The organism is Mesorhizobium sp. M0051, assembly GCF_040323235.1.
Classification (GTDB): domain Bacteria; phylum Pseudomonadota; class Alphaproteobacteria; order Rhizobiales; family Rhizobiaceae; genus Mesorhizobium.
The window spans coordinates 1-56,170 of the sequence record NZ_JAMYUT010000022.1; the positions used below are offsets into that span (position 1 = coordinate 1).

The 56,170-nt window shown below is 63.0% G+C and carries 52 protein-coding genes, 2 tRNA genes and 1 other RNA gene (1 of these 55 cut by a window edge); 32 read left to right on the forward strand and 23 right to left on the reverse strand.

Going from position 1 to position 56,170, the window contains the following annotated elements; genetic code table 11:
• Window positions 1–200: 200 nt before the first annotated feature.
• From NKJ90_RS21590 to ffs, 5 genes are all read right to left on the reverse strand, one after another.
• Window positions 201–1,130: a cell wall hydrolase gene (locus NKJ90_RS21590; protein WP_023758152.1), complete on the reverse strand. Its 930-nt coding sequence runs from the start codon at window positions 1,128–1,130 to the stop codon at window positions 201–203.
• Between the two features lie 134 nt (window positions 1,131–1,264).
• On the reverse strand, window positions 1,265–1,672 hold the full coding sequence (locus tag NKJ90_RS21595; protein ID WP_023758153.1) for a hypothetical protein: 408 nt from the start codon (window positions 1,670–1,672) through the stop codon (window positions 1,265–1,267).
• Between the two features lie 24 nt (window positions 1,673–1,696).
• Window positions 1,697–2,020 carry a YbaB/EbfC family nucleoid-associated protein gene (locus NKJ90_RS21600; RefSeq protein WP_352486753.1) on the reverse strand — a complete coding sequence of 108 codons (324 nt, stop codon included), beginning with the start codon at window positions 2,018–2,020 and terminating at the stop codon, window positions 1,697–1,699.
• A gap of 30 nt (window positions 2,021–2,050) precedes the next feature.
• The gene (locus tag NKJ90_RS21605) at window positions 2,051–3,868 is read right to left on the reverse strand and encodes a DNA polymerase III subunit gamma/tau (protein WP_023758155.1); all 1,818 of its coding nucleotides are present in this window, start codon (window positions 3,866–3,868) and stop codon (window positions 2,051–2,053) included.
• A gap of 104 nt (window positions 3,869–3,972) precedes the next feature.
• Window positions 3,973–4,069, reverse strand: an RNA gene (gene ffs, locus NKJ90_RS21610) — signal recognition particle sRNA small type.
• Window positions 4,070–4,375: 306 nt separating this feature from the next.
• On the opposite strand from ffs, the gene NKJ90_RS21615 reads away from it, so the two are divergent.
• The 3 genes from NKJ90_RS21615 to NKJ90_RS21625 are packed head-to-tail and all read left to right on the forward strand — an operon-like array spanning window position 4,376 to window position 6,119.
• Window positions 4,376–4,795: an HIT family protein gene (locus tag NKJ90_RS21615; RefSeq protein ID WP_023758156.1), complete on the forward strand. Its 420-nt coding sequence runs from the start codon at window positions 4,376–4,378 to the stop codon at window positions 4,793–4,795.
• A gap of 36 nt (window positions 4,796–4,831) precedes the next feature.
• Complete coding sequence (nudC, locus tag NKJ90_RS21620; protein WP_023758157.1) at window positions 4,832–5,776, forward strand: NAD(+) diphosphatase; 945 nt, start codon at window positions 4,832–4,834, stop codon at window positions 5,774–5,776.
• A 37-nt stretch (window positions 5,777–5,813) separates the two neighbouring features.
• The gene (locus NKJ90_RS21625) at window positions 5,814–6,119 is read left to right on the forward strand and encodes a Dabb family protein (RefSeq protein WP_023758158.1); all 306 of its coding nucleotides are present in this window, start codon (window positions 5,814–5,816) and stop codon (window positions 6,117–6,119) included.
• Here the strand turns inward: NKJ90_RS21625 and NKJ90_RS21630 are convergent.
• On the reverse strand, window positions 6,116–6,979 hold the full coding sequence (locus NKJ90_RS21630; RefSeq protein ID WP_023758159.1) for a prephenate dehydratase: 864 nt from the start codon (window positions 6,977–6,979) through the stop codon (window positions 6,116–6,118). The two genes, NKJ90_RS21625 and NKJ90_RS21630, sit on opposite strands and share 4 nt — an antisense overlap.
• A gap of 44 nt (window positions 6,980–7,023) precedes the next feature.
• The gene (locus tag NKJ90_RS21635; protein WP_023758160.1) at window positions 7,024–7,770 is read right to left on the reverse strand and encodes a 3-deoxy-manno-octulosonate cytidylyltransferase; all 747 of its coding nucleotides are present in this window, start codon (window positions 7,768–7,770) and stop codon (window positions 7,024–7,026) included.
• 191 nt (window positions 7,771–7,961) lie between these two features.
• On the opposite strand from NKJ90_RS21635, the gene NKJ90_RS21640 reads away from it, so the two are divergent.
• From NKJ90_RS21640 to NKJ90_RS21680, 9 genes are all read left to right on the forward strand, one after another.
• The gene (locus tag NKJ90_RS21640; RefSeq protein ID WP_352486755.1) at window positions 7,962–8,645 is read left to right on the forward strand and encodes a c-type cytochrome; all 684 of its coding nucleotides are present in this window, start codon (window positions 7,962–7,964) and stop codon (window positions 8,643–8,645) included.
• Window positions 8,646–8,802: 157 nt separating this feature from the next.
• Window positions 8,803–10,680, forward strand: a complete 1,878-nt coding sequence (locus tag NKJ90_RS21645) for an extracellular solute-binding protein (protein ID WP_352486756.1) — start codon at window positions 8,803–8,805, stop codon at window positions 10,678–10,680.
• Window positions 10,680–12,548 (forward strand): extracellular solute-binding protein, encoded by a 1,869-nt coding sequence (locus NKJ90_RS21650; protein ID WP_023758163.1) that lies wholly within the window; start codon window positions 10,680–10,682, stop codon window positions 12,546–12,548. Before NKJ90_RS21645 ends, NKJ90_RS21650 begins: the two co-directional genes overlap by 1 nt.
• A gap of 30 nt (window positions 12,549–12,578) precedes the next feature.
• The gene (locus NKJ90_RS21655; RefSeq protein ID WP_352486758.1) at window positions 12,579–13,679 is read left to right on the forward strand and encodes a microcin C ABC transporter permease YejB; all 1,101 of its coding nucleotides are present in this window, start codon (window positions 12,579–12,581) and stop codon (window positions 13,677–13,679) included.
• The gene (locus NKJ90_RS21660; RefSeq protein WP_023758164.1) at window positions 13,679–14,824 is read left to right on the forward strand and encodes an ABC transporter permease; all 1,146 of its coding nucleotides are present in this window, start codon (window positions 13,679–13,681) and stop codon (window positions 14,822–14,824) included. The genes NKJ90_RS21655 and NKJ90_RS21660 overlap by 1 nt, the downstream gene beginning before the upstream one ends.
• Window positions 14,825–14,983: 159 nt before the next feature.
• A complete protein-coding gene (locus NKJ90_RS21665; protein WP_023758166.1) occupies window positions 14,984–15,217 on the forward strand; it encodes a hypothetical protein in 234 nt (77 codons plus the stop codon).
• The gene (locus NKJ90_RS21670; protein ID WP_023758167.1) at window positions 15,217–15,717 is read left to right on the forward strand and encodes a type II toxin-antitoxin system VapC family toxin; all 501 of its coding nucleotides are present in this window, start codon (window positions 15,217–15,219) and stop codon (window positions 15,715–15,717) included. The genes NKJ90_RS21665 and NKJ90_RS21670 overlap by 1 nt, the downstream gene beginning before the upstream one ends.
• Window positions 15,714–17,342 (forward strand): ABC transporter ATP-binding protein, encoded by a 1,629-nt coding sequence (locus tag NKJ90_RS21675; protein WP_023758168.1) that lies wholly within the window; start codon window positions 15,714–15,716, stop codon window positions 17,340–17,342. Before NKJ90_RS21670 ends, NKJ90_RS21675 begins: the two co-directional genes overlap by 4 nt.
• Window positions 17,343–17,371: 29 nt before the next feature.
• Window positions 17,372–18,313, forward strand: coding sequence for a 2-hydroxyacid dehydrogenase (locus NKJ90_RS21680; protein ID WP_023758169.1), 942 nt, complete (start codon window positions 17,372–17,374; stop codon window positions 18,311–18,313).
• On the opposite strand, the gene NKJ90_RS21685 is transcribed toward NKJ90_RS21680, so the two are convergent.
• Complete coding sequence (locus NKJ90_RS21685; protein ID WP_245266478.1) at window positions 18,310–18,699, reverse strand: hypothetical protein; 390 nt, start codon at window positions 18,697–18,699, stop codon at window positions 18,310–18,312. The two genes, NKJ90_RS21680 and NKJ90_RS21685, sit on opposite strands and share 4 nt — an antisense overlap.
• Window positions 18,700–18,788: 89 nt before the next feature.
• Window positions 18,789–19,706 carry a class I SAM-dependent DNA methyltransferase gene (locus NKJ90_RS21690; protein ID WP_023758171.1) on the reverse strand — a complete coding sequence of 306 codons (918 nt, stop codon included), beginning with the start codon at window positions 19,704–19,706 and terminating at the stop codon, window positions 18,789–18,791.
• Window positions 19,707–19,811: 105 nt separating this feature from the next.
• Here NKJ90_RS21690 and NKJ90_RS21695 point away from each other — a divergent pair, with 105 nt between their 5' ends.
• The gene (locus NKJ90_RS21695) at window positions 19,812–20,822 is read left to right on the forward strand and encodes a ligase-associated DNA damage response exonuclease (RefSeq protein ID WP_023758172.1); all 1,011 of its coding nucleotides are present in this window, start codon (window positions 19,812–19,814) and stop codon (window positions 20,820–20,822) included.
• A 4-nt stretch (window positions 20,823–20,826) separates the two neighbouring features.
• The gene (locus NKJ90_RS21700) at window positions 20,827–22,428 is read left to right on the forward strand and encodes a cisplatin damage response ATP-dependent DNA ligase (protein WP_023758173.1); all 1,602 of its coding nucleotides are present in this window, start codon (window positions 20,827–20,829) and stop codon (window positions 22,426–22,428) included.
• Between the two features lie 24 nt (window positions 22,429–22,452).
• Here NKJ90_RS21700 and NKJ90_RS21705 read toward each other — a convergent pair whose 3' ends face one another.
• Window positions 22,453–23,607: a hypothetical protein gene (locus NKJ90_RS21705; RefSeq protein WP_023758174.1), complete on the reverse strand. Its 1,155-nt coding sequence runs from the start codon at window positions 23,605–23,607 to the stop codon at window positions 22,453–22,455.
• Window positions 23,608–23,919: 312 nt separating this feature from the next.
• Here NKJ90_RS21705 and NKJ90_RS21710 point away from each other — a divergent pair.
• Window positions 23,920–23,995 (forward strand) — tRNA-Thr (locus NKJ90_RS21710).
• Window positions 23,996–24,136: 141 nt separating this feature from the next.
• Here the strand turns inward: NKJ90_RS21710 and NKJ90_RS21715 are convergent.
• Window positions 24,137–24,212, reverse strand: a tRNA-Cys gene (locus tag NKJ90_RS21715).
• A gap of 277 nt (window positions 24,213–24,489) precedes the next feature.
• Here NKJ90_RS21715 and NKJ90_RS21720 point away from each other — a divergent pair.
• Window positions 24,490–24,678 (forward strand): YodC family protein, encoded by a 189-nt coding sequence (locus NKJ90_RS21720; RefSeq protein ID WP_023758175.1) that lies wholly within the window; start codon window positions 24,490–24,492, stop codon window positions 24,676–24,678.
• A gap of 122 nt (window positions 24,679–24,800) precedes the next feature.
• On the opposite strand, the gene NKJ90_RS21725 is transcribed toward NKJ90_RS21720, so the two are convergent.
• The 5 genes from NKJ90_RS21725 to NKJ90_RS21745 all read right to left on the reverse strand — a co-directional run bounded on the left by NKJ90_RS21725 (window position 24,801) and on the right by NKJ90_RS21745 (window position 31,721).
• Entirely contained in the window at window positions 24,801–26,381 is a 1,581-nt protein-coding gene (locus tag NKJ90_RS21725) for an indolepyruvate oxidoreductase subunit beta family protein (protein WP_023758176.1), read from the reverse strand.
• On the reverse strand, window positions 26,374–28,527 hold the full coding sequence (locus NKJ90_RS21730; protein WP_352486761.1) for a thiamine pyrophosphate-dependent enzyme: 2,154 nt from the start codon (window positions 28,525–28,527) through the stop codon (window positions 26,374–26,376). The genes NKJ90_RS21725 and NKJ90_RS21730 overlap by 8 nt, the downstream gene beginning before the upstream one ends.
• A gap of 43 nt (window positions 28,528–28,570) precedes the next feature.
• Window positions 28,571–29,053: a MarR family winged helix-turn-helix transcriptional regulator gene (locus NKJ90_RS21735; RefSeq protein ID WP_023758178.1), complete on the reverse strand. Its 483-nt coding sequence runs from the start codon at window positions 29,051–29,053 to the stop codon at window positions 28,571–28,573.
• Window positions 29,053–30,624: a phytoene desaturase family protein gene (locus tag NKJ90_RS21740; RefSeq protein WP_023758179.1), complete on the reverse strand. Its 1,572-nt coding sequence runs from the start codon at window positions 30,622–30,624 to the stop codon at window positions 29,053–29,055. The genes NKJ90_RS21735 and NKJ90_RS21740 overlap by 1 nt, the downstream gene beginning before the upstream one ends.
• Window positions 30,625–30,929: 305 nt before the next feature.
• Window positions 30,930–31,721, reverse strand: a complete 792-nt coding sequence (locus NKJ90_RS21745) for a cyclase family protein (protein WP_023758180.1) — start codon at window positions 31,719–31,721, stop codon at window positions 30,930–30,932.
• A gap of 118 nt (window positions 31,722–31,839) precedes the next feature.
• Between NKJ90_RS21745 and NKJ90_RS21750 the strand changes: the two genes are divergently transcribed.
• From NKJ90_RS21750 to NKJ90_RS21805, 12 genes are all read left to right on the forward strand, one after another.
• Window positions 31,840–33,414, forward strand: a complete 1,575-nt coding sequence (locus tag NKJ90_RS21750) for a phytoene desaturase family protein (RefSeq protein ID WP_023758181.1) — start codon at window positions 31,840–31,842, stop codon at window positions 33,412–33,414.
• Between the two features lie 113 nt (window positions 33,415–33,527).
• Window positions 33,528–35,054, forward strand: coding sequence for an ABC transporter substrate-binding protein (locus tag NKJ90_RS21755; protein ID WP_023758182.1), 1,527 nt, complete (start codon window positions 33,528–33,530; stop codon window positions 35,052–35,054).
• Window positions 35,055–35,271: 217 nt separating this feature from the next.
• A complete protein-coding gene (locus tag NKJ90_RS21760; RefSeq protein WP_023758183.1) occupies window positions 35,272–36,279 on the forward strand; it encodes an ABC transporter permease in 1,008 nt (335 codons plus the stop codon).
• On the forward strand, window positions 36,272–37,120 hold the full coding sequence (locus NKJ90_RS21765) for an ABC transporter permease (RefSeq protein WP_023758184.1): 849 nt from the start codon (window positions 36,272–36,274) through the stop codon (window positions 37,118–37,120). Before NKJ90_RS21760 ends, NKJ90_RS21765 begins: the two co-directional genes overlap by 8 nt.
• Entirely contained in the window at window positions 37,117–37,995 is an 879-nt protein-coding gene (locus NKJ90_RS21770) for an ABC transporter ATP-binding protein (RefSeq protein WP_023758185.1), read from the forward strand. Before NKJ90_RS21765 ends, NKJ90_RS21770 begins: the two co-directional genes overlap by 4 nt.
• The gene (locus tag NKJ90_RS21775) at window positions 37,988–38,824 is read left to right on the forward strand and encodes an ATP-binding cassette domain-containing protein (protein WP_023758186.1); all 837 of its coding nucleotides are present in this window, start codon (window positions 37,988–37,990) and stop codon (window positions 38,822–38,824) included. The genes NKJ90_RS21770 and NKJ90_RS21775 overlap by 8 nt, the downstream gene beginning before the upstream one ends.
• A 162-nt stretch (window positions 38,825–38,986) precedes the next feature.
• Window positions 38,987–41,275, forward strand: a complete 2,289-nt coding sequence (locus tag NKJ90_RS21780) for a bifunctional salicylyl-CoA 5-hydroxylase/oxidoreductase (RefSeq protein ID WP_023758187.1) — start codon at window positions 38,987–38,989, stop codon at window positions 41,273–41,275.
• Window positions 41,276–41,474: 199 nt separating this feature from the next.
• On the forward strand, window positions 41,475–42,233 hold the full coding sequence (locus tag NKJ90_RS21785) for an SDR family NAD(P)-dependent oxidoreductase (protein ID WP_352486763.1): 759 nt from the start codon (window positions 41,475–41,477) through the stop codon (window positions 42,231–42,233).
• Window positions 42,227–42,697 carry a MarR family winged helix-turn-helix transcriptional regulator gene (locus tag NKJ90_RS21790; protein WP_023758189.1) on the forward strand — a complete coding sequence of 157 codons (471 nt, stop codon included), beginning with the start codon at window positions 42,227–42,229 and terminating at the stop codon, window positions 42,695–42,697. Before NKJ90_RS21785 ends, NKJ90_RS21790 begins: the two co-directional genes overlap by 7 nt.
• A complete protein-coding gene (locus tag NKJ90_RS21795) occupies window positions 42,694–43,506 on the forward strand; it encodes an enoyl-CoA hydratase family protein (RefSeq protein WP_023758190.1) in 813 nt (270 codons plus the stop codon). The genes NKJ90_RS21790 and NKJ90_RS21795 overlap by 4 nt, the downstream gene beginning before the upstream one ends.
• 231 nt (window positions 43,507–43,737) lie before the next feature.
• Window positions 43,738–44,886 (forward strand): acyl-CoA dehydrogenase family protein, encoded by a 1,149-nt coding sequence (locus NKJ90_RS21800; RefSeq protein ID WP_023758191.1) that lies wholly within the window; start codon window positions 43,738–43,740, stop codon window positions 44,884–44,886.
• Between the two features lie 63 nt (window positions 44,887–44,949).
• A complete protein-coding gene (locus NKJ90_RS21805) occupies window positions 44,950–45,345 on the forward strand; it encodes a RidA family protein (RefSeq protein WP_023758192.1) in 396 nt (131 codons plus the stop codon).
• A gap of 235 nt (window positions 45,346–45,580) precedes the next feature.
• Here NKJ90_RS21805 and NKJ90_RS21810 read toward each other — a convergent pair whose 3' ends face one another.
• Window positions 45,581–46,060, reverse strand: coding sequence for a hypothetical protein (locus tag NKJ90_RS21810; protein ID WP_023758193.1), 480 nt, complete (start codon window positions 46,058–46,060; stop codon window positions 45,581–45,583).
• Window positions 46,061–46,237: 177 nt separating this feature from the next.
• The gene (locus NKJ90_RS21815; protein ID WP_023758194.1) at window positions 46,238–47,329 is read right to left on the reverse strand and encodes an LLM class flavin-dependent oxidoreductase; all 1,092 of its coding nucleotides are present in this window, start codon (window positions 47,327–47,329) and stop codon (window positions 46,238–46,240) included.
• Between the two features lie 307 nt (window positions 47,330–47,636).
• On the opposite strand from NKJ90_RS21815, the gene NKJ90_RS21820 reads away from it, so the two are divergent.
• The 4 genes from NKJ90_RS21820 to NKJ90_RS21835 all read left to right on the forward strand — a co-directional run bounded on the left by NKJ90_RS21820 (window position 47,637) and on the right by NKJ90_RS21835 (window position 50,837).
• A complete protein-coding gene (locus NKJ90_RS21820; RefSeq protein WP_023758195.1) occupies window positions 47,637–47,816 on the forward strand; it encodes a hypothetical protein in 180 nt (59 codons plus the stop codon).
• Window positions 47,817–47,889: 73 nt separating this feature from the next.
• On the forward strand, window positions 47,890–48,687 hold the full coding sequence (locus NKJ90_RS21825) for an ABC transporter substrate-binding protein (protein ID WP_023758196.1): 798 nt from the start codon (window positions 47,890–47,892) through the stop codon (window positions 48,685–48,687).
• Between the two features lie 152 nt (window positions 48,688–48,839).
• Window positions 48,840–49,514 (forward strand): amino acid ABC transporter permease, encoded by a 675-nt coding sequence (locus tag NKJ90_RS21830; protein WP_023758197.1) that lies wholly within the window; start codon window positions 48,840–48,842, stop codon window positions 49,512–49,514.
• A 48-nt stretch (window positions 49,515–49,562) separates the two neighbouring features.
• The gene (locus tag NKJ90_RS21835; RefSeq protein WP_023758198.1) at window positions 49,563–50,837 is read left to right on the forward strand and encodes a cysteine desulfurase-like protein; all 1,275 of its coding nucleotides are present in this window, start codon (window positions 49,563–49,565) and stop codon (window positions 50,835–50,837) included.
• Between the two features lie 82 nt (window positions 50,838–50,919).
• On the opposite strand, the gene NKJ90_RS21840 is transcribed toward NKJ90_RS21835, so the two are convergent.
• The 5 genes from NKJ90_RS21840 to NKJ90_RS21860 all read right to left on the reverse strand — a co-directional run.
• A complete protein-coding gene (locus NKJ90_RS21840) occupies window positions 50,920–51,750 on the reverse strand; it encodes a dipeptide ABC transporter ATP-binding protein (RefSeq protein WP_023758199.1) in 831 nt (276 codons plus the stop codon).
• On the reverse strand, window positions 51,747–52,604 hold the full coding sequence (locus tag NKJ90_RS21845) for an ABC transporter ATP-binding protein (protein WP_023758200.1): 858 nt from the start codon (window positions 52,602–52,604) through the stop codon (window positions 51,747–51,749). The genes NKJ90_RS21840 and NKJ90_RS21845 overlap by 4 nt, the downstream gene beginning before the upstream one ends.
• 2 nt (window positions 52,605–52,606) lie before the next feature.
• On the reverse strand, window positions 52,607–53,461 hold the full coding sequence (locus NKJ90_RS21850) for an ABC transporter permease subunit (protein WP_198032195.1): 855 nt from the start codon (window positions 53,459–53,461) through the stop codon (window positions 52,607–52,609).
• Between the two features lie 70 nt (window positions 53,462–53,531).
• Window positions 53,532–54,539, reverse strand: coding sequence for an ABC transporter permease subunit (locus NKJ90_RS21855; protein WP_023758202.1), 1,008 nt, complete (start codon window positions 54,537–54,539; stop codon window positions 53,532–53,534).
• Window positions 54,540–54,590: 51 nt separating this feature from the next.
• Window positions 54,591–56,170, reverse strand: partial view of an ABC transporter substrate-binding protein gene (locus tag NKJ90_RS21860; protein ID WP_023758203.1) — the 3' portion only. The gene runs 13 nt beyond the window's last position; 1,580 of the gene's 1,593 nt are visible here — the last part of the coding sequence; the start codon falls outside the window, past its right edge; it ends in the stop codon at window positions 54,591–54,593.

Here is a 56,170-nt window from a genome sequence, read left to right on the forward strand (position 1 = left end):
TTAAAAAACACAAAAATCACCACAAAACACCACCCCGCGCGCCGTGGGCGTCCCCGGCCGCGTCCCACAAAAACCCCCTCCCGGCCCCCCCCCCCCCCCCCCCCCCCCCCCCCCCCCCGCTCCAGGATTTTTCAGAGCGCTTTGGAACATCCCACGTCCGCATCAACCGCCATATTGGCTAGGTGGATCATGGAGCCGGATCAATTGGTCTCGAGTGGCCGGTCCTGGCTGGCAATCATCGCGCCGATGGCGTCGGTGTTCTCAGGCGTGGACTGGAACCCCACCATCGTCGCCTCCTGTGGCGCGTTTTGAACCGAGGAGATGACCCTTGTGTTCAGGGTTCCGCCAAAACGGGCGGCATCCGGCTCTTCCATGGGTTCCTGCATCGCCACCACCGTCGGCTGAACCGAGACACGCGCGGATTTCGCGGACGGCGCAGCCGCCGCCGTCACATAGGTCTGTTGGGCAGGGGCGGATCGAATGGTTGCCGTCCTGGCCGGAGGTGCGGGCTCGGTGGAAGCGACCATTATCGCTGCTGCGGCCGGCTTCTCGGGCGCCGCCGAAGCAATTGCGACCTGCGGCTCATCCGGCAACGGCTGCCAATTGCGGCCGCGCTTCTCATAGAAGGCATTGCCGCCGGCAACCATCGTGTAGTGCATGTTCTTGTAAGGGAAGCGCAGCCCAGCGGTGTGGAAATACATCGTGTTCTTCAGCTTGGCCTTGCGCTCGCCCTTGAGCACGGCATCGGCGGCTTCCTCGACTTCGGGCATCGCTCGCGAATTCATCGGTCTCGTCATGACGCCAGGCGCGAACTGCCCACCCTCGCCCACCACCTCGCAGATGGTGCTTCCGTGGTTGCCGGAGCGGAGCCGGTTCATCACCACCGTGCCGACGGCGATCATGCCGTCGCGGCTTGAGCGATTGGATTCAAAGAACATCGCCCGTTCCAGGCATTCCTTGTCCTTGGGCGTATGGCTGTAGGCCCGGGAGCTCAGGAAACTCGGCGTGATGGCGTCGGTGAGGCTGGCCACGGACATACCGTGCGAAGTGGTTTGGCTGCATGCAGCCAAAAACAGGGGTGAAATGACGGCGCCGAGCAACAGCGGCGCCTTCCATCGCGTGGCAATCAACAGGTAACCCTCTCACGTCCATGCCCGCCCCCAGGCTGCGGCAAGAATGAGACACTTTCAGGCAAAAAGATGGCCAAAACGTTATTACTGGGGCACTGTTGCCAAATTGGCACGGTTGCATGGCTTTATGCGGGCTACCTCCCGGCTGCAATCGCCACCGGCTGGCCAGGTTCAGCCTCTTCGATCTTCTCCGAGAACAGGCCGCGCCGGAGGAACAGCGCTCGCGCGTCCCTGGCCGTCGGCGCGATCCTTGCCGGCCAGCCGCTTTCAACGAACTCGGCCTTGGTGAAGTCCGGATTTGTCTCGCTGGCCGCCTCCAGGAACTCGGCGATCTCCAGCACGATCGCGCGCTCGTCTTTCGAAAGCGCAGATGTGCCGGCCTCGATCGACGGGCGATGGACAAAGTCCTCGAACAAATTGAAGTAGCCCTTGATACCGACGAGATCGACGCCGTCGTCGCAGTCGGCCAGAATTTCCAGGATCTCGTAGATCCTGTTGCGGATACGTTGCTCGATCAATCTTTCGGTGGGCTCTTCGGTCATGTCGACCATGGGGCGCGCCGAACGCTAGAAGGGCAGTTTCATTCCCGGCGGGATCGGCAGACCGGCGGTCAGCGCCTTGGTCTTTTCCTGCATGATCTGCTCGACCTTGGTCTTGGCGTCATTGTGGGCGGCGAGCACCAGGTCTTCCAGGATCTCGACATCGTCCTCCTTGGACAAGGATGGATCGATCTTCAGCGACTTCATTTCGAATTTTCCGGTCAGCGTCACGCTGACCAGGCCGCCGCCGGCCTGGCCCGACGCTTCCAGAATGGCGATCTCGTCCTGCATGGCCTGGAACTTGGCCTGCATTTCCTTCGCCTTGCCCATCAGGCCGAGAAGATCTTTCATGGTCTGGTCCTTTGCGGATTCGTTCTGTGGTCAGGTTTCGTCGTCGTCAGCCGGCGGCTCGACCGGCACTTCGGCCTCGGCCGTTTCGGCTTCCGGCGCGTCTGGAATGCGCACGTCGATGATCTTGGCCCCGGGAAAGCGCGCCAGGATAGCGGCCACCGTCGGATCGCTCTTGGCATCGAGGAAGGCGTTCTCGCGCTTGGCCGATTCCATCTCGGAGAGCGTCTGGCCACCCTCTTCCTTCGACAGCGAAACCAGCCAGCTGCGGCCGGTCCAGGCGCGCAACTTCGTCGTCAGGTCGTTGAGCAGCATCTTGGGCGCGTCGCTGATCAGGCCGACGTCGATACGGCCGGGCTCGATACGAACCAGGCGGATATAGCTCTTGACCTGCACCTTGAAGGCGATGTCACGCTGCGCGTCAGCCAGGGCAATGATGTCGGCGAGCGATTTCAGCGGCACCGATTGCGTCTCGACGACCGGCTCCGGCGGAGCGACGAAAGCAACAGGGGCAGGCGTGCTCTCCACAAGCCGCATGGTCTGTGCACCGCCCGGCCCGGCCGGCATGCGCGTCTGCGCCACAGCACTGGCGCCGCCACCATTGCCCGACCCCGCGGGTGTACCATTCGGGCGTGGGGTGCCATTTTGTACCGGCGTTGCGCCCTCAAGCGATCTCAACGCCTCGTCCAGCGTCGGCAGGTCGGCGGCATGCGCTAGCCGGATCAGCACCATTTCGGCGGCACTCACCGGCCGGTTGGAGGACTGGACCTCGGGAATGCCCTTGAGCAGCATCTGCCATGTCCTCGACAACACTCTGACCGACAGCGTCCTGGCGAAATCCGCGCCGCGCTGCCGCTCGTCCTCGGATAGCGAGGCATCCTCGATGGCCGTCGGCACGAAACGCAGCCGCGTGACGAGATGGTTGAACTCGGCAAGATCGGTCAGTACGGCGGCCGGATCAGCACCAGTGTCGTACTGCGCGCGGAATTCGGCAAGAGCGGCCGCTACATCACCCTTCATTACATGTTCGAACAGGTCGACGATGCGGGCGCGGTCGGCGAGCCCCAGCATCGCCCGAACCGCAGCGGCGCTGACCGAGCCGGCGCCATGGGCAATCGCCTGATCGAGGATGGAGAGCGAATCGCGGGCCGAGCCTTCGGCGGCGCGCGCGATCATCGCCAGCGCGTCGTCGTCGACCGAAATGCCCTCCTTGGCCGATATCGACGCGAGATGCGCAACCAGCGCACCGGCGTCGATGCGCCTCAAGTCAAAGCGCTGGCAGCGCGACAGGACGGTGATCGGAACCTTGCGGATCTCGGTGGTGGCAAAGATGAATTTGACGTGCGGCGGCGGCTCTTCCAGCGTCTTCAACAGGCCGTTGAAGGCCTGCGTCGACAGCATGTGCACTTCGTCGATGATGTAGACCTTGTAGCGCGCCGAGACCGGCGCATAGCGCACGCGCTCGATGATGTCCCTGATGTCGTCGATGCCGGTGTGCGAGGCGGCGTCCATCTCGATGACGTCGACATGGCGGCCTTCCATGATCGCCTGGCAATGTTCTCCGAGCTCGGCAAGGTCGACCGACGGCTGGTCGATATCAGCGGTTTTGTAGTTCAGGGCACGAGCGAGTATGCGTGCCGTCGTGGTCTTGCCGACGCCACGCACGCCGGTCAGCATCCAGGCCTGGGCGATACGGCCGGTGGCAAAGGCATTGGTGAGGGTGCGCACCGTCGGTTCCTGGCCGACCAGTTCCGAGAAGTTCGAGGGACGGTACTTGCGCGCCAGCACGCGATAGGCGGCCGCCTTGCCATTCTCCAGGCTTTTTGGTCCCGAATTTCCGGCTTCGCTCATTCGCCCATAAGCTCCAAATGGCCGCGCCCGAAAGCGGCCGATTCCTGCGCATAGTCTCGCCCGCGCTGCAATGCGTCGTCAATGTCGCGAGAAGGGCCGGTGAGGTGGGAGGCTGGAACAATGACCCGTTCCGGGCTCGTTAGGGCTGCTTCCTTCCGGACCTGACCCGGTTGGCGAGTGGATCGTCCACCACCAACCTCCCGTCGTCCATATCGGCAATTGTTCGATGAAATGCAAGTGCGCAGAAGAAATCCCGGATTCCTTTGCAGCCTTCGCCGGCGCGTCGGCTGACGGAGCATCAAACGAAAACCCGCCTGCGCGGCGGGTCACTGGCGCAAATCAGCACCATGAACAAATATGTACCATAGCTGAGGTCACGAATCAAGAAAAAATTCCTATCGTGAAGAGCTGCCGATCGCGAGGGCGCAATGATTCGCTTGCAGCCCCCTTGCCGCCGCTCTAGCGTTCATGCCCTTGAGGAAACCAAGAAAAGCAAGGGAAACGCCGATGATGACGGGCCTGAAGGCCGGATTCACGCTGGACTCCCGGCTGGAGGCGGATAGCGAGCAGTTGATGTGGCTGGGGCTGTGCGAGTTGCGGGTGATGAACGACCGCCGCTGGCCATGGCTGCTCCTGGTGCCGCAGCGGCCAGGCGCGGAGGAGATCCACGAGATGACGCCGCTCGACCAGGCAATGCTGACCTTCGAGACCAATATGGTGGCGCAGGCGCTGAAGAAAGCGACAGGCTGCACCAAGATCAACACCGGCGCGCTCGGCAACATCGTGCGCCAGCTGCACATCCATATCATTGCGCGTTCGGAAGGCGATCCCGGCTGGCCGGGCCCGGTGTGGGGATACGGCCTGCGCGAGCCCTATAAAGGCTCCGACCTGCGGCGGTTTGCCGAAACGATCAAGGCGGCGCTATAAGCGTTCCCCGTGTCCATCCCGCAACGCAGAGTTTCCATGAGCTTCCGCCTGTTTGACGCGCCCTTGCGCGAGCCGAGTCAGTTCGTCGGCTTTGCCGGCAACATCATCGACCGGCAGTCCGAAAACCGCGCCGACGATTCGGTCGACAAGGCGCTCGCCGACCCGGCGACACGGCTGCTGTTGATGCATGGGGGGCGGCTCTATCTGAAGCTCGGGGATGGCAGTGGTCTCGACCCCTGGTTTGGCGCCTCCGAGAGCGAGCCTTTCGAACCATTTCTCGAACAGGGTGTCCTGCTCGGTTTTTCCGAACAGGGACCCGTGCTGGCCGTGCCCGGCGGCGTCGATCCGGAACGGCTTCCGGAAACCATCAAGGCCATCGACTACCGCTCCGTCTACATGCAGGGGCTGATCGATGAGGCGGCTGCCGGCGCGATGGCGCAAGGTGCGGCCCTGCTGGCCTGGCATGCAAGCCATCGTTTCTGCAGCAAATGCGGCACGCAATCGCAGATGCGGGCCGGCGGCTACAAGCGCCACTGCCCGAATTGCGGCACCGAGCATTTTCCGCGTACCGACCCGGTGGCTATCATGCTGACGGCGACGCGGGAGAAGTGCCTGCTCGGGCGCGGCCGGCATTTCGCGCCGGGCATGTACTCCGCCCTTGCCGGCTTCATCGAGCCGGGAGAGACGATCGAAGCGGCGGTGCGCCGCGAGACGCTGGAGGAGGCTGGCATCCGGCTTGGCCGCGTCGTCTATCACGCCAGCCAGCCCTGGCCGTTTCCTTATTCGCTGATGATCGGCTGCTTCGGCGAGCCGCTCAACGACGATATCCAGGCCGATTTGAACGAGCTGGAGGACTGCCGTTGGTTTGCCCGCGACGAGGTGCGTTCGATGCTGACCAGGGAGCATCCCGGCAATTTGGTCACGCCACCGAAAGGCGCCATTGCTCACCACCTCATCCGCGCCTGGGTCGACTCGGAGTGATGGCAGCGACTATCGAAAGACCATTCAGGAGCAGCAAATGATCCGTCACACCGTCGTCTTCACGCTGAAGCATCCGCCACATTCGCTGGAGGAACGGAGGTTCCTGGTCGACGCCAAGAAAATCCTCACCGCGATCAGGGGCGTCACGCATTTCGAGCAATTGCGGCAGATCAGCCCCAAGAACGACTATCGTTTCGGCTTCTCGATGGAGTTCGCCGATCAGGCTGCCTATACCAGGTACAACGATCATCCCGACCACGTCGCTTTCGTACGCGACCGCTGGGTGCCGGAGGTCGAGACGTTCATGGAAATCGACTACGTGCCGCTGGGCGCGGTGATCTAGTCAGCGACCTTCCACTGCTCACGCGACGCGCTGGCCGGATATACGCCCAGAATTCGCACTTCGCGTGAGAAGAAGCGAAGCTCGTCCAGCGCCAGCTTGACCAGCGGATCTTCGGGATGACCCTCTATGTCGGCGTAAAACAGCGTCGCGGTGAAAGCCCCCAGCTGGTAGCTCTCCAGCTTGGTCATGTTGATGCCGTTGGTGGCGAAACCGCCCATCGCCTTGTAGAGCGCGGCCGGCACATTGCGGACTCGGAAGATGAAGGTCGTCATCATCTTGACGTCCGGTGACGGGCGGTCAGCCCATTGCTTGTTCTTGGTGAGGACGACAAAGCGGGTGACGTTGCTATCGGTGTCCTCGACATTTCGCTCGAGGATGTCGAGCCCATAGAGCGTCGCGGCCAGCGTCGGCGACAGCGCCGCCATGGTGCGGTCCTTGCCCTCGGAGACCATCTTGGCGGCGCCAGCCGTGTCACCGGCGACGATCGCCTTCCAGCCGTTCTTGCGGATGTATTTGCGGCACTGGCCAAGCGCGTGGATGTGGCTGTGCACGGTCTTGATCTCGTCGCGTTTGACTCCGGGCAGCACCATCAGCTGGAAATGGATGGGCAGGAAGTATTCGCCGATGATGTGGAGCTTCGATTCCGGCAACAGATGGTGGATATCGGCGACCCGCCCGGCAATTGTGTTCTCGATCGGAATCATGGCGAGATCGGCCTTCCCGGTCTCGACCGCGTTGAACGCGTCCTCGAAGGTCGGGCACGGCAACGGCTCCATCGATGGATAGACGTTGCGGGAAGCGGTGTCGGAATTGGCACCCGGCTCGCCCTGGAAGGATATTCTGTTGGTCTTTTCAGGCATGGCCAATTCTCGATTCAAGGGGGTCTCAGCTTCGAAGGGATTTCTCAGTTTGCAAGGATGGCTCTGGTTGCAAGAATGGTTCTGGCGCGTTCGAGATCTTCCGGCGTGTCGACGCCAAGCGGCAGCGACTGGACGATCTCGGCATCGATGCGCATGCCGGCTTCGAGCGCCCGTAGCTGTTCCAGCCGTTCTCGCCGCTCCAGAGGCGACGGCTTCAACGCGACGAAACGCTCTAGCGCGGCGCGACGATAGGCATAGAGGCCGACATGATGATAGAGCGGCCCCTCGCCCCAAGGTGCCGTGGCGCGCGTGAAATAGAGCGCCCTCAGCCTGGTGCCGGAGAGCGGCGACCCGACGATCTTGACGACGTTGGGATTGGTCTTTTCCTCATCGCGGACGATCTCGACGCCGAGGGTGGCGATGTCCACCGCGCCGTCATCGAACGGCCTGAGCGAGGCGACGATGATGCCGGGATCGATGGTCGGCAGGTCGCCCTGCACATTGACGATCGTTTCGACCTTGCGCTCGGGATCGAGCGCGACCAGAGCCTCGTGAATGCGGTCGGAGCCGGATTGGTGGTCCATGCGCGTCATCACGGCCTCGAAACCATGCGCACGCACCGCTTCGGCCACGCTTTGCGTGTCGGTCGCCACCACGACCCGGCCGAGGCCGGACTCCGTGGCGCGGCGGGCGACATGGACGATCATCGGCGCGCCGGCGATGTCGGCCAGCGGCTTGCCTGGCAGGCGTGTCGAGGCCATGCGGGCCGGGATCAGAATCAGTGTGGACATGCGCGGTGCAAGGCGTCTCGAAGAGGACAGGGAAAGTGGCAAAAGGTCTCACTGGAAGCGCCCTTATAGGTGTTGCAACGCCGCAGCAAAAGACCTAGTTTCCGCCCGATTTGACCGCCCTGGCAGGGTGATCACGATACCGACGGACGGAGTGGACGGTTCGGTCCGCCGGAAAAGGGAGCAAGGGGCGTATGGATTCCAACGAAGTCAACAAACTGCTCGCCGGATTGCTCGGAACCGTTTTCGTCGTCTTCTCGGTCGGCATTGTGTCGGACGCGCTGTTTGCCTCGCCGGCGCCGGAAAAGCCCGGTTTCGCCATCGAGGCCGCTGAGCCTGCCGAAGGCGGTCCGGCCGCGCCTGCCGCCGAAGCCAAGCCAATCGCCGAGCTGCTGGCCACCGCCAATGTCGAGCAAGGCGCTGCCGTCTTCAAGAAATGCCAAGCCTGCCATTCCGGCGAAAAGGGCGGCCCCAACAAGGTCGGCCCCGATCTGTGGGATCTCGTCGACCGCCCTGTGGCCGAGCATGAAGGCTTTGCCTATTCGGCCGGCATGAAGGAATTTTCCAAGGGCGGCACCGAGAAGTGGACCTACGACAACATCAACCACTTCATCACCTCGCCGAAGAAATTCGTTAAGGGCACCGCCATGGGCTTCGCCGGCCTGCCGAAGGACGAGGATCGCGCCAACGTCATCGCCTATCTACGCACGCTGTCCGACAATCCGAAGCCGCTGCCGGCGCCAGGCGCTGCCGCCGACGCAACCGCGCCCGCCAAGCCGGCTGAAGGTGCTGCCCCGGCGAAGCCGGCTGAAGGTGCCGCGCCGGCCAAGCCGGCCGCTCCGGCTCCGGCCGTACCCGCACCGGCGCCCGCTCAATAACCGGATATCCATCTCGACGACCTTGAAAAAGCCGGGTTCAGCCCGGCTTTTTCGTTAGGAAAACCGCATATGCGGCGACAAAGCCGCGCATGGCGGTTTTCACGAGCGCCAAATCGTCTAGATTGTCCATGAACGGGCATTGCGAAGAGGATAGTGCATGACGGTTGGCCGAACGCTTCTCAAGTCGATGCTGGCGGCAGCCCTTCTGGCGGCCGGATTGCAGACGAGCCGAGCGGACGAATGGCGCACCGCCTCATCGCTGATCGGCGAGTCCAAATACGGCGACAACTTCCAGCACTACGACTACGTCAACCCAAACGCGCCCAAGGGCGGCACGTTGAATTCGGTGGTGCTCGGCACCTTCGACAGTTTCAATCCCTACATCGTACAGGGATCACCGGCCGCCGGCCTGGTCGGGTTCGGCGGTGGCCTGCTCTACGATACGCTGATGGAACAGGCGACCGACGAAGGCAGCACCAGCCACCCGCTGATCGCCGACGCGTACAAATATCCCCCCGACTATTCCTCGGCGACCTACCGGCTGGACCCGCGTGCCAAATGGCATGACGGCCAGCCGATCACCGTCGACGACGTGATCTGGTCGTTCCAGGTGCTCAAGGCGAACAGTGCGCAATACAGCCGCTACTTCGAAAATGTCACCGATGCGGTGGCGATTTCGGACCACGAGGTCGAGTTCCATTTCAACCAGAAGGGCAACCGCGAACTGCCCAAGATCATCGGCGATCTTGCAGTGCTGCCGAAACATTGGTGGGAAGGCACCGATGCCAATGGCAAGAAGCGTGACATCACCAAGCCGACGCTGGAGATTCCGCTCGGCTCGGCCGCCTACAAGATCGCCAGCTTCAAACCGGGCTCGGAAGTCATCTGGCAGCGCGTGCCGGACTATTGGGCGGCGAAGCTGCCGGTGAAGATCGGCCGCGAGAATTTCGATACGCGGCGTTTCACCTATATACTCGATGACAATGCGGCCTGGTTGGCCTTCACCAAGGGCGGGCTGGAAGACCTCAACCGCGAATTCAGCTCGCGCAAATGGGCGACAGCTTATGATTTCCCGGCGATCAAGGCCGGCGACGTCATCAAGAAGGTCTTCGAGAGCCACTCGCCGCAGCCGATGCAGGCATTCGTGCTCAATCAACGGCGGCCGCTGTTCCAGGATCGCCTGGTGCGCGAGGCGCTGACCTATCCGTTCGATTTCGAGTCGATGAACCGAACGCTGTTCTTCGGTTCCAACACCCGTACTTCAAGCTATTTCCAGGGCACCGACCTGGCGTCGAGCGGTTTGCCGCAAGGCAAGGAACTGGAAATCCTGGAAAAGTACCGCGACAAGCTGCCGCCTGAACTCTTCACCCAGCAGTTCAAGCTGCCAGTCTACGATTCACCGCAAGCGGAACGAAAGTACCTCAAACAGGCCGTCGACCTCTTCGCCAAGGCCGGCTGGGTGATCAAGGGCGGCAAGATGGTCAATGCCAAGACCGGCGCTCCGTTCAAATTCGAGATCCTGGGCTGGAACGACACCGACCAGGTGATCGCCAGCCCCTATATCGCCAATCTGCGCAAGATCGGCGTTGATGCCACGTTGCGCATCATCGACCAGACGCAATACATCAACCGCGTCAACCACTTCGAATTCGATGTCGTCACCGGCCTGTTCGGCCAGTCGGATTCGGCCGGCAATGAGCAGCGCGATTTCTGGAGCTCGAAGGCCGCCGACACACCCGGTTCGCGAAATCTGATGGGCATCAAGGATCCGACCGTCGACGCATTGGTCGACCGCGTCATCTTCGCCACCGACCGCGAGGATCTCGTCGCCGCCACTCATGCGCTCGACCGCGTGCTGCTGTGGAATTTCTATGTCGTGCCGCAATATCATCGCTCGGCAATATGGGTGGCCTACTGGAACAAATTCGGCATCCCCGACAAGCAGCCTGCCTATTCCGGCTATGATCCCGACTCCTGGTGGATCGACCTCGACAAGGAAAAGGCGCTGGCCGCCAAATACAGGGGCAGCAATTGATGGCGGTCCTGCCCCGCCGTGATTTTCTCGTCCTGGGCACTGCCGCCGCTGCCGCCGCCATGCTGCCGGGCAAGGCCTTCGCCACCATTGCGACCGGCGTGAAGCTGCACGGCTTGTCCGCCTTCGGTGATCTCAAATACAGCCCGGATTTCACCCATTTCGACTATGTGAATGTCGATGCGCCGAAGGGCGGCACCTTCAACTTCTCGCCGCCGAACTGGGGCTACAACCAGAACACGCTGACCTTCAACACGCTGAACTCCTTCACCCAGAAGGGCGATGCGCCGCCGCGCATGGAGATGTGTTTCGACGCGCTGATGGTCAGGGCCCTGGACGAGCCGGACGCCCTCTATGGGCAGCTCGCCGACGGCGTGACGGTTTCCGACGACCGCAACAGCTTCGAGTTCTCGCTGAGGCCGCAGGCGCGCTTCCACGACGGCACGCCGCTGACGGCAGAGGACGCCGCCTTCACCTTCAAGCTGTTCAAGGAAAAGGGCCATCCCGACTTTTCGCTGTCCTTGATCCACCTCGACGAGGCGGTCGCCGTCGATCAGCACACGCTCAAGCTCAATTTTTCCGGCAAGCAGTCCGCCCGCACGGTGCTCAATGTCGTGGAGTTCCCTATCCTGTCGAAGGCCTTCTACACGGCCAACCCGTTCGATTCCTCGCAACTGAATCCGCCGCTCGGCTCCGGCGCCTACAAGGTTGGTCGCTTCTCGGCCGGCGCGTGGATCGAATACGACCGGGTGGCCGATTATTGGGGCCGCGACCTTCCGGTCAATCGCGGCATGAACAATTTCGACACTATCCGCATCGAGTTCTACCAGAACCGCATGGCCGGCTTCGAAGCGTTCAAAAAAGGCGAAATCACCTATCGCGAGGAATTCACGTCGCGCGTTTGGGCGACCGCCTACGACTTTCCGGCCCTGACCGCTGGCAAGGTGGTCAAGCACGAATTTCCCGCCGAGAAACGGCCGACGATGCAGGGAACCGCCGTCAACCAGCGACGCGAGCAATTTCGCGACGCGCGCGTGCGCCAGGCGATCGCTCTCTGCTTCGATTTTGAATGGACGCGGCGCAACTTCTTCTACGGCTCCTATGAGCGCTCGCAGTCCTGTTTCGAGAAGTCGGACTTTCGCTCAGAAGGACCGCCGTCGACACAGGAACTGGCTCTGCTTGAGCCGTTGCGCGCACAGCTCCCAGCGGAGGTCTTTGGCGAGGCGGTAAGCCAACCCCCGTCCGACGGCTCCGGCCGTGACCGCAAGCTGCTTGGCCAGGCAGCGAAGCTTCTGGCCGCGGCCGGCTGGAAAAGGTCGGGCGATTTCGTTGTCAACGACAAGGGCGGCCGGCTTTCGGCCGAGTTTATGGTCGACGACGATACCTTCGTCCAGGTCTATTCGCCCTGGGTCGCCAATATGAAGGCGATCGGCATCGACGCCACGATCCGGCTGGTCGATTCGGCGCAATACCAAGCCAGACAGGCGACGTTCGATTTCGATCTGCTGTCGGCCGCTTTCTCGTTCAACGCTACGCCGACTCGCGACGACCTCGAAACCTTCTTTCATTCAAGCACGGCAAAAGTGTCCGGCTCGCGCAATCTGCCAGGCATCGCAGATCCTGCGATCGACAAACTGATCGACGCCGTCGGCGCGGCCAAGGATCGGGAGAGCCTGACCGTTGCGATGCGGGCGCTCGATCGGGCCTTGCGCGCACGGCGCGATTGGATTCCAAGTTGGTTCCTGGCGAATCACCGAAGCGCCTTTTGGGACATGTTCGGCTTTCCCGAGCAGAAGCCCGATTTCGGCTTTCCGGTCGAGGCGCTGTGGTGGTTCGACAAGGGCAAGGCGGCAAAAATTGGCAAAGCCTGAGATATCAGTCCAACGAGGACAGAAAGCCTGATGGGCGCCTATATCCTGCGCCGCATCCTGTTGATGATCCCGACGCTGTTCGGCATCATGGCGATATCCTTCGCCGTCATCCAGTTCGCGCCCGGCGGGCCGGTCGAGCAGGTCATCGCCAGGTTGACCAACCAGGGCGGCAGCGACCGCCTCGGCGGTGGTGGCGGTGGCGACGCAGGCGGCAGCGCCAATTTCGACGTTGCCGGCGACGTCAGCTCGAAATATCGCGGCGCGCAGGGCCTCGATCCGGAATTCATCAAGAAGCTGGAAAAGCAGTTCGGCTTCGACAAGCCGCCGCTCGAGCGCTTCGGCATAATGTTGTGGAACTATATCAGGTTCGATTTCGGGGACAGCTATTTCCGCGACATTTCGGTGCTCGACCTGATCCTCGAAAAAATGCCGGTGTCGATTTCGATCGGCCTGTGGATCACGCTTCTATCCTACCTGATCTCTATCCCGCTCGGCATCCGCAAGGCGGTCAAGGACGGCTCTCCGTTCGACGTCTGGACCAGCGGCGTCGTCATCGTCGGCTATGCCATCCCAGGGTTCCTGTTCGGCATCATGCTGATGGTGCTGTTTGCCGGCGGGTCGTTCTGGGACTGGTTTCCGCTGCGCGGCCTCACTTCGGACAATTGGGATCAGCTGTCCTGGTGGGGCAAGATCGTCGATTATTTCTGGCACATGACCTTGCCGCTGACGGCGCTGGTGCTGTCGGCCTTCGCCACCACGACGCTGTTGACCAAGAACTCGTTCCTGGAGGAAATCCGCAAGCAGTATGTGGTGACGGCGCGGGCCAAGGGCCTGTCGGAGCGGCAGGTGCTCTATGGCCACGTTTTCCGCAACGCCATGCTGATCGTCATCGCCGGTTTTCCCGGCGCCTTCATCTCGGCCTTTTTCACCGGCTCGCTGCTGATCGAGAACATCTTTTCCCTCGACGGCCTTGGCCTGCTCGGCTTCAGGTCGGTGGTCGAGCGCGACTATCCGGTGGTGTTCGCCAATCTCTACATCTTCTCGCTGCTCGGGCTGTTCGTTGGGCTGCTGTCCGACCTGATCTACACCTGGGTCGATCCGCGCATCGATTTCGAGCGGAGAGACGTCTGATGTCGGATGCTACTGCCCCCGCGGGAGCGACGCCGGAGCGGATCGCGCGGCCCTGGCTGTCGCCGCTCAACAAGCGCCGCCTGCAGAATTTCAAAGCCAACCGGCGCGGCTACTGGTCGCTATGGATATTCCTCGTCCTGTTCGTGCTGTCGCTATTTGCCGAGTTCATCGCCAACGACAAGCCGATCATCGCTTCCTACAAGGGCGAAATCCTGTTTCCGGTGCTGGTCGCCTACCCCGAGGAAAAGTTCGGCGGCTTCTATGCCGTCACCGACTATCGCGACCCTGTCATACAGGACGAGATCAACGCCAATGGCTGGATGATCTGGCCGCCGGTGCGGTACTCCTACCAGACCGTCAACAACGCCATTCCTGAAGCGGCCCCTGCCAAGCCGTCCTGGGAGTACGACGCCAAGATGCGATGCAACCAGTATCCGCAAGGTCCGGCCGATCCGGCCTGCATCGTCGGCAACTGGAACTGGCTCGGCACCGACGATCAGGCGCGCGACGTGCTGGCGCGTGTCATCTACGGCTTTCGCATTTCGGTGCTGTTCGGCCTGATCCTGACTGCCGGCTCGGCACTGATCGGCGTCGCGGCCGGCGCCGTGCAAGGCTATTTCGGCGGCTGGACGGATCTGCTGTTCCAGCGTTTCATCGAAATCTGGTCGGCGATCCCGGTGCTCTATCTCCTGCTCATCATAGCCGCCATCCTGCCGCCGGGCTTCTTCATCCTGCTCGGCCTGATGCTCCTGTTCTCCTGGGTAGCGCTGGTCGGCGTGGTGCGGGCCGAGTTCCTGCGCGCCCGCAACTTCGAATATGTCAACGCGGCGCGAGCGCTCGGCGTGCCCAACCGCACCATCATGTTCCGGCACCTGTTGCCCAACGCAATGGTGGCGACATTGACCTTCATGCCCTTCCTGCTCTCAGGTTCGATCTCAACGCTGACTTCGCTCGATTATCTCGGCTTCGGCCTGCCGCCCGGCTCCGCGTCGCTCGGCGAACTGCTCAAGCAGGCGCAGCGCAACCTCAACGCGCCGTGGCTCGGCATTTCGGGCTTCATCGTCATCTCGCTGATGCTGTCGCTGCTGGTCTTCGTCGGTGAGGCGACGCGCGATGCCTTCGATCCGCGCAAGACGTTCAGATGACAACGATGCGGATCGGCAATCAGCATGATATATTCCCAGTGAGGGCAGTTCGAACGAAAATGAGCGTGTGCATTGTTGTCGAGATGACTGATGGCGATGGGTCAATGACGGACCACAAGCTGCAGTTCCTCATATCGAAGCCCACGGAAGGACAGAGGTATGAATAAGATCATCCTTGAGCATTACCCTGCATCCAAACTCCCGGATGAACTGCGAGAGGGTATAGCTTTGAGCGCCTCGGTTAAGGTGACGATAGAAGAGGAAGCCAAACAGCCTCTCGGCCGTAAACAATTGCTTGAGCTTATGCGGAATGCGCAGGCCAACGCGGTGGGGACAAGTCTCGACGAGGCTGTTGCGCGTGTTCGTGCCCTCCGCGATGAGTGGGAGGATTGATGGCCGCCTTCCGGCTTTACGTCGACACGAACATTTTCATCTACGCTTTCGAAAATAACGATGCTCTGGCAAAAAAGCTGCTTCAGCTCATTTCAGTGAACGAGGGCAGAAAGCAGCCTTTCCTCGCGACAAGCGAACTCGTGCTGGCAGAGTTGATGGTTGATCCTCTGAAAAAGAGCAACGAGCCGCTTGTCGAGCTCTACGACAATGTTTCGATTGGCAACGCTTTTGTCTCGATTGGGACGGTAACTCGCGAGGTTCTCTGGCACGCGGCGCAGCTTCGCTCGCAATTCATTTCTCTCAGGCTACCGGATGCCATTCATCTTTCGACGGCGATGCATTTCGGATGCACGCAATTTCTGACTGCCGATACCAGATTGAAGGACGCGTATTCGATCGCGCCAAATCGGCTTGTCCCTCCCCAATTGACAGCGCAAATTTCGATCATACGACCGGAGATTTCTGCCCTCGATAAAGTTATGGCGGAAGTTGATACATGACTGCTTCCCTGCTCAGCGTACAAGACCTCAGCGTCGCCTTTGGCCAGGGCGACGGCCAGTCGACGGCGGTCGACCACATCTCGTTCGACATCGCCAAGGGCGAGACGGTGGCACTGGTCGGCGAATCCGGCTCCGGCAAATCGGTGTCAGCGCTGTCGGTGCTGAAGCTGTTGCCCTATCCCAGTGCCAGCCACCCCTCGGGCAAGATCCTGTTCCAGGGCGCCGACCTGCTTGCGATGAGCGAGAAGCAGTTGCGGCAGGTGCGCGGCAACAAGATCACCATGATCTTCCAGGAGCCGATGACCTCGCTCAATCCGCTGCACACGATCGAGCAGCAGATCGTCGAGATCCTGAAGCTGCATCAGGGTATGGCTGACCGCCCTGCCAAGGCGCGCACGCTGGCCTTGCTCAACGAGGTCGGCATCCGCGATCCGCAAAAACGCCTCGATGCCTATCCGCACCAGCTGTCCGGCGGTCAGCGTCAGCGCGTCATGATCGCCATGGCGCTGGCCAACGAACCCGAATTGCTGATCGCCGACGAGCCGACGACGGCGCTCGACGTCACCGTGCAGGCGCAGATCCTCGAGCTGCTGGCCGGCTTGAAGAGCCGCAAAGGCATGTCGATGCTGTTCATCACCCACGATCTCGGCATCGTGCGCAAGATTGCCGACCGGGTCTGCGTGATGACCAAGGGCAAGATCGTCGAGACCGGTCCGACCAGGGAGATTTTCGTCAATCCGCAGCATGCCTATACAAAACATCTGCTGGCGGCTGAGCCGAAGGGCAAGCCGCCGGCGGCCAATGCCGCCGCCAAACCGGTGATGATGGGCAAGGACATAAAGGTCTGGTTCCCGATCAAGCAGGGCTTCTTCCGCCGCACCGTCGACAATGTGAAGGCGGTCGACGGCATCGATGTCACCGTGCGGGCCGGCCAGACGCTCGGCGTGGTCGGCGAATCGGGGTCCGGCAAGACGACGCTCGGCCTGGCGCTGGCGCGCATGATCTCCTCGACCGGAACCATCCGGTTCAACGGGCGCGACATCAACCAGCTCACCTTCAACGCCATGCGGCCGCTCAGGCGCGAGTTGCAGATCGTCTTCCAGGATCCATTCGGCTCGCTCAGCCCGCGCATGTCGATCGCCGAGATCATCGAGGAAGGCCTGAAGATCCACGAGCCGAAGCTGTCGCCGGACCAGCGCGACGACAAGGTGGCGGCGGTGCTGAAGGAGGTCGGCCTCGATCCGGCGACACGCAACCGCTACCCGCACGAATTCTCCGGCGGCCAGCGCCAGCGCGTCGCCATCGCGCGCGCCATGGTGCTCAACCCGCGCTTCGTCATGCTGGACGAACCGACATCGGCGCTCGACATGAGCGTGCAGGCGCAGGTCGTCGACCTGTTGCGCAGCCTGCAGGCCAAGCACGACCTGGCCTATCTCTTCATCAGCCACGATTTGAAAGTCATCCGCGCGCTCGCCAACGACGTCATCGTCATGCGCAATGGCAGGATCGTCGAAGCCGGCCCTTCCCAGCAGATTTTTGAAAATCCGCAAACCGACTATACTCAGGCACTGATCTCGGCCGCCTTCAAGATAGAAACGGCGCCGGTCGGCATCGTCAGCGAGTAATTTGCGTGCAGAGGGACTAAAAGATCGGAATGGAAAAAGGCCGCATCCTGCTTGCCGTCACCGGCTTCAATCCGCAGCGCTGGCGCGAACTCCTGTCGGCCGAACGCGAGGTGGTGCTGGAACCGGACGGCGCCAGCGATCCTTCGATCACCTATGCGGTGGTGTGGAAGCAGAAGCCGAACCTGCTGGCCTCGCTGCCCAATCTGCGCGCCATCTTCTCGATCGGAGCGGGTGTCGATCACATCTTCGCCGACCCCGGGCTGCCCGATGTTCCGATCGTCAAGGTCGTGGCCGGCAACCTCACCCAGTACATGACCGAATACGTCGTCTGGCGGGTTCTCGACCATCACCGCCAAGGCCTGCTTTACCGGTCGCAGCAGTCGAAGAAGATCTGGCACGAGCCGCAGCAAAGGCCGGCCGGCGACATTTCCGTCGGCATCATGGGCCTCGGCAGCCTCGGCCGCGCGGCGGCCTCGGTGCTGCTATCGCTCGGCTTTGCCGTGAATGGCTGGTCGCGCAGCGACAAGGCTATGGAAGGCGTGGCGACCTATTCCGGCGAGGCCGGATTGATCCCCTTCCTCAAGGCGACTGACATCCTTGTCGTACTTTTGCCGCTGACGCCGGACACCAAGGGCATCATCAACTATGGCGTGCTGAAGGAATTGCGGAAGCGCAACGGCCTCGGCGGCTCGGTGCTGATCAATGCCGGACGCGGCCGCCTGCAAAAGGACGCCGACATTTTGCGGGCGCTGGATGACGGCACGCTGAAGGAGGCGAGCCTTGACGTGTTCGAAGTCGAGCCGCTGCCGAAGACCAGTCCGATGTGGGGACATCCAAAAGTGTTCGTCACGCCGCACGCGGCAGCGACTTCCGACCCCGTCCATCTGGCGCCGATCATGCTGCGCCAGATGGACGCCTTCGAGCGCGGCGAAAAGCTCGACAATCTGGTGGACCGCAAGGCGGGGTATTAGCCAGGCAACGCCAATTTCTTCTGCTTGTCCGGTTGGCCGCACTGGCGGCGATTGATCGACCGGTTCATGGCATCGATCTCGCCGCTCGCCTGGTCGGTATCGCGCTTGACCTTGGAGCGCATGTCCGGCGTGAACGGGCCGAAGCCCATCGCCGGATTGGAGAATGTCGGCTTGGCCGTCGTCGGAAGTTTGTATTGCTGCGCCAACCCGTTGCGCTGCGCCAGCAACTGATCGCACGGCACGCTGTCATACTGCAGGGACGACTGGATGTTGGCGTCCTGGCGTTCCGACATCGAGGTGCCGCCAACGCAGCCGGCGGTCAGCACGCAAGATGCCAAGATCATCATGTTCCAGCGCATCGAGATGCTCCTCCTGATATCGCGCATGATCCGTCCAGATCGCAAATATCAGTCGCGCATGCAAATCGGACTTTTTTCGCAGCACGGATATTCGTGAGGCCGGCGAGACAGTACCCTCAAGCGGCCGGCAACTTGCCCGCCACAACGACCAGCCCGTTGACGGGTTCGCGCCGGTCTTGCCTGATCACGGTCGTTTCCAGCGACAGGACCGAAAATCCGTTGGCAGCCAGGACGTCACGCACATAGTGTTCCGCATGTGCGTAGCGGCGCGACGGCTGCAAGGCAAAATCGCCATTTCCGGCCAGTTCCTCGACGGAAAACGCAAACAGGCCATCCTTGGCCAGCAAGCCGGCAATCGTCCTCACCACGCCGTCGAGCGCACCGACATAGATGAAGACATCGGCGACAGTCACCAGATCGGCCGTCGGGCCGGCATGGACAAAATCCCGCAGATCGGCCTTGCCCAGGACATCGTAGACGCCCTTCGTCCGCGCCTTTCTCAGCATCCTGCCCGAAATGTCGTAACCCTCGAGCCGATCGACGATCGGCCGCAGCCTCTGCCCCATCAAGCCGGTGCCGCAGCCGAGATCGAGCGCCAGTGGGAAGCGGCCCGGCCTCGCCGTGCGAATGGCCTGGTCGAGCACCTCAGGCAGCCGGTAGCCCAGTTTGTCGACCAGCGATTCATCGAAGCTGTCGGCATAGTGGTCGAACAAAGTCTCGACGAAGGCGCTGGGCAGCGCGTCGACCGCCGGCGCCTTGCCGATCAATTGCAGGTTCAGGGCAGCGCCTTGTCGATCCGATGGATCGAGTTGCAGCGACATCGTCCAGGCCCGTGCTGCCAGATCCGGCGCGCCCGCCGCCTGCTGCATTTCGCCGAGGCGAAACCAGCCCATCGCCCATTGCGGTGTCATTTCCAGCGCGCCGAGCAGCAATTCCGCCGCTGCCGCGTGAGCGCCATCCGCATGGAGCATCTCGGCATATTCGGCACGGCGATCGGCGTTCAAGTCGCCGGACGAGGCCTGAAGCGGTTTCATGACGGTTGGTCCTGTCGGCGGATCGAGCCAGCGGTGCTGTATGCGAGAGTCAGCAGTCACTTACAACAGGCTTCCCGCGGCGGAATTATATCCTATCTTGCGACCATGCGCGCCAGCGACTTGCTTCATCCCCGGCCCGAGGGCCTTTATTGCCCGCCAGGCGATTTCTTCATCGACCCGGTGCGGCCGGTCAACCGGGCGTTGGTCACGCATGGCCATTCCGACCACGCGCGTTCCGGCCACCGCTCGGTGCTGGCGACGCAGCAGACGCTCGACATCATGGGGCTGCGCTATGGCGAAGATTTTGCGGGAACGACGCAAGCAGCCCGGCTCGGCGAGACGATCGACCTCGACGGCGTCAGCGTCAGCTTCCATCCAGCGGGCCATGTGCTGGGCTCGGCGCAGATATCAGTTGAGCATCAGGGCACGCGCATCGTCGCCTCCGGCGATTACAAGCGGCAGAAGGACGCCACCTGCGCGCCATTCGAGCCGATCCGGTGCGATGTGTTCATCACCGAAGCGACCTTCGGCCTGCCGGTATTCCGTCATCCACCCGACACCGAGGAGATCGCTCGCCTGCTTAAATCGGCGGCACAGTTTCCCGAACGCTCGCATCTGGTCGGCGCCTATGCGCTCGGAAAAGCGCAGCGGGTGATGCGGCTGTTGCGCGACGCTGGCTACGACAAGCCGCTCTACATCCATGGCGCATTGGCCAAACTCAGTGAATACTACCAGAGCCAGGGCATCGACCTTGGGCAGCTGGAGCCGGCAACCGTCGAAAGCGGCGGCAGGGATGATTTCGCCAGCGCCATCGTCGTCGGCCCGCCATCGGCCTTCGCAGACCGCTGGGCAAGGCGCTTTCCCGATCCGATCTCGTGCTTTGCCTCAGGCTGGATGCGCATCCGCCAGCGCGCCAAGCAAGGCGGCGTCGAACTGCCGCTTATCATCTCGGACCATGCCGACTGGGACGAACTGACCGCCACCATCAAGCAGACCGGAGCCGAGGAAATCTGGGTGACGCATGGCCGCGAGGAGGCGCTGGTACGCTGGTGCGAACTCGAAGGCATCGCGGCGCGGCCACTGCACCTGGTGGGGTACGAGGACGAGGGCGATTGATGGCATGAACCGCTTCGCCGAACTTCTCGATCGCCTGGTGCTGACGCCGTCGCGCAACGGCAAGCTGACCTTGCTGACCGACTATTTCCGCACCGTGGAGGATCCCGATCGCGGTTTGGCGCTGGCGGCCATCACCGGCGACCTCCACATCGCGGCGGTCAAGCCGGCGATGCTGCGCACGCTGGTCACCGAGCGCATGGATCCGGTGCTGTTCGGCTATTCCTACGACTATGTCGGCGATCTTGCCGAAACGGTGTCGCTGGTCTGGCCGCAAACGCCCGGAAACATCCCGAACCGCGAGCCGACGCTGAGCGAGGTCGTCGCCAAACTGCAGGCGGCAAGCCGTTCCGACGGACCGAAGGTGCTGGCGGGGCTGCTCGATAGCGCCGGCATCTCGGCCCGCTTTGCCATCATCAAGCTGGTCACCGGCGGCCTGCGCATCGGCGTGTCGGCGCGGCTGGCCAAGCAGGCGCTGGCGGGTTTCGGCAAGGTCGATGTCACCGAGATCGAAGAGCTTTGGCACGGGCTGTCGCCGCCCTACACAGCACTGTTCGCCTGGCTGGAAGGCAAGGCCGAAAAGCCCCGGAGCACGGCGATGGCGTTGTTTCGCCCGGTAATGCTGTCGAACCCGGTGGGTGACGGCGATCTCGAAAAGCTCGATCCGGCGGATTATGCGGCCGAGTGGAAATGGGACGGCATCCGTGTCCAGGCGGTGGCCGAAGGCGGCGTCCGCCGGCTCTATTCGCGCACCGGAGACGATGTTTCGGGTGCCTTTCCCGACCTCGCCGACGCCATGCATTTTTCAGCGACGCTGGACGGCGAGCTGCTGGTCGGCGATCCCCGAGAGGCGACAGGGACATTCTCGGATCTGCAGCAACGGCTGAACCGCAAGACGGTTACCGCAAAGATGCAGCAGCAGTACCCGGCCTTCATGCGCTGCTATGATGTGCTGCAGATCGGCGACGAGGATTTGCGCGCACTGCCGTTTCGCGAGCGCCGCGGCCGCCTCGAAATCTTCGTGAAGACGCTCGACCCAAGCCGGTTCGATCTGTCGCCGTTCGTCGAATTCTCGGACTGGCATGCGCTGGAAGAACTGCGGCGGGTAGCGCTGCATCCAATCATCGAAGGTGTCATGCTGAAGCGCTGGGACTCAGCCTATGTCGCCGGCCGGCCGAAAGGCCCTTGGTTCAAGTGGAAGCGCGATCCGCACACTGTGGACGCGGTGCTGATGTATGCGCAGCGCGGTCATGGCAAGCGCTCGAGCTTCTATTCGGATTATACGTTCGGTGTCTGGTCCGGTCCCGAAGGCGAGGAGGAGCTGGTGCCGGTCGGCAAGGCCTATTTCGGCTTCACCGACGAGGAGTTGAGGCAGATCGACAAATATGTACGCGACAACACGGTCGAGCGTTTCGGCCCGGTGCGCTCGGTGCGGGCCGACCGCGACAACGGCCTGGTGCTGGAAGTCGCCTTCGAGGGACTCAACCGCTCGACCCGGCACAAATCCGGCGTCGCCATGCGCTTTCCTCGCGTATCACGATTGCGCTGGGACAAGCCGGCCAACGAGGCCGATCGCATCGAGACACTGCAGGCGCTGCTCGACCGCTAACCGGCCTTTTCAGCGCCTGATGCTTTACGGCTCGACCGAAACACGGATTTCGTAGATGTCGGCGGCCTTGCCCTGCTTGTCGAAGTCGGAATTGATGGCGATGGTGCCCGCAGAACCGGGACGCTTGTCGGGAAATTTCACGTCGAACAGATATTCGTTCTGCTGCTGGCCGACCGCATAGCGCTTGCGCCCGCAATCGCCCAGTTCGCCGAAATTGCAGTCGACGGAAACTTGCGTCTCCTTGCCTTCCTCGGAGCGGGCAATGATGTCGAACACGGCATGTTTGCCGGCGAGCTTCTCCAGCACGCCTTGCCCGACATCGAAGCTGATCGCCGAACCGGACGCCCCGGAGCGTATGCGCAGGAACGACCCGGTATCGTCCTTCATCACCTCGGCCTTGGCGTCCGACGGGGCGCTGACATGCGACGCGTCGGTCGGCGAAAACACGTTGATCCAGTCGTGTGCCTGATCCGCGGCACCGGGCTTTGCCGGTCCGCCGGGCGGTGTGAAATCGTCGTCGTTGACGGTCGGCGGCGCCTGCGGCGGGGCGGTATCGAGTTGCGCCTGTGTCTTGAAGACGCCGGTCTGTACAGCGAAGAACAGGCCGATGCCAACAGCGGCAAGCAGCGTCACGGTCAGGAAGATGGCGGTCAGCGGAAGGCGACGTCCCCTTATGCGCCGTTCATCGCGATCGGGCGCCACTTCCGCGGCGGCACCGGCCGAGCCCGGAGCCGACATGTCGATGGACGGGGCGTCGGGAAGGGCAGCGTCCGGCATGATATCGGGAACGACGGGCAGCACGCGCGAGCGCGGCGCATCTGAGGCAGAGCGCGGCGCATCCGAGGCGGGTTGCACAGGCCCGTCGACGACAGCGGGTGCCGATGGATGTTGGCCGGCCTCGGCCGCTGGAGCGGAGTCCGCACCAAGCTCGACCGCCGGGGCATCGCCCTGCGGGCCGACATCCGGCACCGCCGGCAGGAACTCGGATTCGATCTCGGTGATTTTCGCCTGGATCGCCTTACGGCGCTTGATGGCGAGTTCCACGGTCACGTCCGGATTGGCCTTTAGCGCGCGATCGAGCGCGGAAAAAGCCGCACGATAGACCCTTTCGCGGAACGCGCGGTCCTCGGCATTGCCTTTCTCCAAGGCGTTCCGGATCGCTTTTTCGATCGCGTCCAAGCGGGTCCCTCTGTCCGTTCGCCAACCTTGCCGTGATCGTTAGCCGCAGGCGGCCAATCAATCAACGGGCGAACGGCGCATTCTGCCTTGGAGAGGTATGCAAAGTCCATTGCGGCGCTGTTCCGGCAACGAAATCAGCATGTTTCATCGATTTGCACGCGCCGGAGGCACGCAGCGACCGATTTGCGAACAACGCGGCGGCCGGCTTTCGACGACTGCATGACACGCTCGCATGAATCGCCAAGTCGCATCTTGAATTCGCGGCCGGTTGCGTCTATCAACCCCCGCATCTTGGAGGCCTTGGCCTCCCGGGCCGCTTTAGCTCAGTTGGTAGAGCACCGCATTCGTAATGCGGGGGTCGCGTGTTCGAGTCACGCAAGCGGCACCATCCCCCCAAAAGAACTATTGATGGCGCCCCACTGGCGCTAAGCCCCTTGCGTCCGGCCTATCATTTCTTTGGTGATTGTGTCCCTGAATGCTTGCCGGACGGATTGGCATCCGCTGAGGGTCCGACAGCAGCTTGGAAAGGTGGAGGCCTCGCCTCGGGATCGAACCGAGGCTTCAGAGATTTGCCGTCTCCAGCGTAGCCGCTCCGCCACGAGGCCATCACCATCCAAGTAGCGGTCAAATGTTTACGGAAAGGTTAAGACCGAGCAGATCGAGCGAACCACCGCGACCTCTACCGACCAGAACGGCCGGCGACCCTCTCGACTTCACCGAAACTCACCCGCGATGCATCGCCTTCGCACCTGTTCGTACTCATGACCTCCTCGCCGTCATCGCGCTGCTGGCGCAAAGGAAGGCGGCGCCGGCGAAACACATCTGCCATTGTCGAGGCCCTGGTTTGGTGTGAAACTCGTGGCCTCAGCATGGGAGGTCAAAATGCCCAATACTTTCAAGACTGGAGACGTCGTCAGGCTGAAATCCGGGGGCCCCAGGATGACGGTGAGCGATAGCGCTGCCTCGGGCATGTATCTGTGCCACTGGTTCAATCGCGAGGGCGAAGTGTGGACCCCGCAACATGCCGGGTTCAAGCCTGAACAACTGATTGCGGTCGAACAGTCGGACTAGAGCCAGGCTGACGCAATGTGCCGGAGGCGTGGTCGACGCCTTTGGCGAAGATGCGCTCGCCCTTCGACTGTGTCGCCGCCATCCGAAGGGCGGCCGGCCCCGATGGGCGCCTGCCAGCTATTTCAACTGACTGGATCCGGCCCCAGCGTCGCCACCGTCTTCAACGCACCGTCGAGCATGTCGCCCTTCTCGTCCTTCAGCGCCATCTCGCGCAAGCGACGGATCCAATCGGCGGCGTCCGCTCGGCCCTTGAGCAGATCGAGCGCGGACAGTACGCGGTCGAATTTCGACTGGGCGCGGACATGGGTGTCGCTGTAGCCCTTGATCAGCCGGCGGCAATTAAGGATCTCGACAGCCAGCGCGTAATCCCGGGGCACATGGTCGAGTGCCAGAGCGTACCAACGATCGAGATGCGCGATCTCGACCTTGTGACGCAGCAGGCGGCGGCGCCAGCGGCGCAGGCCGCCGATGAACCAGAGTGCTGCAAAGCCGGCGAAACTGTCGGTGCGGATGCGGCGGCCATGGTTGATGCGGCGGTCGAGAAAGTCGGCCAGCTTCGGCCGGTCCTCGATGTAGCTGCCCAGACCCGCTGGCAGGGTGCCGCAGAATTCCTCGATGCGCGGATGGAAATACTCGGTCACCTGCAGGATCGAGCCGTCCTTGACGCCGACCTCGTGGCGCACGCGCCTGTTGCGTGTGGAGCGTGTCTTCAGATCGGCGACGCGGATCATATCGTCGTAACACAGCGCATTGGCCAGATGCTTCGCGGCAGCGATGGACAAGCCATATCCGCGATCCGGCCCGTCCAGCGCGACCGCCTTGTCCAGCCGGTCGAGATACTCGCGCCCGTAGGCGATGTCCTGATAGTCGACGACCTTTCTCAGGCCCCGAAGCGCCATGTCGCACACTGCCACGGGCATCAGATCGATACGGGCGGCCAAGGCCTGCCAGCCTTGCAGCAGGTTTTGCGGACCGCTGACGCGCCCGGCGCCCAGGACAGATTCGACAAGCGCGGGCTCAGCTTGCTTCTGCGCCGGCGCTGCCGTACCGCGCGTGCGATCGAACGCAGCACCGAAGGCGGCGAGGCTGGCCTTGACGCCCCGGCCACCGGCACCGATCGCCTGTTCGTAGCTCTCGCGAGAGAACGGCAGGGCGTCGGACCCCGCCAGCGCGCCAAGCAGGCTGGCCGAGATCATCGAGCCATTGTCGGCGGCGATCTTTTCCATGTCGAAAGCGATGAAGCGCTTCGCGGCGGCTTCCGCCGTCGCATGCACTTTGGAGGACGAGGCGCGGCCATCGCCCGGTTCGATCTTTTCCGACACGGCAGCGATGCGATGCGACGAGGCGATCAGCGTGGTACGCTCGGGCGTGACGAAGCCGCGGATGATGGCGCGGCCGGCTTCCATCAGTTCCGCCGCGATCAGGATGTCGACGTCACCTTGCGAGGGCGACAGCGCGAAGACCGGCAGCCGGCCGGTGTCGCGGGCCATCTCGACATAGTAGATGGTGGCGCCGGTGCGCTGGGCGACGCCGGCGACCGAAGTCGATTGCGCAACGTAGCCGCTGCGCTCGGCGACATCGGTGATCCAGTCGGCCAGCACGCCGCCGCCCTGGCCACCGACCGCCAGCACGGCAAGCTTGATGACGCGCTCGCCGTCCTGGGCGCCGGGCCGGGCGCGAAATGGCGGGACAGCGTCAAGCATCGGCGAAGGTCAGGCGCCGGCTTTCGCGGCGGCGCTGCAACAGGCTGATGATGGCGCGGCGCACCGCTTCGAGGGCGCGGTCCCAACGGCTCGGATTGTGCACGACGTCGGCACGGTAGAAGGATGGGCACAACACCGCCGCATCGGCGACCTCGCCGCAATTGCCGCAGCCGACGCAGCTCTGGTCGATATGCGCCACCGGATCGTCGCGCAGTGGATCGTCGAGCGACTTGACCGACAGCGACGGACAGCCCGACAGCCGCATGCAGGCATGGTCGCCGGTGCAGACGTCCTCGTCGACGCCGAACTTCGGTTTTATCACCCGCTCGCCGCCCTTGATTGCCTTGTCGACCAGCGGCTTTTCGCGGCGCTGGCGGTTGAGCATGCATTCGGACGAGGCGACGATGACCTTCGGCCCCTTCTCGTCCGTCGTCAGCGCCTCACGCAACGTGTCCTGCATCTTGGTCACGTCATAGGTGCGGTCGACATGGCGCAGCCATTTGACGCCCATCCCTTTCACCGCCTCAGTGATCGGATGCTTCGTCGACTTGGTCTTGTTGCCCGCGCGGGACGACAAGATGTCCTGCCCACCGGTGGCGGCCGAATAAAAATTGTCGACGATGACGATGACGCCGTCGTTCTTGTTGAACACCGCATTGCCGATCGAGGAGGTCAGGCCGTTGTGCCAGAATCCGCCATCGCCGACGAAGGAGATCGAGCGGCGCTTGGCGTCGGGCGAATTGAACGCCGAAGCCGAAGCCGGCCCTAGCCCATAGCCCATGGTAGTGGCGCCGAGTTCGAAAGGCGGCATGATCGAAAACAGATGGCAGCCGATGTCGGAGGCGATGTGGTGCTTGCCGAGTTCCTGCTCGACCAGCTTGGTCGCGGCAAAGATCGGCCGCTCCGGGCAGCCGATGCAGAAACCGGGCGGTCGTCCTGGAACGACATTGATCAGGTCGGCTGTATCGACGCCGTCGCCGACCTTGTTGGGGGCGCGTACCTCGCCCGGCAGCAGATGCGGCGCCTCGGCGCGCAGGAAGGCGCCGATGCCGTCGAGCATGACCTGGCCGGTGTATTCGCCGGCCATCGGCAGATGCTCCTTGCCGACCAGCCTGGTGCCTCGCCCGGCCTTGTGCAGCATCGCGGCGAAGGCCTGTTCGATGTAATTGGGCTGGCCCTCCTCGACGACCAGCACCGACTGCTTGCCTTCGCAAAAGGACAGGAACTCGTCGTCGATCAAAGGGTAGACGGCGTTGAGCACGTAGAGCGGCACATCGGTGTCGCCATAGGTGTCGGCAAGGCCGAGACGTTGCAACGCGCGAATGACCGAATTGTACATGCCGCCCTGCATGACGATGCCGACCGAACCATGATCGGACCCGAAGAATTCGTTGATCCTATTCTTGGCGATGAAATCCACCGCCGCCGGCCAGCGCTTCTGCACCTTCTCCTTCTCATGCAGGAAGGAAGCGGGCGGCAGCACGATGCGGCCGGTGTCTCTACGCGGTGCGTCGAGCGCATCGGCGACCGTCATCGGCGGCCGCTTGTTGTCCTTGGCGATGAAATGGCCATGGACATGGCAGCAGCGGATCCGGACCTGCAGCATGACCGGCGTGTTGGAAATCTCGGACAGCTCGAAGCCGTCCTCCACCGCCTTGACGATCGACGGCAGATTGGGGCGCGGATCGAGCAGCCAGACCTGGCTCTTCATAGCGAAGGCATGGCTGCGCTCCTGCATGATCGAGGAGCCCTCGCCGTAATCCTCGCCGACGATGATCAGCGCGCCGCCAGTGACTCCGCCGGAGGCGAGATTGGCGAGCGCGTCGGAGGCGACATTGGTGCCGACGGTAGACTTGAAGGTCGCCGCACCACGGATCGGGTAGTGCACCGAGGCGGCCAGCATGGCGGTGGCTGTGGCTTCCGAAGCGCTGGCCTCGAAATGCACGCCGAGCTCGCCCAGAATGTCCTGTGCGTCGGCCAGCACGTCCATCAGGTGGCTGATCGGCGCACCCTGGTAGCCGCCGACATAACCGACGCCGCATTGCAGCAGCGCCTTGGTGATGGCGAGGATGCCTTCGCCGGCAAATTCCTCGCCGGCGCCGAGCCGAAGCTTTTCGACTTCCTTGGCAAAAGACCGTTCGGCCATTTTTTCAATCCTTCCGTTGCCGCCCGAGGCCGGCGGCATAGGTCTAGATATCGTGCTTGCGAATGTTCTTCAGCATCTTCTGCAGCGTCGCGATCATTGCAGAGTATTCCGCATCGTCGACGTCGTCGAACATCGCCTCGAACGCGTCATGCATGGCCGGCCAGGCGCGGGTGAACTCGGCGCGGCCCTCATCTGTCAGGAACACGTGGCGGATGCGGCTGTCGGTGACGCCCTGCTCGCGCCGCACCAGGCCCTGGCCCTCCAGCGAGTCGAGCGTCCGGCTCAAGGTCGACTGCTCGATGACGGTATAGACCGAGAGGTCGTTGACAGTGATGCCGTCCGTGACCGACAGCACGGCGAGCGTGCGGACCTGCGGAATGGTTAGCCCCTGCTTGCGGAAATTGTCGCGCAGGGTGGCATTGTAGCGGCCCATGATGCGGTTCATCAGATAGGGCGCGAATTGCTGCAGGCCGATCTGCCCAAGGGTCGAGATGCGCTGGCGCTTTTGCGCAACCTTCTCTTCCATCACAGCCTCCCCGCCAGGAGAAAGCCGGAGCCGCCACCAAGGCCCGCACCCGGATGGGTCGAGGCGCCGATATGGTAGAGGTTCTTGATGCCGGTCTGATGGTTGCGGCTGGTCTTGAACGGCCGCCACAGGAACGACTGGTCGATGGTCGAGGAGCCGCCATAGGGGTCGCCGCCGACCAGATTGATGTTCATCGCCTCGAGATCGACAGGCGAATAGGCGTGGCGCGCGATGACACTGGCCTTGAAGCCCTCGATATGGCGGGCGAGGATGGCTTCCGCGCGATCGGCATAGGCCTCTCGCAGCGCGTCGGTCCACTGCCCGTCGGCGGGTGCCTGCAGCTCGCCGGCGGCGTCGCCCTTGATGTGACGCGGCGCCTCGGGCAGTTGCAGCCACAGGATCGCCTTGCCCTCCGGGCAGCGTGACGGGTCGAGCGCGTGCGGCTGGCCGACACAGATGGTCGGCACCTCCGGCAGCACGCCGCGCGCCGCTTCGTTGCAGGCTTTCGACACGCCATCCAGTCCCGGCGTCAGGTGCAGCAGGGCGACCTTGTCCAGGCCTTCGCCGCGCCATGCCGGCGCTCTGTCCAGCGCGTAGTGGATCTGGAAATTGCCTTTGCCGTAGCGGTATTTCTGCGTCGCCTCGACATCGGCTTTGGGCGCATCCGCGCCGAGCAGCCGGCCGTAAAGCTGCGTCGGCGTGACCGAGCAGATGACGCTCTTCTTGGCATGGACGGTTTCGCCCGAGGCCAGCCGCACACCGGTGGCGCGGCCCCCGGTCACGATGATTGAGGCGACGTCCGCTTCTGTGGAGATGACGCCGCCGCGTTCGGTAATGAGCGCCTCGAAGGCCGACAGCAGGTTCTTCGCCCCACCCTTGACGATCGGCGCTCCGGCCGCTTCCAGCGCGAAGGCAATGACCTTGGCGATCTGGCCGGAGAACGCATCTTCGGGACCAAGCCCGGCATGCAGCACCCAAGGTGCCCACAGTGCGTGGATGATTTCGGACTTGTAGGTGCTTTCCAGCCAGCTCCGTGCCGGCACAAGCGCCTCGCCGAGAAAGGCGGCAAGGCCGCGTGGGCCACGCCGCCAGGCATCACCGGCCAGCAGCTTGGCGGTCGGATAGGACCACAGGCTGCCACCGAGCAGGCCGAACAGCAGGCCCGCATTGCGCTCGATTCCGCCGACATCCTCCGCGTGCCGGTCGCCGTCGCCTGCCGAGATCGCATTGAGGGCGGCGACATTGGCGGCGCGATCGGTGGTGAGCACGGCATGGCTGCCGTCCGGCCGCAGCACGCCGGTCGGCGTGCCGGTATGGCAGAATTCCAGCCCGTGCCGGGCAAGATCGGCGCCGAGTGCCGCAAAGGCCGGCGAGGTGATGAACAGCACGAAGGTCGTCGCCATCACGTCATGGATGAAGCCGGGCGCAGTGATCTCCTCTGTGCGCATGCAGCCGCCAATGCGGTCATTGCGCTCCAGCACGAGCACCTTGGCACCCTTGCCGCCAAGCATCGCCGCGCAGACCAGCGCGTTGATGCCGCTGCCGACGATGATGTGATCGGGCGCCTTCATCGACACTTGCTCGCCATCTCCGGGAGATGCGATTCAATCGAACGAGGTCGCGTTCCTTCGCGCCCCCCTCTGTCCTGCCGGACATCTCCCCCTCTTGGGGGGAGATCGGCTGTCACAACTGCTTTCGCCAATCTGTAACGCTGCAGGAACGAACGGGGTGCCGAAGCTGCCAATCTCCCCCCTTGAGGGGGAGATGTCCGGCAGGACAGAGGGGGGCGCCGTAGAGCGCTAGCGCTGCACGGTTGCCACACCACCAACCCGGTTTCGCCTACACACATGATCTTCTCCCGAAGACCCAATCTCACCTATTGCTTCGAAACCAGCGCCAGCGCGCGGATCGGGCTGCCGGTGCCGTGTTCGATCTTGAGCGGTGCGGCGATCAGGATGGCGCCCTTCGGCGGCAGCTGGTCGAGGTTGCAAAGGCTGGCGAGGCCGTAACGGTTGGCCTTGTGCATCAGCGTGTGCGCCGGGAATGGCGGCTCCATTCCCCCTGCCTTGCCGGCATCGGTGCCGATCGTCTCTGAGCCCCAGCCCTTGATGTTCTTGCTGATCAGGAACTGGATGGCTTCGGCTGTCGGGCCAGGCGTATGCGGGCCGGTCTCGTTGGCGTTGAGGAACTCGGCTTCCGAGCCGTTGCGCTTGTACCAGTCGGTGCGCATCACCACCCATTCGCCGGCATTGATGGCGCCATGCCTGGCTTCCCAGGCCTTGATGTGGTCGACGGTGAGCAGGAAATCAGGGTCGGCGGCGGCTTCCTTCGAACAGTCGATGACATTGACCGGGCCGACGAAATTCTGCGCCGGGATGGTGTCGGTGGCGCCGTCGGCATAGTCCTTGCCGGAAATCCAGTGCTGCGGCGCATCGAAATGCGTGCCCGAATGCTCGCCGAGCTTCAGCCAGTTCCAGGCCCACCACGGGCCTTTCTTGTCATAGCGGGAGATCGAGTGGATCTCGATCTTGGGTGTGTCGACGGCGAGTTCCGGCGGCAGCTTGATCAGCGGCGTGTCGGGTCCGAGCGGCGCCGTCAGGTCGACCACCTTGATGGCGCCTGAAAGAAGCTGGCCGGCGACTTCGCCGAGGAGTTTTTGGGTGTCCATGGTCTCTGTTCCCTCTTTCATGTGATGATCAAGGCTCGTCTCGGCCCTTAATATCCTACTAGACGAAAACATATGCATCTGCAATTATCTTTAAGCATAAAGGAAATGGGACCGGGGCGTGAGCGAATTTGACGCCATCTTTGTCGGGGCCGGCCACAACACTCTGGCATGCGCCGCGCATCTGGCGCTCAAAGGCTGGAAAACCGGGATTTTCGAGCGCAGTGCAACAATCGGCGGCGCCGTCCAGACCCGCGAATTCACCCTTCCCGGCTTCCGCCACGACTTCGGCGCAATGAACCTGAGCCTGTTTGCCGGCTCGGCCTTTCACCGGAAATATGCAAATGAATTGAAAGTACAGGGGCTCGAGTTCGCCCCGGTCGCCGATTGTTTCGCCAGTGCCTTTCCGGACGGTCGCTGGTTCGGCGTCAGCAACGATCTGGAAAAGACCACCGCGCGCATGGCCGCCTTCTCCGCCACTGACGCCGCAACATGGCGCAGACTGGTTGCCGCGTTTCCGTCGGAGGCCGAGCATCTGTTCCGGCTGCTGGGCTCGCCGATGAGCGCCCGCGCGCTGGCGGGTACCGCGTGGAACCTGTGGCGCAAGAAGGGCATGTCCGGGGCGCTCGATACCGGGCGCCTGCTGCTGTCCTCACCGCGCGCCTGGCTGGAGGCGACCTTCGAATCGCCTCATATCAGGGCAACGCTCGCCACCTGGGGCATGCATCTCGACTTTGCTCCCGACATCGCCGGCGGTGCCGTGTTCCCCTATCTGGAATCGATGGCCAACCAGAGCTTTGGCATGGTGCTGGGCAAGGGCGGCGCCGACACCATCATCCGGGCATTGTCGGGCATCGTCACATCAGCCGGCGGCAAGATCGTGACTGGCGCCGAAGTGGCCGAGATCACGGTTTCCGCCGGCAGGGCGACCGGTGTGAGGCTCGCTTCCGGTGAGACTCACACCGCCACCAAGGCTGTGATCGCCGGCGTCGCGCCGAAGGCGCTGACTGGCAAGCTGTTGCCCAATGGTTCGGGCGACACTGGTTTCGACACGGCGATGCAGAAATTCCGCCATGCGCCGGGTACAATGATGATCCATCTGGCGCTGGACAATTTGCCGGACTGGCGCGCCGGACCCGAGCTTCGGCAATTCGCCTATGTGCATCTGTCACCGTCGCTCGACGCCATGTCGCGCACCTATCAACAGGCGATGGCGGGCATGTTGCCGGACGAGCCGGTGCTGGTTGTCGGCCAGCCGACCGCGATCGATCCGTCGCGGGCGCCTGAGGGCAAACATGTGCTGTGGGTGCAGGTGCGCATGCTGCCCGCCGAAATCACAGGCGATGCGGCCGGCAAGATCACGCCGGCGCATTGGGACCAGGTCAAGGAGGTCTACGCCGAGCGCGTCCTCGACATGATCGAGACCTACGCGCCTGGCTTGCGAAACAAGATCCTCGGCCGCGCCGCCTTCTCGCCCATCGATCTCGAGCGTGAAAACCCGAACCTCGTCGGCGGCGACCAGGTTTGCGGCAGCCATCATCTGGCGCAGAATTTCCTGTTTCGCCCAGCGCGCGGTTACGCCGGCTGGAACACGCCGATCGGCAATCTGCATCTCACCGGTGCCGCGACATGGCCCGGTGCCGGCACCGGTGCGGCCTCGGGCTACATGCTCGCGCAACAGCTTGGCGGGAGGTAGGAGCGACGATCGATAGAGGCCACGAGAGGCAAGGCGCCGCTGCCCACGAAGACTGAACCAATGAACTGACATTGCCGCGCGACGAAAACAGAAAACCAACAAGGGGAACGACCATGACAATCAACAGACGCGAATTGCTGGGATACAGTGCCGCGGCACTCGGGGTCGCCGCCGTCGGCCTGCCGCAGATCGCCAAGGCGGCCGGTGAACTGACCATCGCCTATAACGTCAACCTGCCATCCTGGGATCCGACCACCGGCCCCTCGGCCGTCAACCCGACGATCCAGGGGCTCTACCAGTCGGTGTTCGACCAATTCATCCCGCAGAAGCCAGACCTGTCCTTCGCGCCGGGACTGCTCACCGAATGGGGCTGGAACGACGACCGCACCAAGATCATGATGACGGTGCGAGAAGGCGTGAAATGGCATGACGGCTCGCCCTTCACGCCCGAGGATGTCGTCTGGTCACTGCAGCGCGCGGGCGACGAAAAGACCGGCAACCCGATCCAGTTCGTGTGGAAGAACGTCAACAATTTCAAGATCGACGGCAACAAGATCACCGGCGACGTGGTGCAGTTCGACCCTGTATATTTCAAATGGATGTCGTTCCTGACCGGCTACATCATGCCGAAGGCCTATTACGAGAAGGTGGGCGCCGAAGGTTTCGAGAAGGCGCCGATCGGCACCGGCCCCTACATGGTCGAAAAATTCGAGCGCAACGCCTTCCTGCGGCTGAAGGCCAACCCGAACTATTGGGGCGGCAAGCCGGCCTTCGAGAATGTGACGATCAAGTTCGTCACTGACGCGGCGAGCCGCGTCGCCGAGATCGAGTCCGGTTCCTCGCAGGTGACGCTTGAAATTCCCTACGAGGAATATGACCGCCTGATCGCCAAGGACGGGCTGGCCGGCTCGTGCAAAAACGTCTCCGACATCGGCATGATCTTCTTCAACGACATCGATGCGATGCTGGACAAGAACGTGCGCCAGGCGGCCGTCATGTCGATCGACAAGAAGCTGTTGGTCGACCGCCTGCTGCGCGGCTACGGCCAGCCGATCGACACGCTGGAGACGCCGGAATACACGGCCTACGATGCGTCGATCAAGGTCGAGCACAATCCGGCGAAGGCCAAGGAGCTGCTCGCCGCCTCCGGCTATTCACCGGAAAAGCCGGTCAAGTTCACCATCCAGACGACCAAGGGCTTCAAGCCCAAGGACTATGAGATGATCCAGGCGATCGTCGGCATGTGGCGCAAGGTCGGCATCGAGGCGTCGATCGAGGTCTACGAGATCGCCAAGCACTACGAGTTGCGCGCCGCAGACAAGCTGGCACCGGCCGCCTTCTACAATTGGGGCAACGCCATCGGCGATCCAACCACCTCGACCGGCTTTGCCATGTATGGCCCGAGCCCGCATTCGGTATGGGACAGCCAGGACCTGATCGACATGATCAACCCGCTGTGGGGCGAGAAGGACGAGGCCAAGCGCATCGCCGGCTGGAAGGCAGTCGACAAATACATCGCTGAGCAGGCCTATGTGCTGCCGCTGATGCAGTATGCGCAGCCGATCGTGCATGCCAAGGGCGTCAACGTGGTCCAGCATGTGTCCGGCGCGCTGCTGCCGGCCTTGATGACCCCGGCCTGATATCGGCGAAGAGACGCTGCCGCGATACGGCGTGTCTTTTCCAACTGCGCAGGCCCCCTCATCCGGCCCTTCGGGCCACCTTCTCCCCGCTGGGGAGAAGAGACTGGCTCAGCCATCTGCGACCTCTTCTCCCCTCGGGGAGAAGGTGGCCGCGAAGCGGCCGGATGAGGGGGCTGTTCGTTCATCAGTCACTGAAACGCATTAGGCCTATGCCAGAATGCTCCTGCAAAGATTCCTGATCCGTCTCCTGACGATGCTGATCACGCTGTTCGGCGTGGCCGTCGTCGTCTTCATCGTGATCCGCGTAGCGCCCGGCGATCCGATCGCCATGATGGTGCCGCCCGGCGCGACAGATGCAGACATTGCCCGGCTGCGCGCGCTCTACGGCCTCGACAAGACCATCGTGCAGCAGTTCTTCATCTGGCTGTCCGGCGTCGTCAGGGGCGACTTCGGCACTTCGATTTCGCTGCGGCAAGACGTGCTCGGCCTCGTCTTCAACCGGCTGCCGGCGACGCTGGAGCTCGCCATCGTTGCGCTCCTTATGGCGGTGGCACTCGGCGGCACGACGGCGATCCTCGGCGCACGCGAGCGCGGCACCGCGGTGGAAGCCGGCATCGACATCGCCAGCGGCGCGGCGCTCTCCATTCCTGACTTCCTGTGGGGCCTGGTGCTGATCCTGCTGTTCGGCGTGCTGGTGCCGATCTTCGACATTTCCGGCCGGGTGTCGCCGCAGCTCGACCTGCCCTTCGTCACCCAGTTCTATCTGTTCGAGAGTATCCTGCGGCTGCGCTTCGACCTCACCTGGGATCTCCTGAAGCACATGCTCATGCCGGCCGTGGCTTTGGCGCTGCCGCTCGCCGCAATCATCTCGCAGCTGTTGAAACAGTCGCTGAAGGAAGTGCTCGACCTCGACTATGTCGTGCTGGCGCGGGTGAAAGGGTTTTCGGAAACGCAGGTCATCCTGCGCGAGGCGCTGAAGAACGCCGCTTTGCCGACGCTGACGCTGGTCGGCGTGCAGTTCACTTTCCTCATCGGCGGCACGGTCATCGTCGAGCGGCTGTTCTCCTATGAAGGCCTCGGCAACATGGCGATCGATGCGGTCATCAACCGCGACCTGCCGCTGATCCAGGGCATCGTGCTGGTCTTCGCGTTGCTGTTCGTGCTGATCAACCTTGCCGTCGACATGATGTACGCCCTGCTCAACCCGAGGCTGCGCCATGGATGAGGGCCGTGCTCGAAGGCGTGGTGTGTCGCCGCGCTTGTGGCTTGCCGGCGGCTGGCTGCTGCTGGCGCTGCTGGCGGCGATTTTCGCGCCGCTGGTGGCGCCGCAAGATCCGCTGGCGCAGGATTTGATGCTGGAACGGCTGCCGCCGTTCTGGATCAGCGGTGCGGAACCCGGCTATTGGCTGGGCACCGACAGCCTCGGCCGCGATCTGTTGTCCAGGCTGATCTTCGGAGGCCGCATCGCTTTCATCGTCGCCTTCGCCGCCGCCATCGCCGCGTGTCTGGTCGGCTCGATGCTCGGTCTGGTCGCCGGCTATTTCGGCGGCTGGGCCGACCTCGTCATCTCGCGCATCGTCGACGTCTGGATGGCGTTTCCGCCGGTGCTGTTTGCCATCCTTCTGGTGGCCGTGCTCGGCACCGGCTTGAGCTCCGTCATCCTCGCCATCGCCATCATCGACTGGACGCGCTTTTGCCGGGTGATCCGCGCCGAGACGATGGGCCAGTCGCGCATGGATTATGTCGAGAATGCCCGTATCGCCGGCCATGGCCGCATCGGCATCATGCTGCGCGAAGTGCTGCCCAATGTGGTGCCGTCGATCGTGGCGCTGCTGTCGCTGGAAATGGGCATCGCCGTCATCGTCGAGGCGATCCTGTCCTTCGTCAATCTGTCGATCTCGACCGACGATCCGACCTGGGGCGGCATCATCGCCGAGGGCCGGTTGTCGATCCACCAGGCCTGGTGGGTGCTGGTGTTCCCGCTGATCACGCTGATCCTGACCGTGCTGTCGTTCAGCCAGTTCGGCGAGGCGCTGAAGACGCGCTTCGACCCGGTGCTGCGATGAGCGCCTGTCTCGAAATCAGGAATCTAAGCGCCGTGCTGCCCAACGGCCAGCGCGTGCTGCGCTCGGTGTCGCTTGCCGTGCAGCCCGGCGAAGTCCGCGCGCTGGTCGGCGAGAGCGGTGCCGGCAAGACGATGATCGGCAAGGCAGTGCTAGGCGTGCTGCCGCCGAGCGTGCGCATCGTCGAAGGCGATATGCTGCTTGAGGGCGAGGACCTCGGCCGGCTTCAGCCCAAGGCACGGCGCACGCTGATCGGTGCCCGCACGGCGCTGATCCCCCAAGATCCGCTGACCGCGCTCAACCCGTCACGTCGCATCGGTTCGCAGATGACGGACCGGCTGGTGCGCATCCTCGGCTGGGGTGGCGATAAGGCTGATCGGCGCATTCGCCAGTTGCTGGACGAGGTGCAGATCCGCGACCCCGACCGTGTGCTGAAAAGCTATCCGCACGAGCTTTCCGGCGGCATGCGCCAGCGCGTGCTGATCGCCGCGGCCTTCGCCGCCGAACCAAGGCTGATCGTCGCCGACGAGCCGACGACGGCGCTCGACGTCACCGTGCAGAAGCAGATCCTGCGGCTGATCGCGCAATTGCAGCGCGAGCATGGCACGGCAATCCTGTTCGTCACCCACGATCTCGGCGTCGTCGCCAAGATCAGCCAGAAGGTGTCGGTGCTCTATGCCGGCAAGGTGGTCGAAGAGGCCGAGACGGCTGCTCTCTTCGCCGCGCCGCAGCACCCCTACACACGGGCGCTGATGGCGGCCACGCCGCGCTACACCGACCCATACGCTTCGCTGAAGCCCGTGGACGAGGCGGTGCTGGCCGGGCTTGCCGCCGAGATTGCGGCCGCCGACCAGGCCTGGAGGCGCCCGCATGGCTGAGCCGCTGTTTTCCGTACGTGGGCTGAAGGTGGTCCTACCCGACATGACGCGCAAGCCGCTGTTTGGCCGCGCGCCGCTGGCCGAGATCCTGAAAAGGCTGGATTTCGACCTGCCCAAGGGGTCGGTGACTGGGATCGTCGGCGAATCCGGGTCGGGGAAATCGACGCTCGGCCGCGCCCTGGTGCGCCTCCTGGAACCGAGCGCCGGCAGCATCAGTTTCGAGGGCCGCGACATCACCCATCTGCCTGAGGCGGAACTCAGGCCGCTGCGCCGTGACCTGCAGATGATCTTCCAGGATCCGATGTCGTCGCTCAACCCGCGCCGCACGATCGCCAGCATCATCGCAGCACCGCTGAAGCAGAACGGCCTCGGCGACAATCTGAAGGCGCGCATCGCCGAGGCGTTGCAGCGCGTCGGCCTGCCGCAAAGCTTTGCCAGCCGCTACCGCCACGAACTGTCGGGCGGCCAGCGCCAGCGTGTCGGCATTGCCCGCGCCCTGGCGCTGTCGCCGAAATTCGTGCTGGCCGACGAGATCGTCTCCGGCCTCGACGTGTCGACGCAGGCGCAGATCCTGACCCTGCTGGAGAAGCTTGCGGCCGAGATGGGCCTGACCGTCGCCTTCATCAGCCACGATTTGTCTGTCATTCGGCGGCTGTGCCGGCAAGTGATCGTCATGCGCGAAGGCGTGATCGTCGAAGCCAGTGCCACCGACGCCTTGTTCGACAATCCTCGGCAGGCCTACACGCGCGATCTCATCGCAGCCATTCCGCTGCCGGAAATCGACCCGGGTTGGCTGGACATCCCTGCCGCCGCCAAGGCCCCGACATGAATGCACACGCACGCCGAAAAGCGAGCCTCGGACATGCGACCGCCGGCCAGACCATCTTCTACATCCAGACGGCTGGAATTCGTTTTGATATGAAACTTTAAGCTTGAAATAATTTGCCGCCGGCGCGATACTAAACCAGCAAGCGAAGAGGAGATCGCAGACATGAAGGTTGCGGTTCTCGGCGGTGGACCAGCCGGCCTCTACTTTGCCATCTCGATGAAGCTCAGGGACGCCGCGCACGATGTGACGGTGTTCGAGCGCAACCGCGCTGACGACACGTTCGGCTGGGGCGTCGTGCTGTCGGCCGAGACGCTCGACAATCTATCGAAAAACGATCCGGTCAGCGCCGTCTGGATCAAGAAGCACTTTGCTTACTGGGACGATATCGCCGTCATCCATGACGGCGTGCGCACGGTTTCGACCGGGCATGGCTTTTGCGGCATTGGCCGCAAGCGGCTGCTCATCCTGTTGCAGCGACGCGCCCGAGAACTCGGCGTCAAGCTCCTGTTCGAGACCGAAATTGCCGATCCCCGACCCTACATGGAAACGCATGATCTGGTCGTCGCCGCCGATGGGTTGAACTCCAGGGCGCGCAACACTTTCGTCGACATCTTCAAGCCCGACATCGACACTCGCAAATGCAAATTCGTCTGGCTCGGCACCAACCAGAAATTCGACGATGCCTTCACCTTCATCTTCGAAAAAACCGAACATGGTTGGGTGTGGGCGCATGCCTACCAGTTCGACAGCGATACCGCGACGTTCATCGTCGAGTGCAGCGAACAGACCTGGGCTGCCTTCGGCTTCGGTATGATGTCGCAGCAGGAATCGATCGCCGTTTGCGAGCGCATCTTCGCCAAGCATCTAGGTGGCCACGCGCTGATGACCAATGCCAACCATATCAGGGGCTCGGCCTGGATCAATTTCCCGCGCGTGCTGTGCGAGCGCTGGTCCTACAAGAACCTTGCGCTTATGGGCGATGCGGCGGCATCGGCGCATTTCTCGATCGGCTCGGGCACTAAACTCGCATTGGAAAGCGCGGCAGCGCTGGCCGAGTATGTCGAGTCCGAGCCGGACCTCGATGCTGCGTTCCGCAGATATGAGGATGCCCGCCGCACCGAGGTGCTGAAGCTGCAATCGGCCGCGCGCAATTCGCTCGAATGGTTCGAGGAGGTCGAGCGCTATCTCGGCCTAGATCCGGTGCAGTTCAACTATTCGCTGCTGACCCGTTCGCAGCGCATCAGCCACGAGAATTTGCGGCTGCGCGATGCGGAATGGCTAGGCGGCGCGGAGGAGTGGTTCCAGCGCCAGGCGGGCGCCGGCGGCATGCGCCGCGCGCCGATGTTCGCGCCGTTCAAGCTGCGCGACATGAGGCTCATGAACCGCATCGTCGTTTCGCCGATGGCGCAATACAAGGCTGTCGACGGCTGCCCGACCGATTGGCATTTCACCCATTATGCCGAACGGGCCAAGGGCGGCGCCGGCCTCATCTACATCGAGATGACCTGCGTCAGTCCTGAAGGCCGCATCACGCCCGGCTGCCCCGGCTTCTATGCGCCCGAACATGAGGTGGCGTGGAAGCGGCTGGTCGATTTCGTCCACGTTGAGACCGAAGCCAAGATCTGCGCCCAGATCGGCCATTCCGGCGCCAAGGGTTCGACCCGGCTTGGCTGGGAGGGCACCGACGTGCCGCTGACCTCGGGCAACTGGCCTGTCATGGCGGCATCGGCCGTGGCGTGGTCTCCGCAGAACCAAGTGCCGAAGGCGATGGACCGCGCCGACATGGACAAAGTGCGCGACGAATTCGTGGCCTCCGCCGAAATGGCCGACCGTTGCGGCTTCGACATGCTCGAGATCCACGCCGCGCACGGTTATCTCTTGTCGTCTTTCATCACGCCGGTCACCAATAGGCGCACGGATGCCTATGGCGGTTCGCTGGAAAACCGCATGCGCTATCCCCTGGAAATCTTCCGTGCGGTGCGTGCCGCCTGGCCGGCGGAGAAGCCGATCTCGATGCGCATTTCGGCCAATGACTGGGTCGGCATCGAAGGCGTAACGCCGGCCGACGCGGTCGAGATCGCGCGGCTGCTGCGTGAGGCCGGCATCGACATCTGCGACGTCTCGGCCGGCCAGACATCGGCACTGGCAAAGCCTGTCTATGGCCGCATGTTCCAGACGCCGTTTTCCGACCGCATCCGCAACGAGGTCGGCATGGCGACGATGGCGGTCGGCAACATTTACGAGCCGGACCATGTCAACTCGATCCTGATGGCCGGCCGCGCCGACCTGGTGGCGCTGGCACGGCCGCATCTCGCCGATCCCTACTGGACGCTGCATGCCGCGGTCACGCTCGGCGACCGCGGCGTCAAATGGCCGGATCCCTATCTGCCGGGACGCGACCAGATCTACCGGCTGGCCGAGCGCGACGCAGCGGCGGGGCTGAAAGTATGAGTGCTTTTCGCTTGCTACGTCAGCGCTTCACCCCCAACCCTAGCCCCTCCCCCCAAGGGGGAGGGGGACCATGTTGCGTTCGACCCAGCGGAAACCGCTTAGGTTTGCGATCAATAGGTGCTGCCGCTGCCTTCTCCCTCCCCCTTGTGGGGAGGGTTAGGGGTGGGGGTACTTGGAGCCAAGTTTCGAGGATTGGCGCATGATCGCCGGTAAGCATGCGCTGGTCACCGGCGGCGGCTCCGGTGTTGGCCGGGCCATCGCGCTGGCGCTGGCGGGTGCCGGCATCGACGTCACCATCTGCGGCCGCCGCGAAGCGGAGCTCGCCAAAGTCGCCAGCGAGAACGGCCGCATCTTCGGTATCGCCGGCGATGTGACCAATGAGGCGGCGATGGCCTCGCTTTACGAGAGGGCGCAAGGCGCACGCGGGCCGTTCGACATCGTCGTCGCCAATGCCGGCATGGCCGGCAGCACGCCGGCGCACAAGACCACACTCGACGACTGGCAGCGGACACTCGACGTCAATCTGACCGGCGCCTTCCTGACGGTGAAGCCGGCGCTGGCCGGGATGGCCGCGCGCAAGGCCGGACGGATCGTCTTCATCGCCTCGACGGCAGGGCTGAAAGGCTATGCCTATGTCGCGCCCTACGTCGCCGCCAAGCATGGCGTCATAGGCCTGATGCGGGCGCTGGCTGCCGAGACGGCGAAGTCCGGTGTCACCGTCAATGCCGTGTGCCCCGGCTTTGTCGAGACCGAAATGCTGGAGGAATCCATCCAGCGCATCATCGATAAGACCGGCCGTTCGGTCGAACAGGCGCGGTCGGGCCTAGCCTCGACCAATCCGCAAGGCCGCTTCATCCAGCCGCAAGAGGTCGCCGCCGCCGTGCTGTGGCTGTGTGGCGACGCCGCCCAATCGATCACCGGACAGGCGATTTCCATCTCAGGAGGCGAAACATGGTAGCCGGCCCCCTGCCCGCGCCATCGGGACCCGGCAAGGACCGCTTGCGTCTGTGGATCAGGCTGCTGCGTGCCTCGCGCACGATCGAGGCCGAGCTGCGCGAGCGGCTGAAGAAGGAGTTCAACACGACGCTGCCGCGCTTCGACGTGATGGCAGCCCTTTATCGGGTGCCGGAAGGCATGCTGATGAGCGACCTGTCGCGCTTCCTGCTGGTGTCCAACGGCAATGTCACCGGGATCGTCGACCGGCTGGTTTCGGAAGGACTAGTGGCGCGTGCGAGGCGCAATGGCGACCGCCGCACCTCGATGGTGAGGCTGACCGACGAAGGCACGCAGGCCTTTGCCACTATCGCCGCGGCGCATGAAGGCTGGATCGGCGAACTGCTGGGCAAGGTCAGCGAGGACGACGCGCGCCGGCTGACCGGCATGCTGACCTCGTTCCGCAGCAACTGGGAGGGACGCGAATGACCGAGATGGCCGGGCGCAAGCCAAAGCATTTCCTGTGGGAGGTCGAGGGCAGGATCGCCAAGGTCCGGCTCGATCGGCCGGAGCGCAAGAACCCGCTGACCTTCGACAGCTATGCCGAGCTGCGCGACACGTTCCGCGACCTCGTCTATGCCGACGACGTCGACGCCGTGGTGTTCCTGTCCAATGGCGGCAATTTCTGCTCCGGCGGCGATGTCCACGACATCATCGGCCCGCTGGTCAAGATGGACATGAAGCAGCTTCTCGCCTTCACCCGCATGACCGGCGATTTCGTCAAGGCGATGCTGAATTGCGGCAAGCCGATCATTGCGGCGGTCGATGGTGTCGCGGTCGGCGCCGGCGCCATCATCGCGATGAGTTCCGATATCCGCATCGCCACGCCGGAAGCCAAGACCGCGTTCCTGTTCACCCGCGTCGGACTTGCCGGCTGCGACATGGGCGCTTGCGCGATCCTGCCGCGCATCATCGGCCAGGGCCGCGCCGCCGAACTGCTCTACACCGGCCGCACCATGACCGCTGATGAAGGCGAGCGCTGGGGGTTTTACAACCGGCTGGTCGATGCCGCATCGCTGGAGGCCGACGCGCTCGACATGGCGGCGCGCATCGTCTCCGGCCCTACCTTCGCCCACGGCATCACCAAGACGCAGCTCAACCAGGAATGGTCGATGGGCCTCGACCAGGCGATCGAAGCGGAAGCTCAGGCGCAAGCGATCTGCATGCAGACCCGCGACTTCGAGCGCGCCTACAGGGCTTTCGTGGCTAAGGAAAAGCCGGTGTTCGAAGGGGATTGAGTATGGTGCTTTTCGTGGAGACGTTAGCAGGACAGCGCCCCCCTCTGTCCTGCCGGACATCTCCCCCTCAAGGGGGGAGATTGGCAGCTTTGGCGCCGGCTCCCATCTTGCAGCGCTGGCGATTGGCGGAAGCGGCGATGACAGCCGATCTCCCCCCTAGAGGGGGAGATGTCCGGCAGGACAGAGGGGGGCGCCGTAGAGCGCAAGGCTCCAAGCACTGCGGAGGCAAACATGCCTGACCGGTCTTTCCTCTCCTGGCCGTTCTTCGAAGACCACCATCGCGCGCTGGCCGACCAACTGGAGGCGTGGTGCGCGAAAAACCTGCCCGTCGATCACCATGACGTCGATGCCGCCTGCCGCGAGCTGGTGGCGAACCTCGGCCGGGACGGCTGGCTGAAGCCGACGGCAATCGACACCGACAATCCGAGACCACTCGACGTGCGCACCCTGTGCATTACGCGCGAGACGCTCGCCCGCCATGACGGGCTCGCCGACTTTGCCTTCGCCATGCAAGGGCTCGGTACCGGCGCGCTCAGCCTGTTCGGCACGCCGCAACAGCAGCGATCGCTTTCGAAGACACGTGCCGGCAAGGCGATTTCCGCCTTCGCCCTGTCGGAGCCGCGCTCGGGATCGGATGTTGCCAACACCGAAATGACGGCGACCCGCGACGGCGACAGTTATGTGCTGTCCGGCGAAAAGACCTGGATCTCCAATGGCGGCATCGCCGATCTCTATGTCGTCTTTGCCCGTACCGGCGAGGCGCCGGGCGCCAAGGGGCTCTCCGCCTTCCTCGTGCCTGGCGACGCCAAGGGACTTGGAATCGCCGAACGGCTGGAAGTGATGGCGCCGCATCCGCTGGCGCGGCTGTCGTTCGATCAAGTCCGCCTTCCCGCCTCGGCGCTGATCGGCAAACCGGGCGACGGGTTCCGCATCGCCATGTCGGTGCTCGACGTGTTCCGCTCGACTGTCGGTGCGGCAGCCCTCGGCTTTGCCCGCCGTGCGCTGGACGAGAGCATCAAAAGGGTCGCCGAGCGCAAACTGTTCGGCGCGCCGATGGCCGAACTGCAAATGGTGCAGGGCCATATCGCCGACATGGCGCTCGACGTCGATGCTGCCGCCCTGCTGGTCTACCGCGCCGCCTGGACCAAGGACATGGGTGCGCCCCGCGTGACGCGCGAGGCGGCGATGGCCAAGCTGTTCGCCACCGACAAGGCGCAAGAGGTGATCGACAAGGCCGTGCAGCTGCATGGCGGCGACGGTGTCCGCAAAGGCCATATCGTCGAAAGCCTGTATCGCGAGATCCGCGCGCTGCGCATCTATGAGGGCGCCTCCGACGTGCAGAAAGTGGTGATTGCGCGACAAGTGATGGGCGCGGCCTGACGGCAGAGATTTGACGGGCATTCGATTTTGAAAATTGGTTTTTGGAATACCGGGAGGTTTTGAATGCACACGATTCTGCAGCCGGAAGGCTGGGCAAAACCTGTCGGCTACGCCAACGGCGTCGCGGCACGCGGGCAGCTCATCTTCGTTGGCGGACAGGTCGGCTGGAACGGCCAATGCCAGTTCGAGACCGACGACTTCGTCGGCCAGGTTCGGCAGACGCTCGAGAACATCGTCGCCGTGCTGGCGGAGGCCGGTGCGGCGCCGCAGCACATCACCTCGATGACCTGGTATTTCACCGACAAGGCCGAATACCTCGCCAATCTCAGGGGCATCGGCGAGGCCTATCGCGAGGTGATCGGCCGGCACTTTCCGGCGATGGCTGCCATGCAGGTGATGGCGCTGGTCGAAGATCGCGCCAAGGTGGAAATCCAGGCGACCGCCGTCATTCCGGAGTAAATTACGACCATTCCGAAATGAACCGCATGCTTTGGCAATTAGCGCTAAACACCCATCGCTTCGTCATCCTGGGGCGGAGCAAGGAGCGAAGCGACGCAGCGCAGACCCCAGGATCCATGCCGCGACTTCAACGCGCTGCTGCGGTGCGGAAATTCTGCTCCGCTGCATTCCTCGGTCAAATGCAGAGGGCAGCGTCCGGCCCATTGCGGACGAAGATGTGGCTCGCGCAAGGCGTTCAACTATTGGCTAGCCGCCTCTGTAGCAGGAAATGAAAGTCGCACAGGAAGAAAAGCCCAACCAGCATGCCAGATGTGGAGCCCACTACATCGCGCCAGCCGAGCTCGGACCAACTCAACAAAGTCTTGGACAGGGCATACAGGGGGATTGCCAAAGACAATCCGACGAAACAGACGGTCGTCGCAAACCAGGATCTTTCGTAGGATAATGCTTTCTGTCCATCGAAGCCACGAATTCGCAGGAACCGAGAAATCAACTGGCTGTAGATAGCGCCGTCTTGCTTTCGTAGGCTCTGGATGAATATGGCGATGGCGCAGAGAAACGCTGCATACATCGCCAAGAGACCTTTGAAAATCCGAAGGTGAGGATCAACGCCACAGGGAGCCATGCAGTAGAGCGCCCCGAGGCCCGTGGCAGCCAGAAATCCGTAGAAACAAAGCCGGATAGGATGCCACCGGTCTAGCGATGCAAGAAACATTTCTCGGCCTCAACCCACTCCCAATCAGCCAAGAGCTTCTTCCGCAGGTATTAACTTCTGCTTTCCAGTCCGTCTACGATATTGTCGCAATGCCTCAAATGAAATGATGACTAAATCTCATTCCGCAGCTCCAGTCTCGCCAGCGCCTGTTCTCGCCGGGCTGTCACGGCGGGACCGTTACCCCCGATAGCCCGCCCGCTTTAAAATCGGCAGCACGTGATCGCAGAAATAGGGCAGCTCCTGCGTGTAATTGACGAAGGACAGCGCGATGCCCTGATAGCCGTGGCCGGCAATGGCGACCATGTCGGCGGCGATCGTTTCAGGGGTACCTATCAGCGGGTAAGTGCCCGCGCCGCCCGCGAAACGCTGCCGGTAGCGGTCATAGGCATGCGGGTCATGCGATTGCGAGAATTCCTTCTTGCCGGCCATGTGGGCGTCGACCGCGTCGTGATCGGCCATATCAACCGCATAGCTGTTATAATAGGCCCACGCCTCTTCCATCGTCGCGCGGCAGACGACATGCGCCACGGTATAGACGCCGACATCGCGGCCTGCCTTGTCCGCCCGTTCGCTAATATCGGCGACATGCTTGCCGGCATCGCTCATCTCGGAAAAGGTCGTGAACAGATAATCGCATCTGGCGGCGGCGAAATCCCGCCCGGGCCCGCCGAAAGCTGCGTTCATGGTCACGGGTCGTGGAAGCTGCAGGCTGGCTGGCCGGCTGACGGCTTCCTTGAGGCGATAGTAGGTGCCCTCATAATCGAGCGGCTCGGCCGAGGCGTAAAGCTTTTCGAGGATCTGGATCCATTCGGCCGCCTGGTCATAACCCTTCTCGACCAGCGGCGTGCCGAACATGCCGAATTCCTTCGGGTTCCAGCCACAGACGATGTTCAAGCCTGCGCGGCCCTGGCTGATGTGGTCGACCGTCGCCAACGCCTTGGCGGCGTAGAGCGGATGCACGAGCGGCACATGCACGGTCATGAACAGCCCGATCTGTTCGGTGGCCATGGCAAGCGCCGCCGCCCAGGTGAAAGTCTCGAACGACCATTCCCGCACCTTGTTGCGACCGCCAAAACCGCGCCAGCGCGCGATCGGCAGCATGAATTCCAGGCCGGCACGGTCGGCGATCTGCGCCGCGGTCAGATTGTCCTGCCAGCTCGCCGTCCAGCGTTCCGGCACGTCGGTTATGGCAAGCCCGCCATCCGCATTGGTCGAAAAGACGCCGAGCTTCAGCCTGTTCGGGCCGTGCAATGGGTGTGGCTTGTGCATGTCGCGACCTCCCGCCGAAGATCGCACGCTACGGCTCCGCAAAAATATTTCAAGCATGAAATAGCTTCGCCTCGCGATGGCGAGGCTGGTGCGTCCGAAGGTTCTTTCAACGACGCGAGCCGAACTGGCGCGACACGAGCACGGCCAGGGGCGTATCGACCGGGCAACAGTCCGGTCAAACTTTTTAAGCTTAAAACTTTCGCCTTGAAAACCGCGGCACTTTGGATAAGCATTCCAAAATCGATGGCTATTGCCGTGCCGGAGGGCTTGCTTGCCAGTCCATCGTGGTGGGAGGGGGTTTCAGTCCTTGTCGTTCATAGTGCCCCAGTCATCGTCCAGCGCGCGCTATGCCTTCGACGGTTTGCGCACCCAGATCCGCGACCTGCACATCGAGAACATCGCCACGGCCTTTCTGCGGATGCGCGTCTGCCGTGAGCGTGACCGGATAGCGACCGCGCTCGACCGCATGGTCGCTGCCATGAATTGACGCCCCGCCTGAAGCGGGGCGGCAAAAAACCGTGCGGGAGCAACCCGCCCGATCAACAACAGAGGGAACACAAATGAGCTTCACTCGTCGCAAATTGCTTCTTCTCGCCGCCGCCATCGGCATCGCCGCCGGCCCTGCCACCGCCTATGCCGCTGACGTACTCAATGTCGGCGCCTATCCGACCAATCCGCCCTTCGAATACAAGAACGAGAGCGGCACTTTCGAAGGCTTCGAAGTCGATATCGTCAATGAAGCCGCCAAGCGCATCGGCACGACCACCGACATCGCCGATCTCGGCTTCCAGGCGCTGTTCGCCGCCACCACGTCGAAGCGCATCGACGTCGCCATCTCCTCGATCACCATTACGGCGGAGCGGCTGAAGTCGCAGTCGTTCACCCAGCCCTATTATGATTCCGACATGGGCATCGCCACCAAGACCGACAGCCCGATCAAGGCCGAAGCCGACCTCAAGGGCAAGATCGTCGGTGTGCTGTCCGGCTCGACCGGAGAGACATGGGTCAAGGCGCATCAGGAAGCCGACGGCTTCAGCGACGTGAAGGGTTACGACACGCAGCAGAACCTGCTGCTCGACCTCAGCGCCGGTCGCGTCGATGCCGCCGTCAGCGACATTCCGGGCATGCAGTATTCCTTCACCAAGATGAAGGATCTGACCGTCAAGGAGCGCATCAAGACCGGCGAGCAGTACGGCCTGATGATGACCAAGGACCATCCGCTGCTCGGCAAGCTGAACGACGCGCTGACCGCGATGAAGAAGGACGGCACCCTGGCCGCGATCCACAAGAAGTGGTTCGGCAGCGACGCGCCCGCCGACTCTTCGACCGTGAAGGAAATGCCGCTGCCGAAGGCCTGAGCGGCAATGCATTGAAATCGTGCCGGCTGTCCAGGCCGGCACGATTCATTTCACGCTCTGGTGCCGGCTCCCGCCGCAGACCGCCTCGCCTTCGGTGAGGTCGATTGATTTTAACGTGAGCATTCTTTGCTCTGGGGTTCGGGAACGCTCCCATGTCGCTGCTCGACACCTTCTTCAACCCCGATGTCATCATGTCCAGCCTGCCGGCGCTGCTGCGCGGCTTCCTGAACACGCTGCTGCTCGGCATCTTGAGCATCGGCATCGGCATCCCTATCGGCCTTTTGATCAGCCTGCTGCGGCTCTATGCGCCGAAGCCGCTGCGGTGGCTTGCGGTCGGCTACACCGACATTTTCCGCGCCCTGCCGGTGCTGGTCGTGCTGATCCTGATCTACTATGCGCTGCCGTTCCTCGGCATTCGCCTATCGTCCTGGGCCTCGGCGGTGACGGCGTTCGCCATCATCATGTCGGCCTATTCGGCCGAGGTGTTCCGCTCCGGCATCGAAAGCATTCCGCATGGCCAGTTCGAGGCGGCGCAGGCGCTTGGCCTGCCGTTCCTGCTGACCCTGCGCAAGGTGGTGCTGCCGCAAGCTATCCGCGTCGTCATCCCGCCAATGACCAGCAACTGCGTCTCGATGTTCAAGGACACCTCGCTCGCCTCCACCGTGGCACTGCCTGAACTGCTCAAGGAAGCGACCAATGCGCAGTCGCTCTATGCCAACCCTTCGCCGCTGATCGGCGCGGCTCTTGTCTATCTCATCTTCCTCTGGCCGATGGTCCGCCTCGTCAGCCTGCTTGAGGACCGCTTCAAGACCGGAAAGACCCGCTGACCTCGCCAGCTGATTCCACCCCGCCCAAGTCCTTCGCAGGAGCTACGCGTGAACAAGCACCAGACCGACAATGCCAACGCCATGACGTTCCCCGTCGACACCATCCGCGCCATGTTTCCAGCCTTGCAGCGGGCCGGCGACTTCGTCTTCATGGACAACGCGGCAGGCGCCCAGATCCCGCAGAGCGTGCTCGACGCTGTGACCAACCATCTGGTTTCGCACAACGTGCAGCGCGGCGGCCGCTATGGCCGCAGCGTGACCGTCGACCAGTCGGTCGCGGACGCACGCGAGAGCGTGGCGCTGCTGATCAATGCCTACAACCCGGCTGAAATCTGCTTCGGCATGAATGCCACCTCGTTCATTCGCCTGGTCAGCCTCGGCATCGGCCAGATGCTCGGGGAGCGTGACGAGATCATCATCACCGACATGGATCACGACGCCAACATCGCCACATGGCTGGCGCTGGAATCGGCCGGTGCGAAATTCAAATGGTGGCGCATGCGCGAGGACGGCAATCTGCATGTCGACGACCTGCGTCCGCTGGTCTGCGACCGCACGCGTCTGGTCGCCTGCACGGTGACCGCGCATTCGATCGGCTCGATCGTCGATGTCGCTTCAGTGGCTGGGATCGCGCACGCCGCCGGCGCCGAAGTCTTCCTCGACTGCGTACATTACGGGCCGCACGGGTTGATCGACGTGCAGGCCTGGGACTGCGACTACCTCGTCTGCTCTGGCTACAAGAATTTCTCGCCGCATATGGGTTTCCTGTGGGGCCGCTTCGAAACGCTGAAGCGACTGCCGACCTTCCGCGAGGATTTCATCCCCGACGAGCCGCCCTACAAGGTCGAGGCCGGCACGTTCATCTACGAGAACGTCTCCGGCATGAATGCCGCCGTACAGTATCTCGAACTGATCGGCCGCAATCTGGCACCCTCCAACAACCGGTCGCGGCGCGACAACATCGTTGCCGGCATGGGCGCCATCCGCGACTATGAACTGGTGCTGGCACGCGAGATGCTCGCAGTGCTCAAGGACTGCGGCGCGACCATCTATGGCGTAGCCGACGAGGCGCGCATCAATGAGCGCGTGCCGACCTTCTGCTTCAATATCGGCAAACTGTCGCCGCAGCGGATCGTCGAGGAAATGGCCGAGATGCAGATCGGCATCCGCGACGGCCACATGTACGCGCCACGGCTAATGAGGCGTCTCAACCTGTCGATGGATAGCGGCGCCATCCGCGCTTCGCTGGTCCACTACAACACGGTTGAGGAAGTCCACCGCTTCGGCGAAGCGCTGCGCGCCATCATCGCCAAATTGTCGTAAGGCGGCGGCTACTCCAGCGTCGTCATCCCTGGGCGAAGCAAGGAGCGAGGTGTCCCGCAGACCTTAGCATGACGAAGAGGCGCTAAGCCGCCTTCTTCTTCGCCAGCCTTGCCTTGATCGAGGCGACGTCGGCGCGCGGGGTCGCGGCGAACAGGGTCCTGGTGTAGCTGTGCTTGGGGTCGGAAAAGACCTCGTCGCGCGAGCCGTATTCGACGGCTTCGCCGAAATACATCACCATCACGTCGTCGGCGATGTAACGCACGACGGACAAATCATGGCTGATGAAGACATAGGTCAGTTGGAACTCGTCCTGCAGGTCGGCGAGCAGGTTCAGCACCTGTGCCTGCACCGACAGATCGAGCGCCGAGACCGGCTCGTCCAGCACCAGCAGGCTTGGGTTCAGCATCAGCGCGCGGGCAATGGCGATGCGCTGGCGCTGGCCGCCCGAGAACATGTGCGGATAGCGGTTGTAGTGCTCGTGACCGAGGCCGACCTTCTTCAGCATCTTCATCGCCAGGTCGCGACGCTCGGCCGCCGGCTTGTCGGTGTTGATCAGCAGCGGCTCGCCCAGCACGTCGCCGATCTTCTGTCGCGGATTGAGCGATCCGTAGGGATTCTGGAAAACGATCTGCACCTTGCGGCGCATGTCCTTTGACAGGCCATGTTTGGCGATATCGACCTTATTGCCGTCGATGAACAGCTCGCCCGCTGTCGCCGGATCGATCAGCGTGATGATGCGGGCTAGTGTTGACTTGCCGCAGCCGCTTTCGCCGACGATGGCCAGCGTCTTGCCCTTGTCCACCGTGAAGGAGACGCCCTTGACGGCATGCACGGTGCGCGGTCCGGTGAACAGGCCGCCGCCGATGTGATAGTCGCGGACGATGTTCTTGCCTTCGAGAACGGTCGTGCTCATAACGCGGCTCCCGCAGCCGAAGGCGCCGGCTCGAACATCATGTCGGACACGGTCGGCAGCCGGTCGCCGACAGCGTTCTCCGGCAAGGCCGACAGCAGGGCCCGCGTATAATTGCTCTTCGGCGACTCGAACAGCGAAAGCACGTCGGCCTCTTCCATTTTGCGGCCCTTGTACTGGACGATGACGCGGTCGGCGGTTTCGGCCACCACGCCCATATTGTGGGTGATCATGATCAGGCCCATGCCGTATTTGGCCTGCAGCGAGACCAGCAGATCGAGGATCTGTTTCTGGATGGTGACGTCGAGCGCCGTGGTTGGCTCATCGGCGATCAGCAGTTTCGGGTTGCAGGCGATGGCGATGGCGATCATGACGCGCTGGCACTGGCCGCCCGACATCTGGTGCGGGAACGAGCTCAGTCGCTCCTCCGGGTCGGCGATGCCGACCAGCTTCATCAGTTCGATGGCACGCGCCCGGCGCTGGGCGCGATCCATGCCCATGTGGAAGCGCAGCACCTCCTCGATCTGGAAGCCGACCGTGAAGCATGGGTTGAGGCTGGCGATCGGCTCCTGGAAGATCATCGAAATGTCCTTGCCGACGATCTTGCGGCGTTCGGACGGACTGAGCTCCAAAAGATCGACGCCGTCGAAGGCCATGCGGTCGGCCTTGACCGTTGCCGTGTTGGGCAACAGGCCCATTACCGCCAGCATCGCCACCGACTTGCCGGAGCCGGACTCACCGACGATCGCCAGCACTTCGCGCGGCTCGATCGCGAGATCGATGCCTTGCACGGCCATGAACGGTCCGGCCGCCGTGTCGAAGGAAACAGTAAGGTTCTTGATCTCGAGCAGAGACATGCTCAGGACCTCTTCAGCTTGGGGTCGAGCGCGTCGCGCAGGCCGTCGCCGATCAGGTTGATGGCGAAGACGGTGATCAGGATGGCGAGGCCCGGGAAAGTCACCACCCACCAGGCGCGCAGGATGAACTCGCGCGCCTCGGCCAGCATGGTGCCCCACTCAGGCGTCGGCGGCTGCGCGCCCATGCCAAGGAAGCCGAGGGCGGCGGCCTCGAGAATGGCGTTGGAGAAGGACAGCGTCGCCTGCACGATCAACGGCGCGATGCAGTTGGGCAGGATGGTGACCAGCATCAGCCTGAGATGGCTGGCGCCGGCGACCTTGGCCGAGATGACGTATTCGCGATTCTTCTCGGCCATCACGGCGGCGCGGGTCAGCCGGGCGAAATGCGGCTGAAGCACAAAGGCGATGGCGATCATGGCGTTGACAAGGCCAGGCCCGAGCACCGCAACCAGCACCAGGGCCAAGAGCAGCGACGGGAAGGCCAGGATGATATCCATGATGCGCATGATCAGCGTGTCTACCCAGCCGCGGCAGTAGCCGGCGAGCAGGCCGAGGATAACGCCCGAGATCAGCGCTGACGTGACGACGACGAAGCCAATGGCGAGCGAAAAGCGCGAGCCGTAGATCAGCCGCGACAGCATATCGCGGCCGACGGCGTCGGTGCCGAGCAGGAACTGCGCGTTACCGCCCTCCTGCCAGGCCGGCGGCGTCAGGAAGAAGTCGCGGAACTGGTCGTCGGGCGAATGCGGCGCCAGCAGCGGCGCGAAGATGGCGATCAGGATCAGCAGCGCAAAGACGAAGAGCCCGATCACCGCGCCCTTGTTGACGGAGAAGTAGTGCCAGAACTCGCCGAGCATCTGCAGCCTGGCGTCTTGCGGCTTGACGACGGTCACGGCTTCAATGGTGGCTGGGCCTTCGTTGCTCATGTCAGTTGGCCCGGATACGTGGGTTGATGACGGCGTAGAGCACGTCGACGATGAGGTTCACCGACATGACGATCAGCGCGATCAAGAGCAAGCCGCCCTGTACGGTGAAATAGTCCCGCTTGGAAATAGCGTCGATCATCCATTTGCCAATGCCGGGCCAAGAGAAGATGCTCTCGGTCAGGATGGCGCCGGTCAAAAGCGTTCCGACCTGCAGGCCGATGGTGGTGACGACCGGGATCAGCGCGTTGCGAAAGGCATGCAAACCGATGACGCGGCGCGGCGCCAGGCCCTTGGCACGCGCGGTGCGCACATAGTCCTCGCCGAGCACTTCAAGCATCGCCGATCGCGTCTGCCTAGCGATGACCGCCAACGGGATGGTGCCGAGCACGACGGTTGGAAGGATGAGGTGCGACAGCGCCGAGCGGAAGGCGCCCTTCTGCCCCGAGATCAGGGAATCGATGGTCATGAAGCCGGTCACCGGCTTGAAGAAATAGAGAAGGTCGATGCGGCCGGAAACCGGCGTCCAGTGCAGCGTGCCGGAAAACACGATGATCAGCAGCAGACCCCACCAGAAGATCGGCATGGAATAGCCTGCCAGCGCCGTGCCCATGGTCAGCTGATCGAACCAAGAGCCGCGGCGGATCGCGGCGAAGATGCCGGCGGCGACGCCCAGGATAACGGCAAAGATCATGGCGAAGATGGCGAGCTCGACCGTTGCCGGGAAGCGCATCAGGAAATCCCTCAGCACCGGCGTCTTGGTCGAAAACGAGGTGCCGAAATCGCCGCTCAGGATGTTGGTCAAATAGGTCAGGTACTGTTGCCATATCGGCAGATCGAAGCCGAACTGGTGCATCAGCGCCGCGTGGCGTTCGGGCGACAGGCCGCGTTCGCCCGCAAGCACCAGCACCGGATCACCGGGCAGGATGCGCACGAAGCCAAAGGCGAGGATGGTTATCCCGATGAAGGTCGGGATGATGAGGGCGAGCTTGCCGAGGATATAACGCAGCATGGCGGGCGAGTGGGGGCGCCACCATGCGGTGACGCCCCCGTTTCGCGAACCTTATTCGGCGATATCGACGCCGTCGAAGCGATGGATGCCGAGCGGATCCATCGCAAAGCCGGTGACGGTCTTCTGCATCGGCATGAACACCTTGGAGTGAGCGAGCGTCGCCCAGGGTGCCTGTTCCTTGAAGATGACCTGCGCCTTCTCGTAGAGCTTGGTGCGCTCGGCCTGATCCGAAACGGTCTTGGCCTTGTTGATGAGCGCATCGAAGTCCTTGTTGCACCATTCCGCGCGGTTGTTCGAACCGACGGAAGCGCAGCTCAGGAGCACGCCGAGGAAGTTGTCCGGATCACCATTGTCGCCGGTCCAGCCGACGATGACGGCGCCGTCGTGATCGACAGCCGAAGCGCGCTTGAGGTATTCACCCCAATCGTAGCTGACGATGTTGACGGTGACGCCGACCTTGGCGAAGTCCGACTGGATCAGTTCAGCGGTGCGGCGCGCGTTCGGCATATAAGGGCGCGACACCGGCATGGCCCAGACGTTCATCTTGAGGTCCTTGACGCCGGCCTTTTTAAGCAGCTTCTTGGACGCTTCCGGATCGTACGGATCGTCCTTCACTTGCTTGTTGTACGACCACATGGTCGGCGGGATCGGATTGATCGCCACCTGGCCGGCACCCTGGAAGACGGCGTCGATGATGGCCTTCTTGTTGATAGCCATGTTGAGCGCCTTGCGGACGCGCACGTCGTCGAACGGCTTCTGCTGGGTGTTGTACATCAGCGCGCCGACATTGAGGCCTTCCTGCTCGTCGACCTTCAGGCTTGGTTCAGCCTGCAGGCCGGCGATGTCGGCCGGTGCCGGGTATGACATGATGTTGCATTCGCCGGCCTTGAGCTTCTGCGCGCGCACCGCCGGATCGGTGGTGATGGCGAAGACCAGATCGTCGATCTTCTGCTTGCCGCCCCAATAGTCCGGGTTGGCCTTGTAGCGGATGGCCGCGTCGGTCTGGTAGTCGACGAAGATGAACGGGCCGGTGCCGATCGGCTTCTGGTTGAACAGTTCCGGCGTCTTGTCGGCCTGCAGCTTGTCGGCATATTCCTTGGAGACGACCGAGGCGAAGTCCATGCCCAGCGTCGGAATGAAGGTGATTGCCGGCTCCTTGAGGGTGAACTTTACCGTCAAGTCGTCAACCTTCTCGACCTTGGTGATGTTGTCGCCGAACTGGTCATTGTAATACTGGTAGGCAATGCCCGGGATGTACTGGAACCACGGGCCGTTCTTGTCGACCTGACGTTGGAAGGAGAACACCACGTCGTCGGCGTTGAAGTCGCGCGTCGGAGTGAAATAGTCGGTGGCGGCAAACTTGACGCCCTTGCGCAGCTTGAAGACGTATTCCTTGCCATCGTCGGAGATCGTCCAGCTTTCAGCCAGGCCCGGCGAGATCGTCGTCTTGCCGTGATCGAATTCGACAAGGCGGTTGAAGACGGTGCGCGAGGATGCGTCGAAGGTTTGGCCGGCGGTATACGGCGCCGGGTCGAAACCCTCCGGTGAAGCTTCCGCGCAATAGACCAGAGTTTTCGCGTTGGCCACGCCGCCCAGGACGCTTGCAGCCAGCAACGCGGCTGCAAAAGTCA

Coding starts and splice junctions, on each gene's coding strand:
- NKJ90_RS21595 (WP_023758153.1), bottom strand. CDS start 1,672: ATGACCGAAGAGCCCACCGAAAGATTGATCGAGCAACGTATCCGCAAC.
- NKJ90_RS21600 (WP_352486753.1), bottom strand. CDS start 2,020: ATGAAAGATCTTCTCGGCCTGATGGGCAAGGCGAAGGAAATGCAGGCC.
- NKJ90_RS21605 (WP_023758155.1), bottom strand. CDS start 3,868: ATGAGCGAAGCCGGAAATTCGGGACCAAAAAGCCTGGAGAATGGCAAG.
- NKJ90_RS21615 (WP_023758156.1), top strand. CDS start 4,376: ATGATGACGGGCCTGAAGGCCGGATTCACGCTGGACTCCCGGCTGGAG.
- nudC (WP_023758157.1), top strand. CDS start 4,832: ATGAGCTTCCGCCTGTTTGACGCGCCCTTGCGCGAGCCGAGTCAGTTC.
- NKJ90_RS21625 (WP_023758158.1), top strand. CDS start 5,814: ATGATCCGTCACACCGTCGTCTTCACGCTGAAGCATCCGCCACATTCG.
- NKJ90_RS21630 (WP_023758159.1), bottom strand. CDS start 6,979: ATGCCTGAAAAGACCAACAGAATATCCTTCCAGGGCGAGCCGGGTGCC.
- NKJ90_RS21635 (WP_023758160.1), bottom strand. CDS start 7,770: ATGTCCACACTGATTCTGATCCCGGCCCGCATGGCCTCGACACGCCTG.
- NKJ90_RS21640 (WP_352486755.1), top strand. CDS start 7,962: ATGGATTCCAACGAAGTCAACAAACTGCTCGCCGGATTGCTCGGAACC.
- NKJ90_RS21645 (WP_352486756.1), top strand. CDS start 8,803: ATGACGGTTGGCCGAACGCTTCTCAAGTCGATGCTGGCGGCAGCCCTT.
- NKJ90_RS21650 (WP_023758163.1), top strand. CDS start 10,680: ATGGCGGTCCTGCCCCGCCGTGATTTTCTCGTCCTGGGCACTGCCGCC.
- NKJ90_RS21655 (WP_352486758.1), top strand. CDS start 12,579: ATGGGCGCCTATATCCTGCGCCGCATCCTGTTGATGATCCCGACGCTG.
- NKJ90_RS21660 (WP_023758164.1), top strand. CDS start 13,679: ATGTCGGATGCTACTGCCCCCGCGGGAGCGACGCCGGAGCGGATCGCG.
- NKJ90_RS21665 (WP_023758166.1), top strand. CDS start 14,984: ATGAATAAGATCATCCTTGAGCATTACCCTGCATCCAAACTCCCGGAT.
- NKJ90_RS21670 (WP_023758167.1), top strand. CDS start 15,217: ATGGCCGCCTTCCGGCTTTACGTCGACACGAACATTTTCATCTACGCT.
- NKJ90_RS21675 (WP_023758168.1), top strand. CDS start 15,714: ATGACTGCTTCCCTGCTCAGCGTACAAGACCTCAGCGTCGCCTTTGGC.
- NKJ90_RS21680 (WP_023758169.1), top strand. CDS start 17,372: ATGGAAAAAGGCCGCATCCTGCTTGCCGTCACCGGCTTCAATCCGCAG.
- NKJ90_RS21685 (WP_245266478.1), bottom strand. CDS start 18,699: ATGCGCGATATCAGGAGGAGCATCTCGATGCGCTGGAACATGATGATC.
- NKJ90_RS21690 (WP_023758171.1), bottom strand. CDS start 19,706: ATGAAACCGCTTCAGGCCTCGTCCGGCGACTTGAACGCCGATCGCCGT.
- NKJ90_RS21695 (WP_023758172.1), top strand. CDS start 19,812: ATGCGCGCCAGCGACTTGCTTCATCCCCGGCCCGAGGGCCTTTATTGC.
- NKJ90_RS21700 (WP_023758173.1), top strand. CDS start 20,827: ATGAACCGCTTCGCCGAACTTCTCGATCGCCTGGTGCTGACGCCGTCG.
- NKJ90_RS21720 (WP_023758175.1), top strand. CDS start 24,490: ATGCCCAATACTTTCAAGACTGGAGACGTCGTCAGGCTGAAATCCGGG.
- NKJ90_RS21725 (WP_023758176.1), bottom strand. CDS start 26,381: ATGCTTGACGCTGTCCCGCCATTTCGCGCCCGGCCCGGCGCCCAGGAC.
- NKJ90_RS21730 (WP_352486761.1), bottom strand. CDS start 28,527: ATGGCCGAACGGTCTTTTGCCAAGGAAGTCGAAAAGCTTCGGCTCGGC.
- NKJ90_RS21735 (WP_023758178.1), bottom strand. CDS start 29,053: ATGGAAGAGAAGGTTGCGCAAAAGCGCCAGCGCATCTCGACCCTTGGG.
- NKJ90_RS21740 (WP_023758179.1), bottom strand. CDS start 30,624: ATGAAGGCGCCCGATCACATCATCGTCGGCAGCGGCATCAACGCGCTG.
- NKJ90_RS21745 (WP_023758180.1), bottom strand. CDS start 31,721: ATGGACACCCAAAAACTCCTCGGCGAAGTCGCCGGCCAGCTTCTTTCA.
- NKJ90_RS21755 (WP_023758182.1), top strand. CDS start 33,528: ATGACAATCAACAGACGCGAATTGCTGGGATACAGTGCCGCGGCACTC.
- NKJ90_RS21760 (WP_023758183.1), top strand. CDS start 35,272: ATGCTCCTGCAAAGATTCCTGATCCGTCTCCTGACGATGCTGATCACG.
- NKJ90_RS21765 (WP_023758184.1), top strand. CDS start 36,272: ATGGATGAGGGCCGTGCTCGAAGGCGTGGTGTGTCGCCGCGCTTGTGG.
- NKJ90_RS21770 (WP_023758185.1), top strand. CDS start 37,117: ATGAGCGCCTGTCTCGAAATCAGGAATCTAAGCGCCGTGCTGCCCAAC.
- NKJ90_RS21775 (WP_023758186.1), top strand. CDS start 37,988: ATGGCTGAGCCGCTGTTTTCCGTACGTGGGCTGAAGGTGGTCCTACCC.
- NKJ90_RS21780 (WP_023758187.1), top strand. CDS start 38,987: ATGAAGGTTGCGGTTCTCGGCGGTGGACCAGCCGGCCTCTACTTTGCC.
- NKJ90_RS21785 (WP_352486763.1), top strand. CDS start 41,475: ATGATCGCCGGTAAGCATGCGCTGGTCACCGGCGGCGGCTCCGGTGTT.
- NKJ90_RS21790 (WP_023758189.1), top strand. CDS start 42,227: ATGGTAGCCGGCCCCCTGCCCGCGCCATCGGGACCCGGCAAGGACCGC.
- NKJ90_RS21795 (WP_023758190.1), top strand. CDS start 42,694: ATGACCGAGATGGCCGGGCGCAAGCCAAAGCATTTCCTGTGGGAGGTC.
- NKJ90_RS21800 (WP_023758191.1), top strand. CDS start 43,738: ATGCCTGACCGGTCTTTCCTCTCCTGGCCGTTCTTCGAAGACCACCAT.
- NKJ90_RS21805 (WP_023758192.1), top strand. CDS start 44,950: ATGCACACGATTCTGCAGCCGGAAGGCTGGGCAAAACCTGTCGGCTAC.
- NKJ90_RS21810 (WP_023758193.1), bottom strand. CDS start 46,060: ATGTTTCTTGCATCGCTAGACCGGTGGCATCCTATCCGGCTTTGTTTC.
- NKJ90_RS21815 (WP_023758194.1), bottom strand. CDS start 47,329: ATGCACAAGCCACACCCATTGCACGGCCCGAACAGGCTGAAGCTCGGC.
- NKJ90_RS21825 (WP_023758196.1), top strand. CDS start 47,890: ATGAGCTTCACTCGTCGCAAATTGCTTCTTCTCGCCGCCGCCATCGGC.
- NKJ90_RS21830 (WP_023758197.1), top strand. CDS start 48,840: ATGTCGCTGCTCGACACCTTCTTCAACCCCGATGTCATCATGTCCAGC.
- NKJ90_RS21840 (WP_023758199.1), bottom strand. CDS start 51,750: ATGAGCACGACCGTTCTCGAAGGCAAGAACATCGTCCGCGACTATCAC.
- NKJ90_RS21845 (WP_023758200.1), bottom strand. CDS start 52,604: ATGTCTCTGCTCGAGATCAAGAACCTTACTGTTTCCTTCGACACGGCG.
- NKJ90_RS21850 (WP_198032195.1), bottom strand. CDS start 53,461: ATGCTCGGCGAGTTCTGGCACTACTTCTCCGTCAACAAGGGCGCGGTG.
- NKJ90_RS21855 (WP_023758202.1), bottom strand. CDS start 54,539: ATGCTGCGTTATATCCTCGGCAAGCTCGCCCTCATCATCCCGACCTTC.